This window comes from Segetibacter sp., assembly GCF_025963695.1.
In the GTDB taxonomy this organism is placed as follows: Bacteria; Bacteroidota; Bacteroidia; order Chitinophagales; family Chitinophagaceae; genus Segetibacter.
In genome coordinates this window covers 57,672-115,342 of the sequence record NZ_JAOQAH010000047.1, presented here as the reverse complement: position 1 = coordinate 115,342, position 57,671 = coordinate 57,672, and the positions used below count along the sequence as shown (strand labels likewise).

At 39.5% G+C, this 57,671-nt stretch carries 60 protein-coding genes (2 of these 60 cut by a window edge); 23 read left to right on the top strand and 37 right to left on the bottom strand.

Annotated elements, in window-relative coordinates; translation table 11 throughout:
• Together priA and JWR87_RS08375 are read left to right on the top strand one after the other, a co-directional pair.
• Nucleotides 1-335, top strand: the final stretch of a protein-coding gene (gene priA / locus JWR87_RS08380) for a primosomal protein N' (protein ID WP_297818231.1). Its footprint begins 2,164 nt before the window's first position; only the last 335 of its 2,499 coding nucleotides appear in the window; its start codon lies off the left edge, out of view; it ends in the stop codon at nt 333-335.
• 221 nt (nt 336-556) lie between these two features.
• Nucleotides 557-757 (top strand): hypothetical protein, encoded by a 201-nt coding sequence (locus tag JWR87_RS08375; RefSeq protein WP_297818228.1) that lies wholly within the window; start codon nt 557-559, stop codon nt 755-757.
• 97 nt (nt 758-854) lie between these two features.
• Here JWR87_RS08375 and JWR87_RS08370 read toward each other — a convergent pair whose 3' ends face one another.
• Nucleotides 855-3,659, bottom strand: coding sequence for a TonB-dependent receptor (locus tag JWR87_RS08370; protein ID WP_297818225.1), 2,805 nt, complete (start codon nt 3,657-3,659; stop codon nt 855-857).
• Nucleotides 3,660-3,923: 264 nt separating this feature from the next.
• Here JWR87_RS08370 and ggt point away from each other — a divergent pair, with 264 nt between their 5' ends.
• From ggt to JWR87_RS08340, 6 genes are all read left to right on the top strand, one after another.
• A complete protein-coding gene (gene ggt / locus JWR87_RS08365) occupies nt 3,924-5,657 on the top strand; it encodes a gamma-glutamyltransferase (RefSeq protein WP_297818223.1) in 1,734 nt (577 codons plus the stop codon).
• 31 nt (nt 5,658-5,688) lie between these two features.
• Nucleotides 5,689-5,931, top strand: coding sequence for a hypothetical protein (locus tag JWR87_RS08360; RefSeq protein ID WP_297818220.1), 243 nt, complete (start codon nt 5,689-5,691; stop codon nt 5,929-5,931).
• Nucleotides 5,932-6,053: 122 nt separating this feature from the next.
• On the top strand, nt 6,054-6,935 hold the full coding sequence (locus tag JWR87_RS08355; RefSeq protein ID WP_297818218.1) for an ethanolamine ammonia-lyase reactivating factor EutA: 882 nt from the start codon (nt 6,054-6,056) through the stop codon (nt 6,933-6,935).
• Nucleotides 6,936-7,116: 181 nt separating this feature from the next.
• A complete protein-coding gene (gene panB, locus JWR87_RS08350; protein WP_297818215.1) occupies nt 7,117-7,932 on the top strand; it encodes a 3-methyl-2-oxobutanoate hydroxymethyltransferase in 816 nt (271 codons plus the stop codon).
• A 372-nt stretch (nt 7,933-8,304) separates the two neighbouring features.
• The gene (locus JWR87_RS08345) at nt 8,305-9,348 is read left to right on the top strand and encodes a sensor histidine kinase (RefSeq protein WP_297818212.1); all 1,044 of its coding nucleotides are present in this window, start codon (nt 8,305-8,307) and stop codon (nt 9,346-9,348) included.
• On the top strand, nt 9,348-10,046 hold the full coding sequence (locus tag JWR87_RS08340; protein WP_297818209.1) for a LytTR family DNA-binding domain-containing protein: 699 nt from the start codon (nt 9,348-9,350) through the stop codon (nt 10,044-10,046). Before JWR87_RS08345 ends, JWR87_RS08340 begins: the two co-directional genes overlap by 1 nt.
• A gap of 230 nt (nt 10,047-10,276) precedes the next feature.
• Here JWR87_RS08340 and JWR87_RS08335 read toward each other — a convergent pair whose 3' ends face one another.
• Nucleotides 10,277-10,690: an OsmC family protein gene (locus JWR87_RS08335; protein ID WP_297818206.1), complete on the bottom strand. Its 414-nt coding sequence runs from the start codon at nt 10,688-10,690 to the stop codon at nt 10,277-10,279.
• Nucleotides 10,691-10,728: 38 nt separating this feature from the next.
• Between JWR87_RS08335 and JWR87_RS08330 the strand changes: the two genes are divergently transcribed.
• The 3 genes from JWR87_RS08330 to JWR87_RS08320 are packed head-to-tail and all read left to right on the top strand — an operon-like array spanning nt 10,729 to nt 12,640.
• On the top strand, nt 10,729-11,058 hold the full coding sequence (locus JWR87_RS08330) for a tRNA-binding protein (protein ID WP_297818203.1): 330 nt from the start codon (nt 10,729-10,731) through the stop codon (nt 11,056-11,058).
• Nucleotide 11,059: 1 nt separating this feature from the next.
• On the top strand, nt 11,060-11,554 hold the full coding sequence (locus tag JWR87_RS08325) for a methylated-DNA--[protein]-cysteine S-methyltransferase (RefSeq protein ID WP_297818200.1): 495 nt from the start codon (nt 11,060-11,062) through the stop codon (nt 11,552-11,554).
• Nucleotides 11,555-11,587: 33 nt separating this feature from the next.
• A complete protein-coding gene (locus JWR87_RS08320; RefSeq protein WP_297818196.1) occupies nt 11,588-12,640 on the top strand; it encodes an iron-sulfur cluster-binding domain-containing protein in 1,053 nt (350 codons plus the stop codon).
• A 109-nt stretch (nt 12,641-12,749) separates the two neighbouring features.
• Here the strand turns inward: JWR87_RS08320 and JWR87_RS08315 are convergent, their stop codons facing one another.
• The gene (locus tag JWR87_RS08315) at nt 12,750-13,220 is read right to left on the bottom strand and encodes a PA2169 family four-helix-bundle protein (protein ID WP_297818193.1); all 471 of its coding nucleotides are present in this window, start codon (nt 13,218-13,220) and stop codon (nt 12,750-12,752) included.
• A 160-nt stretch (nt 13,221-13,380) separates the two neighbouring features.
• Here JWR87_RS08315 and JWR87_RS08310 point away from each other — a divergent pair, with 160 nt between their 5' ends.
• Complete coding sequence (locus tag JWR87_RS08310) at nt 13,381-13,818, top strand: hypothetical protein (protein WP_297818191.1); 438 nt, start codon at nt 13,381-13,383, stop codon at nt 13,816-13,818.
• 40 nt (nt 13,819-13,858) lie between these two features.
• Here the strand turns inward: JWR87_RS08310 and JWR87_RS08305 are convergent, their stop codons facing one another.
• Nucleotides 13,859-14,353, bottom strand: coding sequence for a cytidine deaminase (locus JWR87_RS08305; RefSeq protein ID WP_297818188.1), 495 nt, complete (start codon nt 14,351-14,353; stop codon nt 13,859-13,861).
• A 64-nt stretch (nt 14,354-14,417) separates the two neighbouring features.
• Nucleotides 14,418-15,923: a signal peptidase I gene (gene lepB, locus JWR87_RS08300; RefSeq protein WP_297818185.1), complete on the bottom strand. Its 1,506-nt coding sequence runs from the start codon at nt 15,921-15,923 to the stop codon at nt 14,418-14,420.
• 152 nt (nt 15,924-16,075) lie between these two features.
• On the opposite strand from lepB, the gene JWR87_RS08295 reads away from it, so the two are divergent.
• Complete coding sequence (locus tag JWR87_RS08295; RefSeq protein ID WP_297818182.1) at nt 16,076-16,951, top strand: MerR family transcriptional regulator; 876 nt, start codon at nt 16,076-16,078, stop codon at nt 16,949-16,951.
• A gap of 132 nt (nt 16,952-17,083) precedes the next feature.
• Here JWR87_RS08295 and JWR87_RS08290 read toward each other — a convergent pair whose 3' ends face one another.
• From JWR87_RS08290 to JWR87_RS08200, 19 genes are all read right to left on the bottom strand, one after another.
• Entirely contained in the window at nt 17,084-18,241 is a 1,158-nt protein-coding gene (locus tag JWR87_RS08290; RefSeq protein WP_297818180.1) for a sigma-54 dependent transcriptional regulator, read from the bottom strand.
• Between the two features lie 210 nt (nt 18,242-18,451).
• Nucleotides 18,452-19,870 carry an MATE family efflux transporter gene (locus JWR87_RS08285; RefSeq protein ID WP_297818178.1) on the bottom strand — a complete coding sequence of 473 codons (1,419 nt, stop codon included), beginning with the start codon at nt 19,868-19,870 and terminating at the stop codon, nt 18,452-18,454.
• Nucleotides 19,871-20,098: 228 nt separating this feature from the next.
• Nucleotides 20,099-21,328: an MFS transporter gene (locus JWR87_RS08280; RefSeq protein WP_297818176.1), complete on the bottom strand. Its 1,230-nt coding sequence runs from the start codon at nt 21,326-21,328 to the stop codon at nt 20,099-20,101.
• Between the two features lie 104 nt (nt 21,329-21,432).
• Entirely contained in the window at nt 21,433-21,954 is a 522-nt protein-coding gene (locus JWR87_RS08275) for a hypothetical protein (RefSeq protein ID WP_297818174.1), read from the bottom strand.
• Nucleotides 21,955-22,032: 78 nt separating this feature from the next.
• Nucleotides 22,033-23,988: an ABC-F family ATP-binding cassette domain-containing protein gene (locus JWR87_RS08270; RefSeq protein ID WP_297818171.1), complete on the bottom strand. Its 1,956-nt coding sequence runs from the start codon at nt 23,986-23,988 to the stop codon at nt 22,033-22,035.
• Between the two features lie 265 nt (nt 23,989-24,253).
• Entirely contained in the window at nt 24,254-24,700 is a 447-nt protein-coding gene (locus JWR87_RS08265) for a hypothetical protein (protein WP_297818169.1), read from the bottom strand.
• Between the two features lie 3 nt (nt 24,701-24,703).
• Nucleotides 24,704-26,113: an NADH-quinone oxidoreductase subunit N gene (locus tag JWR87_RS08260; RefSeq protein WP_297818167.1), complete on the bottom strand. Its 1,410-nt coding sequence runs from the start codon at nt 26,111-26,113 to the stop codon at nt 24,704-24,706.
• Nucleotides 26,114-26,154: 41 nt separating this feature from the next.
• A complete protein-coding gene (locus JWR87_RS08255) occupies nt 26,155-27,633 on the bottom strand; it encodes an NADH-quinone oxidoreductase subunit M (RefSeq protein ID WP_297818164.1) in 1,479 nt (492 codons plus the stop codon).
• Between the two features lie 94 nt (nt 27,634-27,727).
• Nucleotides 27,728-28,189: an IS200/IS605 family transposase gene (gene tnpA / locus JWR87_RS08250; RefSeq protein ID WP_297818161.1), complete on the bottom strand. Its 462-nt coding sequence runs from the start codon at nt 28,187-28,189 to the stop codon at nt 27,728-27,730.
• Between the two features lie 105 nt (nt 28,190-28,294).
• Nucleotides 28,295-30,229, bottom strand: a complete 1,935-nt coding sequence (gene nuoL / locus JWR87_RS08245) for an NADH-quinone oxidoreductase subunit L (RefSeq protein WP_297818158.1) — start codon at nt 30,227-30,229, stop codon at nt 28,295-28,297.
• Nucleotides 30,230-30,278: 49 nt separating this feature from the next.
• A complete protein-coding gene (gene nuoK, locus JWR87_RS08240; RefSeq protein ID WP_297818155.1) occupies nt 30,279-30,593 on the bottom strand; it encodes an NADH-quinone oxidoreductase subunit NuoK in 315 nt (104 codons plus the stop codon).
• 1 nt (nt 30,594) lies between these two features.
• Nucleotides 30,595-31,215, bottom strand: coding sequence for an NADH-quinone oxidoreductase subunit J (locus JWR87_RS08235; protein ID WP_297818151.1), 621 nt, complete (start codon nt 31,213-31,215; stop codon nt 30,595-30,597).
• A gap of 186 nt (nt 31,216-31,401) precedes the next feature.
• Entirely contained in the window at nt 31,402-31,878 is a 477-nt protein-coding gene (locus JWR87_RS08230; RefSeq protein ID WP_297818149.1) for a 4Fe-4S binding protein, read from the bottom strand.
• A gap of 42 nt (nt 31,879-31,920) precedes the next feature.
• Entirely contained in the window at nt 31,921-32,331 is a 411-nt protein-coding gene (locus JWR87_RS08225; RefSeq protein ID WP_297818146.1) for a four helix bundle protein, read from the bottom strand.
• Between the two features lie 45 nt (nt 32,332-32,376).
• Complete coding sequence (gene nuoH / locus JWR87_RS08220; protein WP_297818143.1) at nt 32,377-33,453, bottom strand: NADH-quinone oxidoreductase subunit NuoH; 1,077 nt, start codon at nt 33,451-33,453, stop codon at nt 32,377-32,379.
• A gap of 51 nt (nt 33,454-33,504) precedes the next feature.
• A complete protein-coding gene (locus JWR87_RS08215; protein WP_297818142.1) occupies nt 33,505-34,629 on the bottom strand; it encodes an NADH-quinone oxidoreductase subunit D in 1,125 nt (374 codons plus the stop codon).
• A 66-nt stretch (nt 34,630-34,695) separates the two neighbouring features.
• On the bottom strand, nt 34,696-35,148 hold the full coding sequence (locus JWR87_RS08210; protein WP_297818140.1) for an NADH-quinone oxidoreductase subunit C: 453 nt from the start codon (nt 35,146-35,148) through the stop codon (nt 34,696-34,698).
• Nucleotides 35,145-35,696, bottom strand: coding sequence for an NADH-quinone oxidoreductase subunit NuoB (gene nuoB / locus JWR87_RS08205; protein ID WP_297818137.1), 552 nt, complete (start codon nt 35,694-35,696; stop codon nt 35,145-35,147). Before nuoB ends, JWR87_RS08210 begins: the two co-directional genes overlap by 4 nt.
• Complete coding sequence (locus tag JWR87_RS08200) at nt 35,687-36,037, bottom strand: NADH-quinone oxidoreductase subunit A (protein ID WP_297818134.1); 351 nt, start codon at nt 36,035-36,037, stop codon at nt 35,687-35,689. Before JWR87_RS08200 ends, nuoB begins: the two co-directional genes overlap by 10 nt.
• A 391-nt stretch (nt 36,038-36,428) precedes the next feature.
• On the opposite strand from JWR87_RS08200, the gene JWR87_RS08195 reads away from it, so the two are divergent.
• From JWR87_RS08195 to JWR87_RS08180, 4 genes are all read left to right on the top strand, one after another.
• Nucleotides 36,429-37,823 (top strand): tetratricopeptide repeat-containing protein, encoded by a 1,395-nt coding sequence (locus JWR87_RS08195; protein ID WP_297818131.1) that lies wholly within the window; start codon nt 36,429-36,431, stop codon nt 37,821-37,823.
• A gap of 237 nt (nt 37,824-38,060) precedes the next feature.
• The gene (locus JWR87_RS08190; RefSeq protein ID WP_297818128.1) at nt 38,061-40,154 is read left to right on the top strand and encodes a right-handed parallel beta-helix repeat-containing protein; all 2,094 of its coding nucleotides are present in this window, start codon (nt 38,061-38,063) and stop codon (nt 40,152-40,154) included.
• Nucleotides 40,155-40,243: 89 nt separating this feature from the next.
• Complete coding sequence (locus tag JWR87_RS08185) at nt 40,244-41,116, top strand: M28 family peptidase (RefSeq protein ID WP_297818125.1); 873 nt, start codon at nt 40,244-40,246, stop codon at nt 41,114-41,116.
• A gap of 85 nt (nt 41,117-41,201) precedes the next feature.
• On the top strand, nt 41,202-42,242 hold the full coding sequence (locus JWR87_RS08180; RefSeq protein WP_297818123.1) for a methyltransferase: 1,041 nt from the start codon (nt 41,202-41,204) through the stop codon (nt 42,240-42,242).
• Nucleotides 42,243-42,344: 102 nt separating this feature from the next.
• On the opposite strand, the gene JWR87_RS08175 is transcribed toward JWR87_RS08180, so the two are convergent.
• The 6 genes from JWR87_RS08175 to JWR87_RS08150 form a co-directional block, all read right to left on the bottom strand.
• The gene (locus JWR87_RS08175) at nt 42,345-42,893 is read right to left on the bottom strand and encodes a sigma-70 family RNA polymerase sigma factor (RefSeq protein ID WP_297818121.1); all 549 of its coding nucleotides are present in this window, start codon (nt 42,891-42,893) and stop codon (nt 42,345-42,347) included.
• A 524-nt stretch (nt 42,894-43,417) separates the two neighbouring features.
• Nucleotides 43,418-43,792, bottom strand: a complete 375-nt coding sequence (locus JWR87_RS08170; protein WP_297818119.1) for a hypothetical protein — start codon at nt 43,790-43,792, stop codon at nt 43,418-43,420.
• A 132-nt stretch (nt 43,793-43,924) separates the two neighbouring features.
• Entirely contained in the window at nt 43,925-44,680 is a 756-nt protein-coding gene (locus tag JWR87_RS08165; protein ID WP_297818116.1) for a DUF72 domain-containing protein, read from the bottom strand.
• A 314-nt stretch (nt 44,681-44,994) separates the two neighbouring features.
• Complete coding sequence (locus tag JWR87_RS08160) at nt 44,995-45,582, bottom strand: hypothetical protein (RefSeq protein WP_297818113.1); 588 nt, start codon at nt 45,580-45,582, stop codon at nt 44,995-44,997.
• Between the two features lie 39 nt (nt 45,583-45,621).
• On the bottom strand, nt 45,622-46,797 hold the full coding sequence (locus tag JWR87_RS08155; RefSeq protein ID WP_297818110.1) for an amine oxidase: 1,176 nt from the start codon (nt 46,795-46,797) through the stop codon (nt 45,622-45,624).
• Between the two features lie 148 nt (nt 46,798-46,945).
• The gene (locus tag JWR87_RS08150) at nt 46,946-48,373 is read right to left on the bottom strand and encodes an NAD(P)/FAD-dependent oxidoreductase (RefSeq protein WP_297818108.1); all 1,428 of its coding nucleotides are present in this window, start codon (nt 48,371-48,373) and stop codon (nt 46,946-46,948) included.
• Nucleotides 48,374-48,792: 419 nt separating this feature from the next.
• Here JWR87_RS08150 and uxuA point away from each other — a divergent pair, with 419 nt between their 5' ends.
• Complete coding sequence (gene uxuA / locus JWR87_RS08145; RefSeq protein WP_297818105.1) at nt 48,793-49,953, top strand: mannonate dehydratase; 1,161 nt, start codon at nt 48,793-48,795, stop codon at nt 49,951-49,953.
• Between the two features lie 62 nt (nt 49,954-50,015).
• Here uxuA and JWR87_RS08140 read toward each other — a convergent pair whose 3' ends face one another.
• Entirely contained in the window at nt 50,016-50,567 is a 552-nt protein-coding gene (locus JWR87_RS08140; RefSeq protein ID WP_297818102.1) for a hypothetical protein, read from the bottom strand.
• Nucleotides 50,568-50,865: 298 nt separating this feature from the next.
• Here JWR87_RS08140 and JWR87_RS08135 point away from each other — a divergent pair, with 298 nt between their 5' ends.
• Nucleotides 50,866-51,282: a response regulator gene (locus tag JWR87_RS08135; RefSeq protein ID WP_297818099.1), complete on the top strand. Its 417-nt coding sequence runs from the start codon at nt 50,866-50,868 to the stop codon at nt 51,280-51,282.
• Nucleotides 51,283-51,285: 3 nt separating this feature from the next.
• On the opposite strand, the gene JWR87_RS08130 is transcribed toward JWR87_RS08135, so the two are convergent.
• A complete protein-coding gene (locus JWR87_RS08130) occupies nt 51,286-51,858 on the bottom strand; it encodes a hypothetical protein (protein ID WP_297818097.1) in 573 nt (190 codons plus the stop codon).
• 136 nt (nt 51,859-51,994) lie between these two features.
• Nucleotides 51,995-52,240 carry a hypothetical protein gene (locus JWR87_RS08125; protein ID WP_297818095.1) on the bottom strand — a complete coding sequence of 82 codons (246 nt, stop codon included), beginning with the start codon at nt 52,238-52,240 and terminating at the stop codon, nt 51,995-51,997.
• A gap of 172 nt (nt 52,241-52,412) precedes the next feature.
• On the opposite strand from JWR87_RS08125, the gene JWR87_RS08120 reads away from it, so the two are divergent.
• The gene (locus tag JWR87_RS08120) at nt 52,413-52,679 is read left to right on the top strand and encodes a DUF2945 domain-containing protein (RefSeq protein WP_297818093.1); all 267 of its coding nucleotides are present in this window, start codon (nt 52,413-52,415) and stop codon (nt 52,677-52,679) included.
• 118 nt (nt 52,680-52,797) lie between these two features.
• Here JWR87_RS08120 and JWR87_RS08115 read toward each other — a convergent pair whose 3' ends face one another.
• Nucleotides 52,798-53,010 carry a hypothetical protein gene (locus JWR87_RS08115; protein WP_297818091.1) on the bottom strand — a complete coding sequence of 71 codons (213 nt, stop codon included), beginning with the start codon at nt 53,008-53,010 and terminating at the stop codon, nt 52,798-52,800.
• Between the two features lie 385 nt (nt 53,011-53,395).
• A complete protein-coding gene (locus tag JWR87_RS08110; protein ID WP_297818088.1) occupies nt 53,396-54,274 on the bottom strand; it encodes a hypothetical protein in 879 nt (292 codons plus the stop codon).
• A 16-nt stretch (nt 54,275-54,290) separates the two neighbouring features.
• On the opposite strand from JWR87_RS08110, the gene JWR87_RS08105 reads away from it, so the two are divergent.
• Nucleotides 54,291-54,524: a DUF2188 domain-containing protein gene (locus tag JWR87_RS08105; RefSeq protein ID WP_297818086.1), complete on the top strand. Its 234-nt coding sequence runs from the start codon at nt 54,291-54,293 to the stop codon at nt 54,522-54,524.
• 9 nt (nt 54,525-54,533) lie between these two features.
• Complete coding sequence (locus JWR87_RS08100) at nt 54,534-55,154, top strand: hypothetical protein (RefSeq protein ID WP_297818084.1); 621 nt, start codon at nt 54,534-54,536, stop codon at nt 55,152-55,154.
• Here JWR87_RS08100 and JWR87_RS08095 read toward each other — a convergent pair.
• Together JWR87_RS08095 and JWR87_RS08090 are read right to left on the bottom strand one after the other, a co-directional pair.
• Nucleotides 55,036-55,965, bottom strand: a complete 930-nt coding sequence (locus JWR87_RS08095) for a hypothetical protein (protein WP_297818083.1) — start codon at nt 55,963-55,965, stop codon at nt 55,036-55,038. The two genes, JWR87_RS08100 and JWR87_RS08095, sit on opposite strands and share 119 nt — an antisense overlap.
• Nucleotides 55,966-56,155: 190 nt before the next feature.
• On the bottom strand, nt 56,156-57,220 hold the full coding sequence (locus JWR87_RS08090) for a hypothetical protein (protein WP_297818080.1): 1,065 nt from the start codon (nt 57,218-57,220) through the stop codon (nt 56,156-56,158).
• 217 nt (nt 57,221-57,437) lie between these two features.
• Between JWR87_RS08090 and JWR87_RS08085 the strand changes: the two genes are divergently transcribed.
• Nucleotides 57,438-57,671 carry the 5' end (the start) of a M20/M25/M40 family metallo-hydrolase gene (locus JWR87_RS08085; RefSeq protein ID WP_297818078.1) on the top strand. It continues 1,050 nt past the right edge of the window, so the window shows 234 of its 1,284 coding nt (coding positions 1-234); its start codon is at nt 57,438-57,440; the stop codon falls past the right edge of the window.

Below are 57,671 nucleotides of genomic sequence, written 5' to 3'. Positions count from 1 at the left end.
TTGAAATTGAAAACAGGAAGATGTTTTTTTATCCTCCTTTTTCACGGGTTATTCAATTAATCTGTAAGCATAAGGATAAAAATATAGCCGAGGAAGCTGCGAATATTTTAGGGCAATTTCTAAACGATAAATATGCTGCCTATATAAGTGGTCCCGCAGAGCCTGCCATTAACAGGGTGAGAAATCAATACCTGTTTGAACTTTTACTAAAACTTCCGAAAGATGCCCGCTTTATGCGACAATGCAAACATGACATCTTGCAGCAGGTAAGCATTGTTCAATCGAATAAAAGGTATAGGAGTGTAACGATCATCGCAGATGTGGATGCCGTTTAAGAAAGTATTGCTGACGATATTCACGGCTTTAAAAAAAAGATGATTGCGGTTATACAAGTGCAAGCGTGTGACACAACGATGTTGAAAGATGTTGTACGGCCGGCTCAAAAAAATTTGCTGACATCTTAAAAGGGCCCCAGTTTGATGGATACCTAAAAAGGTATAATTGTTGTTGAAACGGACTGGAACAACTTCGCCTGTTGTTATTAAATCTATTATTTATGGTTTACAAATTTTCAGACTTTCTTGAATTAAACTACAGCCAGCTAGCGCAATTTATTGATGGTAATGAAGAATTGACCAAAAACGAATTGTTAGAGAAATGCGCGGGAGAGATTAGTTATGAATTATTGCAAAATCTAAAAGAACTGGTGTTCTCTAAAATTGGCAAAAATGCTGAAGGAGAATTGTATATAGCATAAAGCTTTAGGCAGAAATTTTCTTGTAAGTGGTACTTGACTAAAAAAAGTGCTACCGCTTTCAAGCGATAGCACTTTGTATAATTTTTAAGCTGATTTCTTACAACGATATTTCAAACCTTCCATACACATACCGGCCGTTAAAACCAAACTGTGTAGCTCTCCTGGAGTATATAAATTGATTTGCAGTGGTGTTACCGGGATCAGCAACCCTTTCAGGATAGATATCAAAAATATTATTAGACCCTACACTGATACGAGTTGACCTTGAGATTTTATAACCTATAGAAGCCTCAGTGATAACCTTTGGATCAAAAGTCTGTTGGTAAAGAACAGCTGTAGTGGCTTCGTCAACTGCGCCAAAATAAACGTTCCTTACAAAAAAGTTCCATTTGCTTATGCCGTAAGTAAAAGTCAGGTTCGCTTTCACCCTTGGTACCGAGCTTTCAAGATAAATACGACTTGCCTCACTGAAGTAAATACTTTCTTTAGATTTCAATAATTCAGAAGATTTTATTGGTCCTACCCTCATGGTCTTAGAAACGGTTCCGGCTAAATCAGCACGAAAATTTCCTGTACCTATTTTTGTTCCATAAGATACTACCAGGTCCACTCCTTTTGTTTCAGTGTTTATGGCGTTTGCAAAAAACTGGGCACGGTTGGCATTGTAAGACAAAAGAATATTGTATAATTCCCTATCCGTAGCTGAAGCATTGGCGGCGTTACTTCCCAGGAACAAATCTGTATAAATAACCCTGTCGTTAATTCTGGTAAGATAGCCATCCACAGTAACCTTAAATTTTCCAAAGTTTCCGGTAAAACCTAAACTGACGCTTTTCGATTTTTCAGCACGCAAATCTGGAATTCCCAATAGTTTAGCTGCACGGCTGTCGTTAGGGAAAGTAGCCACCTCGTAAGGAATACCACCTACAAACAAGGTAGATGTATTTGAGAAATATCGCTGGTGCAAAGAAGGTGCTCTAAAACCGGTACTAACCGAACCACGGATAGCGAAGCTTTCTCTTACCTTATACCTCATCGAAATTTTTCCGCTTACGTTACTACCAAAATCATTATAGTTTTCGAAACGGGCCGCACCATCTATCAAAAATGCTTTCGAAAAATTAAATTCGCCATCAGCATAAGCGGCAATAGCGCTACGTGTAGCATTTACCGCATTTTCTGGTCTAAATCCCGGAAAAGATTGCGCGCCGCCTGTTAACGCCGAACTGTCCGGTCCACCGAACCGGGTAACAACCAATCCTCTTAAATCAGGTACCAGTATTGGTCTTCCCGCTGCATCAACACCAACTTGCCTCGACCTACCATAATCGGCGTAAGATGCTTCCTCGCCTGGCACTAACTGGTATCTTTCAAAACGATGCTCTGCACCTAAGGCTATGTTTATTCCGCTTAACCCGGCAAAGCTTCTTGAAAAATCAAGGTTAGTGGTGTTTTGAGTAAAGGCGGGTCCTCCCGAATTAAAACGTGTTGGTGAAGCTATACCCATTGTTGAATTCAGGGTATTGGCTACTTTAAAAATAAACTGGTTTTGGCCGTAAGTATTGCTAAAATCAACGTTCCATTCTTTCAACTTACCCCTGATACCGAAAGACAGGTTTCTGTCGTAGATATCCGAGTGGATCTCAGGTAAAAAACCTAATGGATAAATTGCTAAAATATTGTTGGTGTTATTAGGCAAACGGAAGTTGGCAGCAGCTTGACCATTTCTATAACCTAAACCTCCAAACATGTAAAACTCGGTTCCCTGGTCATCCATGGGAATACTTGAATTAAACATAAACTGTCCGCTACGAAGCCGAGACTGACCTACTCTTTGTTTAAAGTCTTCCCGTGTCTTATTGTTTGCAGTTAAAAAAGAGTCTGTTCTATCAACTGTTTGAATAGCACCTGCTGCATTACGGCCATTGTACCTGCTAAAAATAGTTCCGGTTCTTTCTCCTGCCCTGTTGGTATAATTGCGATAATCAAATGAACCGGAGAAGTTAATGAACCCGCCCTGTTGTCCCAAGGGAATACCGAAGTTTATTGCATTCTGTACGGTTTGCCCGTCAGTGATAGACTTGCCTAAAAACCTGGTAACATTTGCGCCGGCAGTAGTAGAGAAAGTAACCCTGTTTACAGAGCTCTTTAATATAATGTTTATCACGCCTGCAATTGCATCGCTTCCATATTGTGCAGAAGCAGCATCACGAAGTATCTCTATCCGGTCTATTGCCGCAACCGGAATTGCGTTTAAATCTGTTCCAACAGAACCGCGTCCAAAAGTACCGTTGATATTTACGAGGGCGGTATTGTGCCTCCTTTTACCATTAATTAAAACCAACACCTGGTCTGGCCCCAGGCCGCGCAAAGAAGCAGGATCAATATGATCCGAACCATCTGCAACAGTCTGTGTTCCGGAATTAAACGAGGGAGCCACATAGCTCAATATCTGGTTGATATAAACCTGCGGCGCATCCTGCGCTATTTTCTTTATATCAATTACATCCACCGGCACCGGCGTTTCTAACTGTGTACGTGGCAATGCCCTTGACCCAAGAACAACCACTTCATTTGTAACGCCCGAATTATTTAGAGAAAAATCTAATGTAGCGGTAGCGCCTTCAGCAACGGTAACTCTTTTGGGGCTAGTCGAAAAGCCTACATAACTGGCACTTACCGTGTAGGTACCACCTTTTACTTTTAGCGTATACGTTCCACCGTTATCTGTAGTTGTTCCTGTGGCAGTCCCCTGCAGCGACACGGAGGCACCACTAAGCGGATTACCACTTTCATCCCTAACTGTACCGATGATTACCGACTGCGCATTTACCCCAGCTGCAAGCAGAAGGAATAATACAACTGTAGTTGTAAATCTAAAAATTGAGGAAATTTTCATCATACTTGTTTTGTTTAATAAAAAATTATCGGAATAATAGCAGGTTAGGAATTTTATGTTACCAGCTATTATGGTATGGCGGCAATTGTTGCGTCGCACTCTTGTACTTGCTAACTACATGGAGCATTCAATGTTGCAAAATGCTGCATAAGAAGAGTAATTTCCCGTTCCCCGGGGGAAAGCTGCTAAGCTAGTATCTAGGCGTTTCAGCAATCTTTATTAATAAATTTTTAATTCTCCGATGTGAAAAAGGCAGAAATTTGCTGCATGCAACTCAGACACTTTATCATTGTTTTCACTTCCCTGTTATTTTCAAATATTGTGGCAGCCCAGTCATTTGTGGGTGCCGGAAAAGCAGTTGATCCCTATCACTTTTCAAGCAATAAAACGCAAACTTTTTCGAACGGCGCGGTTGTTTGCGCTCATCCTATCGCTGCTAAAGTGGGAGCCGAAATTTTAAAACGTGGCGGAAATGCAATTGACGCCGTTATAGCAACACAGCTGGCACTTGCAGTAGTGTATCCGGGCGCTGGAAATATTGGTGGCGGCGGTTTTCTGGTGGCGAGGCTAAAAGATGGTAAGACTTTTACTTACGACTACCGCGAGACAGCGCCGGCGAAAGCGACTCGTGACATGTATTTGGATGAAAAAGGAACTGCACAAACAAATCTTTCTCAATTTGGTCATCTCGCTGCCGGCGTTCCCGGAACAGTTAGCGGCTTGTTTGCAAGTCTTAAATATTCAAAGCTTCCGTTTAAAACCCTTATACAGCCCGCCATTGACCTTGCAGAAAAAGGCTTTTCGCTAACCGAAGCCGAAGCGTCGAAATTTACGAGGGCAAGGGAATCGTTTCTAAAATATAACACAGTAACACCCGTGTTTGTAAAAGAAAGCGGATGGAAGAAAGGGGATACATTAATTCAAAAAGAACTGGCAAATACACTAAAAAGAATACGAGATAAAGGTGCAGCCGGGTTTTATGAAGGGGAAACAGCCAGATTGATCGTGGCAGAAATGCAACGAGGAAAAGGTCTTATCACTTTAAATGATTTAAAAAATTATAAGACAAAAGAGCGAAAACCATTGGCGTTTAATTATAAAGGCCATACCATAGTTAGCATGCCGCCACCCAGTAGTGGCGGAGTATTACTAATGCAGATGTTGAAGATGGTTGAGAACCGGCCATTAGCGAGTTACGGATTTGAAACGGTAAAAAGTGTGCAACTAATGACCGAAGCCGAAAGAAGAGCTTACGCAGATCGCGCAGCACATTTAGGTGATCCTGACTTTTGGAAAGTGCCCCTTGGCACAATTACAAGCAATGCTTACCTGGCTAAAAGAATGGCAGATTATGATAGCACAAAAGCAAGCAAAAGTGTTGAGATAAAAGGAGGCCCGCTATCAGAGAGTACTGAGACCACTCACATTAGCGTTGCTGATAAATGGGGCAATCTGGTGGCTGTCACTACTACACTTAACGGCAACTTTGGAAGCAAAACCGTGGTGGCCGGTGCAGGTTTTATACTAAATAATGAGATGGATGATTTTAGTATAAAACCTGGCGTACCCAATATGTACGGGGCAATAGGTGGAGAAGCAAATGCAATTGCACCAGGCAAGAGAATGCTTAGCTCGATGGCACCTACAATTGTTTTAAAAGGCAGCAAGCCTTTTATGGTTGTTGGAACGCCGGGCGGCACAACCATTCCAACATCAGTCTATCAAACCATTGTAAATGTGGTAGACTTTAATATGAATGCTGAAGAAGCCGTTAACAAACCAAAGTTCCATCACCAGTGGCTTCCGGATGAAATACAGGTAGAAGAAGGTTTTCCGAAAAATGTGATGCAAGAATTACAGGAAATGGGATATGCTGTTAAGGTATATTATGTAGCTGGATACGCAACATCAATAGGTCGTGTAGAATTGATAAAAATAAATAATGGCAAGCTTGAAGCTGCCGCTGACAAACGGGGCGATGACAGCGCAGAAGGTTATTAGAACCTGGAGTTTTTAGGATTGTATAAATTAAATGGAAATAAGTAAGAAATTTTACCGCTACTGCCAGCGTCCCCGCCAACCCGGCTTTCTTTTTAGTGCCGTTGTTGAGGTCCTCGCCAACATTCTTCCTACAAGAAGTTGTAACGGAAAGAACAAATACATATTGACTATCGATTTCTTTGAACTTCCGCTTTTAATTATTAGTTATTCTGTTTTAATAAAGGCTGAAGCTCAGGAACGAGCTGCTGAAAAAGTGATTGCGACGCAACGATGATGCTACCACAACTAATGCCGGTATCAAACACTCCTTTTGTAAACTTTCAACTGACTTCACTGGTAATATATTTGCATCGTTGAACATTCTCTAAAACTCTTTTTTATAAAAACAAATTACCAATGAGGTTAGCCGCTATAGATATAGGAAGTAACGCTGCGAGATTATTAATAACAGATGTCGTTGAAGGAATTGGCCATCCGCCGCAATTTTGTAAGCTCAACCTCATCCGGGTACCATTGCGACTTGGGTTTGACGTATTTGAAACCGGCGAAATTTCAGAACATAGAATAACGATGGTAGTGGAGGCAATGAAAGCATACAGCCACCTGCTAAAATTGTACGAAGTTGAACACCTTACAGCATGCGCTACCAGCGCAATGCGCGATGCAAAAAATGGTTCAGAAATTATTGCCAGGGTTAAGAATGAAACAGGAATAGACATTGAAATTATTAGCGGGGATCTTGAAGCTTCGATAATTTATGAGAACCATGTTGCCGAGAGTATGGACGAAAATAATAGCTATCTCTATATTGATGTAGGTGGTGGAAGTACTGAGCTTACTTTTTTTGCAGACGGAAAATTAGTATGCAAACAATCTTTTAATATCGGCACTATCCGTTTACTTAAGAACCAGGTGGAAGAAAAGATGTGGAATGAAATGAAGGAAATGATAAAAGAAAAAACGAAAGGATATAAGAAGATTGTAGCTATCGGTACCGGTGGCAACATAAACAAGATATTTTCTATTAGTAAGAAAAAAGACGGAAAGCCCCTTGAACTTAGTTTACTTAAAGACTACTATAAAGAATTTTCTGCCGTTTCCGTTAAAGACCGTATTCGACTATTTAAATTCAAAGAAGACCGGGCAGATGTGATTGTTCCGGCATTGCAAATTTTTATTAATGTAATGAGGTGGGCCGATGCAGATGAAATACTTGTACCCAAAATTGGTTTGGCAGATGGACTGATCCAGCATTTATATTCAGAGTTAAGAAAATAGAAGTAACCTTAGCCAACCCTTCGGTCTGCTTTTGCGAAATAAACAATTAACTAACTGCACTAAATAACTGTAATTTCACACGTTCCTGATGGGTTTTATCAGAGCATGTTTTATTCTAAAGCAGAGCCATACTCCTCTCCCATCTCATTTTTGAAATTATTCATCAATTTCTATTAAAGAGATGTCTGTAAATAAGCAAATTAAAAAAGTAACTACCAATACACTTCTTCGGCTGAAAGTAAACGGTGAAAAAATTTCGATGATTACCGCTTATGATTTTTCGTTTGCAAAATTATTTGATGCCGCAGGTATTGACGTTATATTGGTGGGTGACAGTGCAAGTAATGTAATGGCAGGTCATGAATCTACGTTGCCTATCACGTTAGACCAGATGATTTATCATGCTGCCTCGGTTATCCGGGGTACAGAACGTGCACTGGTAGTAGTTGATTTACCTTTTGGCTCTTACCAATCTAACAGCGAAGTAGCGCTGGCATCTGCTATCCGCATTATGAAAGAAACAGGTGCACATGCGCTAAAGCTTGAAGGTGGCGAAGAAGTGGTTGACAGTATCAAACGGATTGTAAGTGCAGGAATTCCGGTGATGGGTCACCTGGGGCTAACACCGCAATCCATACATAAATTCGGCACTTATGTGGTAAGGGCAAAAGAAGAAGCCGAAGCAAACAAACTTAGAAGCGATGCGCTCATATTACAGGAGGCCGGGTGTTTTGCAGTGGTGCTGGAAAAAATACCTGCAGCATTGGCCAAAGAAGTAACAGAAAGCCTGATTATGCCAACAATAGGCATAGGTGCAGGAATGCATTGTGGGGGACAGGTTCTCGTAATGCATGACCTTTTAGGAATAAATACAGAGTTTAGGCCGAGATTTTTAAGGACCTATTTAAATATGGCAGAGCAGGTAACAGGCGCAGTGAAGCAATACATTGCTGATGTTAAAAACAATGACTTTCCGAATGAAGGCGAGCAATATTAAAAGAGCAAGAAAGATTACACTTGCCAATAATTTTATTAAAGTTTAAAAAAATCCTCACTAAAATTTTCCTCCTTCGCAGTAAACATCCGGTTTACGCTTTACCGATTGTTCTATGCCATTAATCCAAATTCTTTTTATCCGACCCCTGGGCCTCCTACTTTTAAATTATTTATTACCCTACTACCCCGAGAGCCAGGAAAAGTAAGTTAGTGTGAGATCAACGGTATCAACATTTGGCCGACTATGAACAAGTCAAGCTGCGGGATAACAAGTAACGTGTTGATAAGTAGAATACTACTATTAGCTATTACTTGTGTAAAAAAGCAGATATTGCTATACAACTAATTATACCTTTAAAACCCTACTTCTAATTTGAACAAAAGGCTTTTAACAATAACAGTGCACGTGGCAGCCTGGGCATGTTTCTTTCTGCTTCCGATTTTATTTTCTCCCCGGCCGCGAGACGCTGACTTTCAGTTTAGTGATGCCATGATACTGCGGTTCATCTGCATAGATGCTTACCTGCTGATTTTCTATTATTCCAATACAATGGTGCTGATACCTCAGTTGCTTACGAAGAAAAAGTGGCTTTGGTACTCGCTAACTATTATCGCACTACTTATCATCTTTCTTTTTATTAACCGCCTATTAGATGATATTATACGAGCAGAAATGCCCGAAAGAATTAAGTTGAGAATGCAGCGGCGCCGTCCGTCTTATTTTTACCCTTTTACAGCTTCTACTGCGGTTTTCTTCTTAGTGTTTACCGTAAGTACATGTTCAAGAGTTATACAGGAATGGTTGGGTATTGAACGTAAAAAACAGGAAATTGAAAATGAAAAACTAGCAACGGAACTCTCGTTCCTTAAGACCCAGATTAATCCGCATTTTCTTTTCAACACGCTTAATAACATTTACTCTTTAGCGCTGGTAAAAAGCGAAGCGACAGCGGATGCAGTTTTAAAGCTATCGTCTATTATGCGTTATGTTTTAAGTGAGACAAAGCACGATAGCGTTGCGCTTGACAAAGAGATACAGTTTATACAACATTACATAGAGCTACAGAAAGTGCGGCTGACGGACAAAGTAAAAATTGAATTCGTTGTGGAAGGCCAAACTGAAGGAAAACAAATTGCACCACTAATTTTAATTCCGTTTGTGGAGAACGCTTTTAAATATGGAGTAAGTACAAAGGAAATGTCGAGATTATTATTTGAGATAAAAACCCAACCTCATAGCATTTTATTTACTTCTAAAAATGACATCATCACAAATGATAAAGGGAACGAAAATAATACAGGAATTGGCTTGAAAAATACGAAACGAAGACTTGAATTACTATATCCTGACACCCACCAACTGACCGTAAATGAAGAAAATAAACAGTTTATCGTTCACCTAATACTCCAAAAATAATGCGCTGTATAGCAATAGATGATGAGCCACTTGCACTGCAATTAATAACCGAGTATGCTTCGCGCATTCCTTTTCTATCTTTAGAAAAGACCTTTACAAATCCCGATGAAGGGAGGGAATGGTTGCAGCAACACGAAGCTGACTTGTTGTTTCTTGACATACAAATGCCCGATATAAACGGATTACAGTTTTACAAAACGCTGGTAAAAAAGCCAATGGTAGTTTTTACTACTGCCTATAGCGAGTATGCAGTCGATGGATTTAATGTAGATGCGGTAGACTATTTGTTGAAACCTTTTGAATACGATCGTTTTTTAAAAGCAGTTTTTAAAGCACGTGAATATCTGGAGTTTTTAAATAGCCAGGAGCTTCAGATGGCTTCCATATTTGTGAAGGTTGACTACCAGTTAATGAAAATCAATTTAAAGGAGATTGAATTAATTGAGGGATTGGATGACTATATCAGAATTCACTTAAAGCCGAAACCTATTCTTACTTTGATGACCTTAAAAAGCCTTCAGGAGAAATTACCAACTCCTGAATTTGTTCGTATTCACCGCTCTTATATTGTGCCTTCGAATAAAATTGAAAGTTTTGGGAAGTCGAAAGTGAAAGTTGCTGGTAAAGAGATCCCGGTGGGTAGTAGTTATAGCGAGGTATATCAGCAGCTATTGAAAAGTAAGGGATTGGAACCTTAGTCGTTTTTGACGAGACAAAAACAGAGATACTATTTACTTCTGCTTTATAGGAAAGAAGACCATTAACTCTTGCCCTGCCACGATGTTTTGCTTCTTTTTGAAAACACTTCATTAATGGCCAATAGCTATTAAAAAAAAGTCACTCACCTGGCTCATAGAAATTCTAAAAGTACAAGTGAGTGACACAACGATGTATAATGAAAGTACCATTGCTGGTCAACAAACCAGTGTTATCCAAGCTTGGCTTCCAAAGTAATATTTAAAGCGCTATAAGCTTTACTAACCGGGCAATTGTCTTTTGCATTTTGCGCGCATTTTTGAAATTCATCTTCGCTAATACCTGGTATTGTAGCGGTAACGTTTAACTCAGAAGTTGTGATAGCCCCGTTCTCTAAAGCGATCGTACATGTTGTTTCTATCTTGTCTGCGGTAAAACCTGCTTCACCTAATACAAAACTTAGCTTCATGGAGAAGCATCCTGCGTGGGCAGCGGCCATTAGTTCTTCGGGATTTGTTCCAACGCCTTCCTCAAAGCGCGATTTATAAGAATATTGGGTGCTGCTTAGAACTGTACTTTGTGTACTAACAGTTCCTTTACCTTCTTTACCGGAACCGTTCCAAACGGCGGTTGCATTTCTTTTCATACTTTTTGTTGTTTAGATTTGATTTTAAAATTGTTTCAATGATATCATGGGACGACCTGGAAAAGATAAACATTCAAACAGGAACAATTGTTGAAGTTAAGGATTTTCCAAAAGCCAGAAAGCCAGCATATCAATTGAAAATTGATTTCGGACCGACCGGAATAAAATACTCTTCTGCGCAAGTTACCAAGCATTATTCCAAAGAGCAATTGCTGGGCCAACAGGTGGTAGCTGTGATGAACTTTCCGCCAAAACAAATAGCAAATTTTTACAGTGAATGTTTAGTGCTTGGCGTATATGATGCCAACAACGATGTAATTTTATTAAAGCCGGAAAGAGCAGTTGAAAACGGACTAAAAATAGGCTAAAATGAGTGAGACCACCTTTACGTATTACAAGTCTCCGGTTGGCCTTTTAAAGGTTGGCGGAACAGCACAATACATTAACGAGATTTCGTTTATTGATGATGAAAGTAATGCTGGCAATGCCAGTACAAACAATCTTCTCTTACTAAGCTGTGTAGAGGAATTGATAGAATATTTTGGCGGCAAGCGACTTTCATTTGATATACCTGTCCGCCAGAAAGGAACTGAGTTTCAAAGCAAAGTTTGGGGTGAACTGCTGAATATAGAATACGGAAAAACTATTAGTTATATGGCGCTGGCAAAACAACTGGGCGATCCTAATTGTATTCGGGCGGCTGCTTCAAGTAATGGAAAAAACCATGTATGCATTATTGTTCCTTGCCACCGGGTTATAGGAAGCAATCAATCGCTGGTAGGATATGCCGGCGGATTGTGGAGAAAAAAATGGTTACTTGATCATGAGAATAAATTTGCAAACGGGGTACAAACTTTATTTTGATCTGTTATAACGGAAAGGAGATTAGCAAAAGAAATGGAACACCTACAATTAAGGATAACAAGCATAAGGCAGGAAACAGCAGAAAGTAAAACGTTTGTTGTAGAAGAGATAAACAAGAGAAACATAGAATATAAAGCAGGTCAGTTTGTTACCTTATTAGTAACGCTGAATAATAAAGAAATACGCCGCTCTTATTCCATTAGCTCAACACCGGGTGTTGACAATGATTTTTTCTTTACCATCAAGAGAATTGAGAATGGCGAACTAAGCCGTTTCTTGTTCGACGAATTAAAAGTTGGCGACATTATTATTAGCCTGCCGCCTAGCGGGAGATTTATTATAGAAAAACCTGAAAGCGAAGTAGCCGTTTTTATTGCAGCGGGCAGCGGAATTACGCCGGTCTTCTCTCTTATAAAGCATTTATTACACAACTTCCCGCGGACAAAAGTTTTGCTGATTAACCAAAATCACAGCGAAAAGAACAGCATTTTTAGGAATGATTTGTTTCTATTAAAAGAAAAGTTCAAATTAAATTTTTCTCTAACAGAAATCTTTAGTCAACCAGAGGATTATAAAAAGCCTTCTCAACGCCTCAATAACAATTTGCTTGAACGGATCTTGCTACAGCACATTACAAATTCATCTGTAAAATTTTATCTCTGCGGTCCAGAGTCTTTCATGAGGATGGCTCAATTTACTTTGAAGGTGATGAAATACAGCCAGGACTTTATAAGGCGGGAGAACTTTTTTGCTACGGCTCCACCTCCGCCTTTAATGACTGATAAAACCCCTCATCGTGTTACCATCTACTACCATAATAAGAAGTATAACATTGAAGTTGCTTACCCACAAAACATCCTTGAGGTTGCATTAAAACATCATATCCAACTTCCGTTCAGTTGTCGTGGCGGCAGGTGCAGTACGTGTACTGCAAGATGTACCAGCGGAAGCGTAAAGATGACGATTAACGATGTGCTTACCCCAACCGATTTACAGGAAGGATTAATACTCACCTGCGTATCTTACCCCGAAACAGACCTGGAGTTAACTTTTACTCCAGCAGGTATGGAAGAAAAAATACTTTAAGAGAAGCTTCAAAGTAAGTTGCAGGTTCGTGACATAAGGGTTAAAATAAGAAGCCAACCAATTTGATGATCTGGTGCGCTTCTTAAATACTCACCCTTAAAAACTAATTTTAAGAGCGTGCCTTTTCCTGGTCTCGCATTGCTTTGACTTCATCGTGAGATCCTTTAAGTATGTGCTTTTGTTTTGAAACCATTTCCCTTAAATACGCAGGTAAATCCTCAGATAGCAAAGCGGCGTCGTAAGCTTTTTGGGCTGCATCTTCTCCAAACTCGCAGTTGCTCAAAACAGTCTTTCTATCATGGCCACTAAATACAGCTTTTACATCCATCCAGGCTTTGTAGATCTTTCCACTGTTAGTAGTGTCTGAACCTGATTTCATTTCTCCACCTAAAGCCTGCACTTCTTTACCAAGCGCCATTCTTGCCTGGCGGCTTTCATCTATCATTGATGCAAACAGCACTTTCAGGTCGTCGTCACTATCTTTCAATTCATGAATTGCTTTTTCATATCCAATTACCCGATCATTATTAATTTGAATAAGGTCGTTTAAAATTCCAATTGTAGTCTGTGTAGGCTCCATAATATCTTTTACGAAATGCATAAAAACTTGTGCCAGAAGCTAGTTTTTGGTGAAAGGGTCTTAAGCATGTATGATGCATAACACACGAAACTCTTTCTATAATTTTCTTACTATTTATGTAATTCGTATTTAGAATGCATCATATCCCAAAAAGTAAAAGATGCCACTTACTAAAACATTGTTACTTGCTATAATACCAGTATTTATACAAACTGTAGTATATGCCAGGGATAATAAACCAGACACTGTTCAAATGATAGTAGATGAAATGGCAGTCAATGGCGTTTATGAACGATCTTATACAATTGGATATACCGGTTCCTATTGTAAGCAGTTAGAGCTCTATACTAAACTTCTATCTGTTGCTGCGGAAGACCAACTGATAGAACTGGCTAAAAACAACAAAAGTGCAGTGGTTAGATTGTATGCTTTCCAGGCATTAAAAGAGAAAAAGGCAAAAATTGCGGATAAAGTAGTTTACCAATTCGAGGAGGATAACGCACAGGTCATTACCTTGTCAGGTTGTTTTGGAGATAAAAAACAAGTGAAAAGTCTTGCTTTCAAACCTATTATCCAACCAAACGAACTGCTTCCGTAACGTAAACAACTACTAAGCCAGCGCGCATTTATATAATTTGTTACAATGGAGAACTTAAATCTTCTGCTGTAAAACTTAGCGGCAACAGCATAGCAGCCCGGTCAATAATATACACTTGCCCTTCAAGTCCACCCAAAATAACCCTGATTGGATGTTTTACCCGAGATTCGTATTCAAGCAGGCTTTGACGACACATACCGCAAGGAGAAATGGGGTGGTCGCTTTCACCATTTTCGTTGTGGTAACTAATCGCTATTGTTTCTATTGGCACTTTGGGGAATAGTGATGCAGCCGAAGCAAGAAGCACTCTTTCTGCGCACAAACCAACCGGAAAGCTTGCATTTTCCTGGTTACTTCCAGCTACAATCTGGCCATTGTCGAGGCGGGCAATGGCACCTACCTGAAAATGTGAATAGGGCGCATACGCATGTTGCGTTACTTCACGGGCTTGGTTGAGCAGCCATGCATCATGCTCATTTAACTCGTCGATAGAATCGTACACTTCAAATGAAAACGTATAATCTTCTTTCTTCATTGATAATTATTGAGACAAAAAATCCCTCCGTTGCTGGGAAGGATTTATAAAAATTAAAGATATGTTATTTGATAGTTTTAAACAAACGGTTCCAGCGGGGGCCGTTTTCCCAACTAAACCATATTAGTGAAGCTTTGCCGACGATGTTTGTTTCAGGTACAAAACCCCAGTAACGACTGTCCTGGCTGCGGTGGCGATTGTCGCCCATCATCCAGTAGTAATTAAACTTACATTTATAAGTATTTGTTTGCTGGCCATTGATAAAAAATTTGCCATCTCTCTCTTCCAGATTATTACCCTCGTAAGTAATAATTAACCTTCGATAGATATCGATATTCTCAGGAGTAATTGTAATTGTGCTTCCTTTTGCAGGAACATAAATAGGTCCAAAGTTATCAGGTGACCAAAGATTGTTTGTGCTATATGGAAAGGTTGTACCGGGATTGTTTATATACGCAAAATCAATGCTTTTGAAATTAGGTTGTTTCTTTACCAACTCTGCTTCGGAAGGTGTCATATTCAAAACATAAGAATTGGCTTTCCCCTGGTAAGCGTAAATCTGGTCTTTGGGTTCTTCCGGATTAATATGCAAAGCCGTTTGTAAAAATTCATCGTCAAATGGCTGTCCGTTCGTTTCAACAATATACTCCGTTTGTGATCCGATGGGAATAGGTGAAGGTTGTCCACTTATAATAACACGTCCGTCCCTAATTAATAGCGTATCACCACCCACAGCAATACAACGCTTAATATAGTTATCCGTTTTATCCATCGGGTGTACGTGGATTGGATACTCAGCCATCAAAGCATCTCTGTTCCCCTTAAATTGTGTTCTTAACACATCATAATATAAAACTTTCGAACCAAAATCAGGCAGGTTGATAATGGTATCTCCTGCAGGAAAATTAAACACGACGACATCATTTCTTTCAACCTCCTGAAAACCTGGCAAACGTTTGTATGGAAGCTGCACAAGAGTTGTATAAGAAGGTGTAGTGGTACTGAAAGGCATGATGTTGTGAACAAAAGGAAAAGAAACAGGCGTTTGCGGAATGCGAGGTCCGTAACTCATTTTATTTACAAACAGAAAGTCGTTTACTAAAAGCGTTTTTTCCATACTTTCTGTTGGTATGGTATAAGCTTCAAATACAAAGGTTCTAATGATGGTAGCAGCTACAACGGCGAAAACAGCGGCGTCTATCCACTCTCTTGCTGCACTTTTCTGATAACGTTTAACTACGTCATGCCCTACATATCTTTCAGTTTTTGAATAGCCTAAATAAGGGAAATAAAGAAAGGGGAAGAAAACCGTTGCTATATGATGAATTAAAGAAAATCTTCCAAAATGCATCACGAAAATAATGGTGATCCAAATAGTAATAAACTGTCCTGCTATGGGGATAAATTGAAGCCAAAACCAGACCTTACGGATATTGGTCTTATTAACGATACACCATGTGTTATAAAAAGGGATCAAAGCTTTCCACGGTTCTATGCCGGCCTTTTTAAACATACCATACATGCCTATATGCCATCCTATTATGTATATCGCAAAAATGAACCAGCCCATAAGTAGTTTTTGATGGTGGCAAATGTACCATTATAAAATTTGCTTCAAAGGGGCTTCTTCAAAAGTTTTCTTAAATAAAAACAAAAGATATAGGTGTATCTTATTGATCAGAACGCTACTACTAAAAGAGATATTTACCTTTATAAGCAGAAATGAATCAGTTTACAATAAAAGACATTGAGAACCTAAGTGGAATAAAAGCACACACGTGGCGTATTTGGGAGCAACGTTATGGAATTGCTGTACCGCAAAGAAGAGATAGCAACCATAGATTCTACGACAATGAAAATTTAAAGCACATTCTCAGGATCTCATATTTATATCACGGTGGCTTAAAGATATCTAAAATTGCTTCGTTAAACAGAGACGAAATAAGGTTAAAGGCATTGGAAGGACTGCCGCGTGAAAACGGGAATGAGTACTATATAAAAGAGTTGCTTGAAGCATCGATTGACCTGGACGAAGAAAGTTTTGAACGAACATTCCAGGAAGCGCTAAAAAGACTTGGTGTAGAAGAAACCATTCTTAAAATCATTCATGCCTTTCAGGATAAGATTGGCGTTTTGTGGCTTACCGACCATGTAATTCCGGCCCAGGAGCATTTTACAAGCAATATTATTGCCAGAAAACTTTTCGTTGCTATCGACAATCTTCAGTTGATAAAAGAAACAACTAAGAAGGATATTTTACTATTTACACCAGAAAAGGAACACCACGAATTGCCTTTGCAGTTCATCTACTATTTATTAAAGAAGAACAAAAACAAGGTAGCTTACTTTGGTAGCAATGTGTCTTTAGATAGCATCGACACTTATCGGCAAACTAAAAGTTTTAAATACATACTTTTCCATCTTGTCACAAATTTAACCAACAAACATGCACAAGATTATGTAGAGGAGATTGCCAAGCGGTTTCCAGAAAAGCAAATTGTAATGTCGGGAATCCAGGTACAGCAAATTATAAGGGTGCCGCCAAATGTTCAGCTATTGAGATCAATGGATGAAATTATTAAGTTTACGGAGGAGTGAGCACTCAGCACCCGAGATTGTATAAGGTGTAAGGTTATCCTGCGACAAACCTTACACCTTACACCTTACACCTTACACCTTACACCTTATACCTTACACCTTACGCCTTACACCTTACACTATTTCACTTGTCTATATGGTTACATAATTAGTAATATCTTCTGTAGTAATTGTTTTACCCGACAATATTACCAAGCGTTCTACCACATTTCTCAATTCACGAATGTTACCTGTCCAGTTTCTTTCTTTCAATGATTCCAAAGCTTTTGCGTCGATGTCTTTTTTTGCCTGTCCATAATCTTCGGCAATGTCTTGTAAAAATTTTGCAACCAGCAAAGGAATATCTTCCCGTCTATCATTTAATGAAGGCACATGTATTAGTATAACGCCTAACCGGTGATAAAGGTCCAGTCGAAAGTTTTTGTTCTCTACCTCTTTTAATAAATCTTTGTTGGTAGCCACAACTACCCTTACGTCAACTGCGATTTCTTTTTCACCACCCACCCGGGTTATTTTTCCTTCCTGTAGGGCCCGAAGTACTTTAGCCTGTGCACTGAGACTCATATCCCCTATTTCATCCAAAAACAAGGTACCTCCGTTCGCTTGCTCAAACTTTCCAATTCGTTGTTTGATTGCCGAAGTAAAGGAGCCTTTCTCGTGCCCAAACAATTCGCTTTCTATTAGTTCGCTTGGTATTGCAGCGCAGTTCACTTCAACCAATTGACCGTCTGCACGGCTGCTTTTTTCATGAAGCCATCTTGCCACTAATTCTTTTCCGCTTCCGTTCTCACCGGTAATCATTACCCGAGCTTCCGTTGGGGCCACCTTTTCAATAGTTTCTTTTATCTTTTTTATTGCCGCGCTTTCGCCAATCATTTCCTGCACTTTACTTACGCGCCGCTTTAAAACTTTAGCCTCTTTTACTAATTTGTTCTTATCAATTGCATTGCGAATGGTAATAAGCAACCGGTTTAGGTCAGGCGGTTTAGAGATAAAATCAAAAGCTCCTTTTTTTACCGCTTCGACCGCAGTTTCTATGGTACCGTGTCCACTAATCATTATCACAGGAACATCGGGGTTTGATGCTGTAGCCTTGCTCAAAAATTCCAGTCCATCAACTTTAGGCATTTTAATATCGCACAACACCACATCATACGTAGCTGCCTGGAATTTTTTTAAACCTTCCTCTCCGTCTGCCGCTTCTTCTATTTTATATCCTTCAAAACCCAAAATTTCTGTGAGGGTTTTGCGAATAGCTCTTTCATCATCAACTATCAGTATTGTTGCCATTTCACTATTTTAATGGCCGCTAAGATAAGGGGTTTAGATAAATCGCCTTATTAAGCTGACTGTAGCCGGGCTATATTACAATACACAATTAGAAAAGTAGAATAAAATAGAATCGTACAAGTGAGTGACACAACAATGTTTAGCAACGAGCATATGTTGGCTCCAAAAAATATAATTGGCTAAAGCAAGGAGCTGCAACACCTTGCAATATTAGATTTTTACCTTTTTCCAGGCACCTTTTCTAAAAACAAGGAAAGTTCCAATAGTGATAATTGTTTCGGCAATTAATATTGCCACGAAAACGCCAAGCGGACCAAGATGAAAAGTGATTGCCAAAGCATAAGCAAGTGGAATTTGAAGCGCCCAAAACCCGGCAAGATTTATATACGTTGGTGTGCGGCTGTCACCAGCGCCATTAAATGCGTTCATCAACACCATGCCGATACCATAAGAAATATAGCCGAGGCTAATAATACGTAGCGCTTGTGTGCCCACTGCAACCACTTGTGGATCAGTATTAACGAGCGAAACTATAGGCCCGGCAAAAAATAGAAAGAAAATGGTAACGACACCCATAAAAGCCATGTTATATTTGGCTGTGACCCATACACTTTTTTCTGCCCTTTCAGGTTCGTTTGCGCCCAAATTTTGACCGACTAACGTAGCTGCCGCATTGCTTAACCCCCACGCTGGCAATAAAAAGAACATTAGAACCCGCAGCCCTATGGTATACCCGGCGATAGCATTGCTGCCAAACCCGGCAATGATTCTGGCAAGAAAAATCCAGCTTGCAGAACCTATTAAAAATTGGAGCGTTCCAGTACTGGCCACGTTTATTAGCGATCTTAAGATGGCTTTATGGGGTAAAAGATGGCCAAGCTTAATTATTAATATTCCTTTTCCCTTTACAAGATGATATACCTGGTAACACACGCCGATGCCGCGGCCGGCAGTTGTTGCCATTGCTGCACCCACAAGGCCGAATGCAGGAACAGGCCCCAGACCAAAAATAAGAATCGGGCATAGTAAAATATTGAAGAGATTAGCGATGGTCAAGCTACGCATGGCTATGCTTGCATCTCCTGCTCCCCGAAAAATACCATTGATTAGGAATAACATGATGATAACAATGCACCCCGCGAACATTGTACGTGCATAAGGTACTCCTATGGCTAGCACCGAAGCCGGAGCACCTAATAATTCAAGAATGTCCCGGGCAAAAATAGCCCCTAAGACAGATAAGACTACCGTAAAAATAAGTGCCAGCAATATAGCCTGCATCGCAGATTTTGAGGCTTCCTCAGTATTTTTTTCACCAACCCGCCTCGCCACCATTGCTGTTGCGGCCATGCTAAGACCGATGGCGATAGAATATATAATTGTCAGAAACGACTCAGTCAAACCAACAGTTGCTGCAGCATCTTTTCCCAGTCTGCCTACAAAGAAGATGTCGACTACTGCAAACACGCTTTCCATGCACATCTCAAGAATCATAGGGATGGCTAACATAAATACGGCTCTTCGTATACTCCCCTTGGTAAAGTCTTCCTCGCCGCCTTTAATGGATTGTTTTATGAACTGGAAAAAGAAAGAAATGTTTCTTTTATTAGAAATAGTATGTGTAGACATTTGAAGTTCTGCTTAATCGTTAGTAATAATACACTTGAGACGACAGAGTCGTAAAGAATAAAAGATGGAAATACTTGTTTAATTAAACCAGGTTGGAACAGAACTTCATAATTCGTACGATTGAACGGTGTGGAGACGGAAGTAAAAGTAGATTTATTTTTTAAAAACCAGAAAGGCTTTCAAGAATTGCTTTGAGAAAATTATTTAAACGGCAAGAAATATTACGCTCTAACTTATTTCGCTATTTTTTTTTGACGGGTACAAAAGTGACGCTAATCGATGATAGCCAAATCCGGCAGCTACAGTTATTGCAAAAACTACCCACCATAAAGTATTAAAGCTATAACGGTGGGCAATGTAACCACCCAGAGAGGGTGCTGCTATTTGTGCCGTTCCCCAGGCCATTGTATAAAGCGCTGCATATTGACCACGGTTGTGGTCCTGACTTCTGCTGATCCAATAAGAGTTCATGAATGGCATGGACAGCATTTCGCCAAATGTGATAATTATCATCGAAAACAAGGCTAAAGCAAATTGTCCGCTTAATAAATTGTAGACTGCGTACGATAGACCAACCATCCAAACACCAAATTTTATAAATCTTAATGGCTGCGCCTTTGCCTCAAGTTTAAAAACCACAACCATTTCTATTCCGGCTATTATAAGACCGTTGATGGCCATTAGGGTACCTATTAGCCTTTCGTTTAATCCTAACTTTTGCTTTAAAAATACCGGTAATATCGTAAACATCTGGAAGAAGCAAAATGCAAACAAGACAGTTAAAAAGATAAAAAACAGGTACTGTTTATCTTTATAAGCCGAGCTGCCGTCAATTGCCTTTGTTCTGTTTTTAGCCAGCGTTGATTGAAGACCGGGTGGAACTGGTAGTACGATTGACAACATAATTGCTGCAGCTATATTCGTTAATCCATCAACCCAGAATAATAAATGATAGTCGTAGGAAGCAAGAAACCCACCAAGCGCACCGCCAAAAGCCCAGCCAAGATTTATTGCAAGCCTGTTAAGAGAATAAGACCTTGTTCTGTTTTCGGGTTTGCTATAATATGCGATGGCCGTTGAGTGAGCCGGGCGAAAAGATTCGTTTATAAGACTTAACACAAACGTGCCGCAGCAAAGCAAAATATAAGATTCAAGGTAGCCTAACACAATGAACATTAAGCCTCCGCCAAATAAAGCAAACAACTGAATTTTATAAAATCCAATTGCATCTGTAAGCTTGCCTCCTATAAATGCCCCTACAATAGAACCAGCACCAAACAATGCCATGATTATACCTGCGTCTACAATACTGTAATGAAGTTTTTGTGTTGCATACATTGTCATAAATGGAACAACCATAGTACCACTACGGTTGATTAATATAACAAGCGAGAGAAACCATGTTTGTCTTGAAAGACCAGAATAGGCTGCTTTGTATGAAGAAACAAGGGCCGGCATTATTTAAATGAAAGGTGACAGTTTGAAGAATAAACAAAAGTATCTAAACAAGCAGGAATAAGACCTTTACTAACAACAGTCAATTTTTATCACTTCTCACGCCTCTAGCTTTTTTGCCCCTCGAACTGATCACCCTTGTGTTTAAACAACACGTTGAATGTGGTAAGGCTACCATAAATGCGGGTAATGTATTGCTGCAAATCAACTTTTTCTTCGTTACTTAAAATTTTGTGCGCGTTTACTTTTTGCTCCATCACCCTCAACCTGTCACGAAGCATTACAATTTTGTTGAAGAAAACATCCATAGGAATTTCGTTTTCTTTTAATGATTTATCCGCCGGCCTTAATACCAGCATTCCATTTTTCCATTTGTCGCCAATTGATACAACTTCCGTTACATCACTCCACTCTCGTAATATTTTTATAAGCGCGTCTTCAGCTTCTGTAAAGCTCACACTGTATTCTGGTTCTACCCTATCCATTACCTCAACCGAAAAATCTTTAGATACCGGCTTTATTCCTCCCTCGATAAAACAAACATCATAAATTCTTTTATGAAGTCTTATAACAACACCGACACCAAAAGACGGATGATTTATTCTTGACCCTACTCCTAATAGTTCCATTGTTTTAGGTTAAAATGTTTTGGGTTTGAGTTTTGAGTTTCCTTTTCCCACAGATCCCAGGAATCCCACAATCCCGGTTCAGACAATTTCACTCAGCTCAAGCCACCGCATTTCTTTATCTGCCAGTAGCGTTCCTATTTCTCCAATCCTAACACTGGCTTTTGAAATTTCTCCAAAGGGCAAACTTCCCAGGCTGTCCTCCAGTTTCTTTTTCTCAGCTTCCAGGTCTTTCATCTCTTTTTCTAATGCCTCAAACTCCTTCTTCTCATTATAGGTCGGCTTTCGCTGGTTGCCCGCTGCCTGTTTATTGTTACCAGCAGTCGACGAATTCGGACCCGCAACCCCATTTGTACTTACCCCTTCACTTTTCATTTTTCCAAGATCACCCCACTTATCTTTTCCTTTCTTCTCGTTAGCTTTTAACCACTCACGATACAATGTATAGTTACCGGGAAAATCTCTTATTTCACCATCGCCTTCAAATACAAACAGGTGATCAACCAACCGATCCATAAAGTAACGATCGTGGCTGACTATCAACACACAGCCCTGAAATTCACTTAAAAAATTCTCCAGCACACCCAATGTCGGAAGGTCAAGGTCATTGGTCGGTTCATCCAGGATAAGAAAGTTAGGATTCATAAAAAGGATGACCAAAAGCTGCAAACGTTTCTTTTCGCCACCACTCAAGCTGCTTAGGTAGGTATATTGTTTATCTCCCGGAAACAGAAACAATTCAAGAAACTGCGATGCACTCATGCTTCCGCCTTTTGCCAGAGGAAAAGTCTCAGCAAAAGTTTTCACATATTCTATCACCCGCATATCGTCTTTAAATTCCAGCCCTTGCTGACTAAAATTTCCAAAAACAACTGTATCTCCAATATTTATCTTACCACTGTCGGGAGCCTCCAAACCTTGCAAAATGTTTAGAAATGTACTCTTGCCAACACCATTCTTACCAACAACACCTATTCGTTCGCCCCTGCTAAAAGTATATTCAAACCCCTTCATAATAACCTTGTCACCATAACTTTTATACACCTTTTTCAGTTCGGCAATCTTACCTCCAAGGCGCGTCATCTTCACCTCTAACTGAAGTTGCGCGTCTTCAATCTTTTTCTTAGCCTGCGCTTCCACCTCATAAAAATTATCCTGCCTGCTCTTACTCTTGGTAGTTCGTGCTTTAGGTTGTTTGCGCATCCACTCCAATTCTTTTCTAAAAGTATTTTTAGCTTTATCAATAGTGCTTAGCTCGCTCTCAATCCTGGCGGTCTTTTTCTCAAGGTAGTTGGCATAGTCACCTTTATAAGTATACAACTCACTGCGTTCCATCTCCCAAATCTCCTCGCTCACAGCATCTAAAAAATAACGATCGTGCGTAACGAGCAACAAGGTTACATTTTCGCCGTTGAGGTAGTGCTCCAACCACTCAATCATCTCCACATCCAGGTGGTTGGTCGGTTCATCCATAATAAGTAATGTATGTTGGTGCTCAAAGCCGAGGTCAATCAGGGTTTGAGCAAGGGCAACACGCTTTCGCTGACCACCACTTAGGCTCGCAACATTCTGTTTCAGATGATGGATGTTCAGTTTATCCATAATCTCCTTTACTTTACTTTCAAACGACCAAGCATCTAAATCATCCATTTTTGTTAGTGCGTCGCTTATAGCCTGTCCGTCATCTTCTTTGCCCGACTCTGCAGCTTCCTCGGCTGCATCCACTGCCGCTTCGTACTCTTTTATAGCTTTAATAACAGGGTTCTCTGTATGAAAAATATTCTCAAGTATTGTCTTATTCTCATCAAACTTTGGGTCCTGTTCAAACAAGGCAACAGTTACATCTTTATTAATCCAAACGGTACCGCTGTCAGGGGTTTCTTTACCTGAAAGGATACGTAAAAGCGTACTCTTACCCACACCATTGCGCGCCACCAGGGCTATTTTATCGCCTTCGTTTATGTGGAATGAAATATTATCAAAAAGAGGCACTATTCCATAGGCCTTTGTCAAATTCTCTACTGTAACGTAATGCATAATGGCCGCAAAGATAAGGGGAGCAGGTTGTGAGGGCAATTGTGAAATGTGAAAAAAGACTTGTAAAAAGGGCCTAAGCGGGTCTATTCGCCTACAATCACTGATGATTTTTTGTGTTTATATACATTCGTTCTTCGCCCGGCATTGTTGTGTCACTCACTTGTACATGTATCCCAGGTTTCGCCTGAATTCCTCCAGGCTGGCCAACTTTAATATACAGACAAGCGAAGTCCGCGAGGAAATATTTGAAGGAAGAAAATAATTACTACTTCGCCTTGTTTTCAAAATAAGGTATATCATCATGCGCCACCAATTCCTTTTGTTGCCAATAAGCTAATGTAACAACACGCCCGTCTTTTGTTTTCAATAGCCTTCCGAAAACAGCATTAATTGGGTTAAAAGTAACATCAGTCACGCCAACAGTAAAGGTTGTCGGTGGTGCCGGAGCCGGTTCACCCATGACGCTTGTCGAAGCCGCTGCGACCGGGGCAGCTTTAGGCGGAGGACTGGAAACAATTACAACAGAATATTTATTTAATTTAAGGAGATCATTTAAAAAGTCCGCTCGTTCCTGCGATGCATTCTTTTCAACAATAGCACACTTCACCCCGTTTAATTCTTCAAACTCATGATTTTTATTAATTGCCATGGGAAGGTTTAAAGTATTGAGTTTAAAGTTTTGAATTCCATTATTCACTATTTCACTATTCATTACTTACATTCCGCTACTTAAAGAATGAATATAATCATAGATATAGCTAATAAAGCCTACAGCCAAAACTCCGGCAATACACGTATACAGAGCAAGTCGCGGCATCAACGGAATTGCAATTCCTGCAATGGGCGTAGCGTTCTCATCCATAAAAATGGTTTTTACAATTCTTAAATAATAGTAGAAAGAAATGATCATGTTAAGTGCTGCAATGGTTATGAACAAATAATTGCCTTTTCCTGCACCTGCAAATAATAGAAAAAACTTGCCAAAAAATCCGGCTGTCGGCGGTACTCCAGCCAATGAAAATAACGCCAAAGTAAGTATCCAGGATAAGACAGGATTTGTTTTATAGAATGCCTTGTAGTCGCTGATGTTTTCTTTACCAGTTAGCGAACTCACTAACGAAATCACTCCAAATGCCGCCAGGTTTGAGAAGACATATATCAATACAAAATACACAACTGACGCCGATCCAAATGCTGAGCTTCCGCTTATGCCGACTAAAATAAATCCGACCTGGGCAATGGAAGAAAATGCAAGAAAACGCTTGAAATTGTCTTGCCTGATTGCAAACAGGTTACCAATGATAATGGTTAGCAATGATAAGATGAATAGCATGTTGTACCATGCCCCTGCTAACGGTTTAAAGACCGTGTACAAAACAGAAACAAACACAAATAACACTGCCCCTTTTGAAATAACAGAAAGAAATGAGGTAACAGCGACAGGAGCGCCTTCATATACATCAGCAGTCCATAAATGAAAAGGAGCAACAGATATTTTAAAGGCAAGTCCTGCAAGCAACAAAATGAAGGCAAATATTTGTAACGGATGATTATTTAGATGCAGTGGTATCTCGGAGAATACGAGTGTGCCGGTAGTACCATAGATCAAAGAAATACCAAACAACAATAAAGAAGAAGAAAACGCTGAAGAAAAAATAAGTTTCATTGCCGCTTCTGACGAGCGTCTTTTTGCTAAGTCAAAGTTGGCAGCCGCAGCTAAAGGAATAGTTGATAATTCAAGGCCGAGATAGAACATTAATAAATTGCCTGCCGATATCATAAAGAACATTCCAAGCATTGTAGATAGCAGCAATATGTAAAATTCCGGAACGTGTTTGTGGGTTTTAAGCCAAACAAAAGATTGCATCGAAATAATCAGCATTCCAACATTTAGGATGTTTTTTTCCAGAACCATTAGTTTGTTGGTCCGAAACATTTCTGCAAACAACACTCCATCCTCGTTTCCAAAAAAACCTACTGCAACGTTCACCAGCAGCAAAGCATTTACAATGTTCATATAACGCTCATTGCTCCTGTCTTTGCCAAGCTTCAAAAACATCAGGACAAAAATGATGACAATGAGCGTCATCTCGTGTTTCATCAGCAATAGGAAGTCAATCGACATAGGGAATAGGTTGTAAGTTTTAGGTTGTAAGTTCTAAGTTTTTACGGATTTACGGTACCAAGCACCTTCGTCATAATTTCATCTGTTCCTGGCCCTATTAGTTCGTTAATAAGAAAAGGTGCCATGCCAATTATTACAATCCCGGTAATTAAAATACCGGCAGCTAGTCTTTCATTCCATTGAGCATCGTTTAATGTTTCGTGGGTGCTGCGTATCGGCCCCATAATCGTTTTTCCTGTTGCGCGTAGTATGTATACTGCTGTTACCACAATGGAAGCGCAAGCAAGTATGGTAGCTAACCTGTACCACTTATCAGGGTTTTGCCACGAACCCATAAACACAGTCATTTCTGCCACAAATCCACTTAGTCCGGGCAGTCCTAACGAACATAAACCGGCAATTACAAACACGGTAGAAATAAAAGGGGTAACCTTTAACAGGCCACCTAATTGTGCAACTAACCGCGTATGTGTTCTGCTATAAATCATACCAATAGTGGCAAAGAAAAGGGCTGTCATCAACCCGTGGGAAACCATTTGAAGTACCGCGCCATTGATAGAGGTTTTTGTAAGCATGCCAATACCCAGCAAAACAAAGCCGCAATGGCTGACAGACGAATACGCGTTGATGTACTTCAGATCTGTTTGCATCATAGTAGCAAAGGCTCCATATATAATGGCAATAGTAGCCAGTAGAATAATAATCCAGGAGTAAGCATGCGCTGCATCAGGCATCAAATAAGTAGCAACACGCAGACATCCATAGCCGCCAAGTTTCATAGATATACCTGCAAGAAACATAGAAGCAGCAGTCGGTGCTGATGAGTGCCCGTCAGGAACCCAGGTATGAAACGGAAACAACGCCGTAAAAACTCCAAAGCCGATAAAAGCAAAAGGAAAAAAGATTTTTTGAATATCAATTGGAAGGGGCGTTTGCGCAATTTGCAAAATATCAAAAGTGCCGGTGTTCCAATATATGCCCGCTATTCCGACAAACACTAAAGCAGATCCGCCCATTAGCATTAAGGCAAGTTTCATGGCACTATATTCTTTCTTACCACTTCCCCAAATGCCTATCAACAGATACTTTGGTATCACAGCAACTTCCAGAAAAAAGAAAAGGGTAAATAAATCAAGCGAAATAAAAAACCCGTAAGCCCCTACGCTTAATAGCATTAATAAAAAAAAATACTCTTTGCTTAGCTTTTCCGTTGTCCATGAGACCAGCACCCCGGCTATTACAATGCAAGCAGTAAGTAAGATCATCGCAATAGAAATTCCATCTACACCAACATGATAATTAATATGGAGAGGTTTGAACCAACTATAGCTGGACTGAAACATCATGTCAGCAGAACCGATTATATGAAGTTGCGAATATTGAAATAATAAGAAAAGAGACAACACCAGTTGCACAATGGCGCCGAAGAGAGAAATGGTTTTTACCTGTTGGGATCGATTGCAAAATAGGATACCAATGGCAGTAAGTAGCGGGATAATAATCAACAACGATAAATTCATAGTGTATTCTTTTAGTGCCGGCGGCACATTATATCAGTAGCAGAAGGAATGATCATTGCACCAAACATATAGCTACTGTAGGAGCGAAATATTTCTAATCATAAAATTCTAACAAATATTTTTCGTCGTATCCTACCTTATACCTCCTCAAAAATTCAAGATATTCTTCTTCAAAACTTCTTTTTTCATGATGCATAGCCTGATTCAAAATATAGTTCACCACTTGTTTCGATTGGGACTTAGAATAACTAAAGGCACCAAAGCCTTCCTGCCAGCTAAAGACCTCATTCAAAATTTTTTTTTCTTTTATGAATGAAGTAGTGTTTGCTTTTACATCTCTTACCAGATCAGAAATGCATATGTCGGGCTTTATGCTTGCTAAAAGATGGGTATGATCAGGCATGCAATAAATAGCATACAATTTTTGTTTTTTGTTTGTAACAATTCCCGACATATATTTTTGTATTTCGTCTCTAAATGATCCTTTTATAAAGTTCTGCCTTCCTTTCACTGCAAATACTATCTGAATGTATATCTGTGAATAGGTGTTGGGCATTTATGTATTCATTTTATGTTTCGCTCCTATGGAGCTTTCTAAATTTGTTTTCTGTTTTTTTCACTACTGATATTATGCCCCTATTGGGCTTGTAGCCTTTATTTATCATTTCCACCAATAAACAAATATGATTGCTAACCCTGCAATGCCTCCAAAAAAGTATAAAGTGTAATTCTGTATCCTACCTGACTGCACAACTTTTATAGCATTAGACGTTGTTGCTGTAACATAGGCTAATCCATTAACGCATCCGTCTATAATGTTTCGATCAATCCATGCAGCAGGTCTACCCACGAAGTTGAAAATGACTTTCTTAGTCATGAACAAATAAACTTCATCTATATAAAGCTTTCTTGTTACCACCTTATAAAAACCCCCTAACGAAGTAGCAATCTTTGCAGGTCTTTCGTTCTGATTTTTATAAAGACTTGCTGCAATTAAAATGGCAAGAACAGATAAGGCAACTGGCGCAATTGAAAACAAAACGTTGAGATGCGTTTCAAGAGGAGCTCCATCTGCTGTAACAAATTTCGAGAAAGGAACAAACCCGGCAACAATGGTACACAACGATAATATTATTAAAGGCAGCTTCATTGAAATTGTTCCTTCATGATGATGTTCGACTTCAGCATCTTTCACGGTTGCCGAGGTCTTATTCCAGAAAATAGAAAAATATAACCGAAACATATAAAAGGCTGTAAGTGCTGCAGTAAACAGCGCAATGAAATAAATGATTTTATTGGTTTGAAAGGCTGCCAACAAAATTTCTTCTTTGCTAAAAAATCCTGCAAAAGGTGGAATACCCGCAATTGCCAGGCAAGCAATTAAAAACGATAAATGGGTTAAAGGCATCCTTTTTCTTAGACCACCCATATCTTTCATATCATTACTATGCACTAAATGTATAACAGCACCGGCGCAAAGAAATAATAGTGATTTAAAAAAAGCATGGGTAAACAAATGAAACATCGAAGCAGTATAACCAACACTGCTTTCTCCCTCATTTCTGGCTATCCCCAGAGCAAACATCATATAACCAATCTGTGACATGGTAGAATAAGCGAGCACCCTTTTAATATCGGTTTGAGTACAGGCGATGACCGCAGCAATCAAAGCGGAGGACGCACCTATCCAGGTTACAATATGTAGGACAGCGGCGTCCATTGAAAATATCGGGAACAACCGGGCGACTAAATATACTCCTGCGACGACCATCGTAGCTGCGTGAATTAACGCAGAGACAGGCGTTGGGCCTTCCATTGCATCTGGTAGCCATACGTGCAAAGGAAACATAGCCGACTTACCTGCGCCGCCAATAAACACCAATGTTAGTCCCCACGTAAGGGCTGATATGCCTAAAAAAGAAGCTGTTGAAATACTTATAAATTCGGTAGACTGCGTGGAAGTTAATCGTTTGATAAGAGTGGGGATATCCAGGGTGCCGCCATAAAATCCAATAATCAAAATACCTATCAGGAAACCGAAGTCAGCAAAACGTGTAACGATAAAAGCTTTTTTGGAAGCAGCTACTGCTGAAGGTTTATCATAATAAAATCCTATTAGCAGATAAGACGAAACTCCCACCAACTCCCAAAAAATATAGACCTGGAAAATATTTGAAGAAAGAACCAACCCAAGCATTGAAAAAGTAAACAATGAAAGAAAGGCATAGTATGTCGCAAACCGCGTTTCACCCCTCATATAACCCAAACTAAAAACGTGCACCATTAACGAAATGAACGTGACAATAACGACCATCATTACAGAAATAGGATCGAGAATGATACCCATATCGATAGAAAGGCCGGGTGAGAATTGAAGCCAATTATATTGAAAGGCGATAATCTTATGATAGCTCCCATTCACCTTACCGTCTAGAAAGAAATAATTATAGGCAATCACTATTGAAAGAACTGTGGAAGCAAGCAATGAGGTGGTCGCGATGATACCTGAAGATGTTTTAAAATATCTTCTTCCAAATAGCCCAAGCACAACAAAAGTTGCAAAAGGCAGTAAAGGTATAAGTATAAAATAATTCATATCAGTGGTTTTTCCAGTGCTCCCCCTTCAGGGGGAGCTAGAGGGGGGTTTAAAACTTTAGTTCCGCTGCGTCCTCTACATCAATAGATTTATGGCTTCTGTACAAGTTGATGACAATAGCAATGGCAACTGCAGCTTCCGCGGCAGCGATTGTAATAATGAAAATGGCAAAGAAGACACCGTCTAATTTATCAGGGTACAAATACTTATTAAAAGCAACAAAGTTGATGTTAACGCTGTTGAGCAATAGCTCTATTGACATTAACATGGTAATCAGATTTCTCCGGGTAAAAAGCCCATACATTCCAATGAAGAATAAAGCCGTGCTTACAAAAAGAATATGGGTTAATGGAACTTCGTTCATTTTATACCTCCGCAATTATTAATGGTTCCGGAACAGATGGAATGATTACTACTGTCGGTGCTGGTGCATCTTCGTTATTATCTAGCATAACTTCCTTTGGTTCGCCAGGTTCATGTTCGGGCGTTTTCATTGCAATTACTATACAACCAATCATAGAAGCGAGCAGCAACATACTGACTACTTCAAAGGGCAGTATATAGCCAAAATCTGTAGTGCTAAGCATTTGAGTGCCAATATCACTAACTGCCACGTTAAAGGGTTTTGCATTGCCAATAGGAAACCCATATTCATCAATGAGGTTGTAGGTAAAGGCAAACCCAAAAAGAGCCGCCAGAACAGAGAAGATGGTTTTTCTCATAGAAGGTTTAGGCATTTCTTTACCAGATTCTTGCGTAAGAAAAATAGAGAAAATGATAAGAACTACGATACCACCTACGTACACGATTATTTGTACTGCAGCAACAAATTCAACCTGCATCCAGAAATACAGGCCGGCGATACCAACTAATGAAAACAATAACCAGATAGCTGACCGAAAAATTTTTGTTGATGTTACTGACAACAATCCGCTGCCTAAAATGAAAGCTGAAATGGTGTAGAATATGATTTGTGATGCAGTCATTTATTTGGTTTAACTAAAAAAGGCAAAAACAACTCTCTGTAAAGACACCAGTATTACTTACAACTCCCTACTTATCACTTATCACTTACCACTTATCACTTATCACTTACCACTTATCACTTACCACTTATCACTTACAACTTATCACTTACCACTTACAACTTATCACTTACCACTCCCAAAAGCCTACTCAACCCCTTCCCTTATTTTAGATCCCGGCTTGTTCAACTTCTTAAGCAGCATACTTCTGTCGTATACGCTGTGCTCAAAGTTTTGGCCCATTTTTATAGCATCAGTAGGACAAGCCTCTACACACAAGTTGCACATCGTGCAGAGCTCAAGATGATAAACAAATGTGTCAAGCGCCTTTTTCTTTTTACCCTCAGGTGTTACGTCAAATTTTGTAATAATTTTTATAGTTGCGTTTGGACAGGCTAATTCACAAGCAGTGCACCCGGTGCAAGCATGTTCATTATTTGCATCATGAGGCATGATCACTTCTCCCCTGAACCGGTCAGCCATTTTTAATGTTTCCCTGTTATCAGGATATTGTTCGGTTATTATTTCTTTCGGATGAACAAAATAATAACCTGTTCTCTTCATGCCTGTAAGAAGAGACTTCGTTGCGTGATAGATGTCGGATATGTAATCTTTTAAAAACACTGCAAGTTTTGAGTTTAAGGTTTTGAGTTTAAGGTAGCCTGTTTAAGGAGTTATAGCCACTCGATTTTTAAACTTTGTTCCTTTGAGTTCAGATTGATTTAAATATTCGATCCAGCTTCCTAACATGCTTCCTATATCCTCTGCTAATTTCAATAGTTCACTAAATTTATCTGCAGTAATATATTTTCTGTCAAATACTCGGTACAATTGAGATCTTACTTCCGCACAAGAACCTTTTGCTATTGTCAAAAAATTAATAAACTCTAATCTTCCACCTCTTTGAAATCCTTCAGCTATATTATCCATTATAGAACCTCCCGCCGCATTTATTTGATATCTAAATCTGAAGTCTTTGTTTAAGGCTGTTTCGTTTGAAAATATAAATATTTCCTTTGCAAGCAATCTTGCCTTTTGCCACCCCTCTATATCTTCGAATTTCGTTATCGTAGCCATAACAATGTTTTTTTTCCGCTAAACTCAACACTTTAAACTCAAAACTCAAAAATGCCATCCCAATATTGCAATTACAGTTACGAATAACAAGTTGAATAAACTTATCGGTAACAGATATTTCCATTCCAAATTCAGCAATTGATCAATTCTTAACCGTGGAAAAGTCCATCTAAACCACATGATCAGGAAAATTAAAGCGAACGTTTTGGCAAAGAACCAGATGGAAGATGGGATGTAATCCATGAGGTGGTTGAAGCCTTGCCAGTTGCCAATGTGCAGGGGCATCCATCCACCGAGAAAAAGAGTTGCCCCAATAGCACACACAATAAATATATTGATGTATTCAGCAAGAAAAAACAGCGCGAACTTCATTCCCGAATACTCTGTGTGAAATCCTGCAGTCAGCTCCGACTCCGCTTCGGCCATATCAAATGGAGCCCTGTTTGTTTCAGCTGTTGCTGCTATAATAAAAATTACAAACGCAATAATTACCGGTATGTGTCCTTTAAACAACCACCAACCGTTTTTCTGCGCCTCAATGATATCGCCTAACTGCAGGCTGCCTGTTAATACAACAATGGTTAGAATAGACAGTCCTGCTGATAGTTCGTAACTCACTATTTGAGCACCACTTCGCATTGCACCCAACAAAGAGTATTTATTATTACTTGCCCATCCTGCCATTAAAATTCCAATGACTGACAAAGAAGATACTGCCGTCACATACAATACTCCAATATTAATATCCCAGACCTGGAAGCCCTTTGCAAAGGCAATTGGTGCAAGCAGCAACATAGCAACAATCATAACAACAAACGGTGCGAGGTTGAACAGAAACTTGTCCGCGCCATCCGGTGTTAATCCTTCTTTTAAAATCAGCTTCAGTGTATCGGCTGACGTTTGAAAAATTCCCATTGGCCCTACCCTGTTTGGACCGAGGCGAATCTGCATTTGCGCTGCTACTTTTCTCTCCATCCATACCAATACTAACCCCAGCAATGCAAACAAGGTAGTAGCCAATAGAATTACAATGAGACTTTCAATAATCAAGACGCCGGTAGCGCTAAATCTTGAATGAAGAAAGCTTTGAATTCCGTTTGTTATGCCTTGTAAGCTGAACATATTTCAAATTAAAAAGTCAAAAGTCAAAATATTCCTAATCCCTAATTTCCCTCACCTATCAATATCCGGTATTACCAAATCCAACGTGCCCATAGTTGCCATTAGGTCACCAATCTTGCTTCCCCTTACCATATGATCTAGTGCTGACAAATTTGAAAAGCCCGGTGACCTGAACTTTATGCGATAAGGTGTTGTGCCGCCTTCACTTACTATATAAACTCCCAGTTCACCCCTTGCTGTTTCTACGCGGGTATAAAATTCTCCTTTAGGCAATTTTATAACGGCTTTTGTTTTTGCCTGGTAATCCCCTTCTGGTATTTCATCAATTAATTGTTCTATGATCTTAATTGATTCTTTCATCTCCTTTATTCTAACGAGATAACGGGAAAAGGAATCTCCTGCTGTCTCTATTATTTCATCAAACTGCAACTGTTTGTAGATCTCGTACGGATATATCTTTCTGATGTCACAATTCACTCCACTACCACGTGCAACGGGACCGGTGCAACCATAAGAAATAGCATCTTCTTTTGATAAACAACCCACTCCTTTCATGCGACTTTGAAAAATGATGCTACCTGTTACCAGTTCATCATACTCGTCAATATTCGATTTAAACAGTTTGATAAAATCCTTTACTTTTTGTTGAAAGCTTGGATGGATGTCTGCCATCACCCCCCCCGGCACCATGTAATTCATAGTGAGCCTTGCGCCGCAGGTTTGCTCCATGATGTCATTAATGGTTTCTCTTTCGCGAAAAGCATAAAAGAAAGGAGTGAAAGCTCCCAGGTCCATCGCCAGCGCTCCCCACCACAGTTCATGCGAAGCAATGCGGGTAAGTTCATCCATAATCACCCGTATATATTGGGCTCTTGCCGGAACCTCTATCTGCATGGCTTTTTCAACCGTCATCGCACATGCGTGATTGTTGATGTGAGCGGAGAGATAATCCATTCGGCTTGTAACATAAATGAATTGCCGGTAGCTTAAGCTCTCACACATCTTTTCAATAGAGCGATGGATATATCCAAGATGAGGTTCAACTTTTTTAACCGTTTCTCCATTTAATGTAACAACCAGGTGCAAAACACCATGTGTGGCCGGGTGCTGAGGACCAATATTTATCACAAGCTCACCTTCGGTACTATTAGAAGAAATGACTCCAGGTTCTTTCAATATTTCAGTTTGGCTATACATGCTGATCGCTACCTCAATTTTTACTTTTAAGTTTTTACTTTCTTCCTACAACTTTATCATGTTAACCGGATCATCATAATCTTTCCTCAACGGATATCCTTCAAAGTCATCCGTTAGTATCAGTCTCCTTAAATCAGGATGATTAGTGAAGTGCACCCCAAATAAGTCATATACTTCTCTTTCATGAAATTCCGCAGTTTTCCATATATCCACTACGCTTTCTATTCTTGCATCAGCCCTGTCAACTTTCGCTTTAATTACAATTGTATGTCTGTGTATCGTCGATGATAAATGATACACCATCGTCATAAAAGTTTTCCAGTCAATGCAGGTGAGACAAAAAAGGTAATCGAAGTTGAAAGGTGCGTTACGTAACAGCTTTGCCAGTCGCTTCCATTCCAATGCATCAATTTGAATATTTAACCATTCCCCTGTTTCGTCAAAGACCGCAGATGGATGTATCCCCGATATAAACTCTTTAACTTCTTCGTTTGTCATGGCTGCAATGTTTCAGCTTTGATCTGTTCTTTTGTCAAGCCACTTTTTATTTTTTCCTGCAAAGAAATCAATGCGTGTAACAGTGCTTCGGGGCGAGGAGGGCAACCCGGTATATATACATCAACAGGAATAATGTGATCGGCGCCTTTTACCACCGAATAAGTATTGTAGAAAAAAGGACCACCGCTGATAGCACAGGCACCCATTGCGATTACATATTTCGGGTCAGCCATCTGGTCGTACAATCGTTTTAGTACGGGCGCCATTTTGTTTACAATGGTTCCGGCAATAATAATAACATCTGCTTGCCGTGGTGTGGCTCGGGCTACCTCAAAACCAAATCGCGAAAAGTCGTATTTGGCCGACGCTACACTCATCATCTCAATACCGCAACAACTGGTAGCAAAAGTGAGTGGCCATAAAGAATTAGAGCGGGCCCAGTTAATAATATCCTGGAAAGTAGATGCTATAATACCGCCACCTTGCGTTGGTATTACCTGGCCAGGAAACTCTTTGTTCGTTTCACGTATTTGTTCTCTTACATCCATTTTAAAGCTCCTTTTTTATGGGCATATAAAAAGCCCATGAATAAGATGAAAACGAAAATGAGAATTTCGAACAGCGCTGTTATACCTATCTTTTTTACAACGACTGCCCACGGATACATAAAGACAAGTTCAACATCGAAAATGAGAAACAACAGCGCGAATAGGTAATAGCCAACATTAAATTGGTTCCAGGGAGAGGTCGCTGTAGGAATGCCGCATTCGTATGCCTGCCCTTTTTGACTGTTCTTGCTTCCTTTATTGAATAGCCTGCCGATGAGAATACCTCCGGCAGAAAAGGCTAAAGCAGCAATCGTTAAAACTATCAGCGAGACGGAACCCATAGTAGACAGTTTATTTAAAGATCAGAATTAAATCGTTTTGAAATTTACGACTTAATCCTATTTCTCGTGGTAATACTTATAAAAATTCAGATTTTTTTGTAGTTCGTTGTTTTACGTGGTTTCAAGGGTTCATCCCGGCTTTTATTAATCCTATTAAACATCGTTGTGTCACTCACTTGTACTTTTTTATTTCTATTCAACCTGGCACCTGCTATATCAAATAAATTGAGGTTGCGAATAAATTAAGGCAACAATGGATGAGTATAAATAATTGCACAAGAAAAATAAGAAGCTACCATACCATAACAATAAGTTATTATGCCCACCGCACTACTTGCATTTCGCGGTTTGATGATGTAAATTTCTATTCATCATCAAACTGTTTTTTACAATGCCAGAGCAAAAAAAATGTTTCGTCGTCATGGGCTTCGGTACTAAAACAGACCTGGCCACCGGTCGTAAACTAAACCTGGACTTAACGTATCACAAGCTTATTAAACCGGTTATTGAGAGTAAAGGATTGCTCTGTGTGCGCGCCGATGAAATACGACATGCCGGCATTATTGATGTGCCCATGTACCGGCAGTTGCTTTCAGCAGATGTGGTAGTTGCTGACATCTCAACAGCTAATGCAAATGCCTTTTATGAATTGGGTGTAAGGCATGCGATGCGCCCCCGGACAACGATTGTAATTTCAGAACAACAAATGTGTTATCCTTTTGATTTAAACCATATACTTATAACTAAATACAGCCACCTCGGAGAAAACATTGATTACCCTGAAGTGCTGCGATTTCAAAAAGTATTAAGTGATACGTTGGATGCCGTTTTAAAAATAGAAGATCCCGACAGTCCTGTATATACTTTTTTAAGTGGATTAATTCCTCCAAAGCTGCAGCAGAAAGCTGAAGAAATGGCACAGCAAGTTGGCGCAGCAATAAAAAACAATGACGACGAAAACCCAAACAACAGGGTAACCCTTGCCGTTATATTGAAGGAAGCAGAAGATGCACTTAAAAGTAAAGAGTATGAAACAGCGAAAGTTTTTTTAAACAGCGCTATAAAAATCTCGAACTGCAAAACCGATCCTAAACTTATTGCTTCCAATTCATATCTTTTTCACCGTCTTGCATTGGCGACTTATAAGGCAGAAAAACCAGATAAACTTACTGCCCTCCATAATGCAATTGACATTTTAGACGACCTGGATCTTCAGCATACGAATGATGCAGAAACGGTAACGCTGGCAGCAAAAATAGAAAAGCGCCTTTTTTTTAAAGGGCAGGGTGAAGACCACCTGGCAAATGCGATTCAATATTATGAGCGGGCTTATTTTTTACTTAACAACAGGTACAACGCAATTAACCTTGCATTTCTTATCGATAACCGTGTTGATACAAATTTATATCCCACAGTGCAAGACAAGATAGCGGATATGATATTAGCAAACCGCATACGGGAAGTAACGCTAAAAATGTGTGAGCAGGACTGGAAAAAATATTCGGAAAATGCCTCGGCAGAAAAAGAAGAAGTACTGCAACAGGATAATGAGCTTGCTAAAAGCCAGCAGGCAATAGAGAATGAACAGAAATTCTGGATACTTGTCAACAGGGCCGAAGCCTATTTTGGCTTAGGAAACAAGGAAGCATATTTGGAAGCCCGCAAGCAAGCGCAGCAAATAGAGCATAAACCCTGGATGATGGAGGTATTTAATGAGCAGGTAGAAAAACTGGAAGAACTGATAAATAAATACGGCCATTTTCTTAGTGCTAAAGAAACCGTATAAATAGATCGGCTTAGCAGCTGCAGTCTGTTGCTTCAGCTAGCTATAGTACAAGGGTGTGACACAACAGTGCTTAATAGTAGCAATTCGCCCGGTACATAAAAGCACTACCTACACTACTTATAATCTGGCATATAAGTAAGAGCCCTATCAAAGCCGGAAATGTTCGATTTCATTTCGTGCACAAGTTTTATCTGCAAATGCCCAATATAATTATCTTAGCTACCCAAGAAAAACGTTATGAAGCATTTTGTACAATTAATGATTTTATTACTATTCTCCATTTTATCGGGTACGTCAAAGGGACAATCGGTAAAATATTTTGTATCAGTAAGTGGCAACGATGCTTCGTCCGGTCTGTCACCTGCCCAGGCTTTCGCTACTCTGCAAAAAGCACGGGATGTTGTTAGAGCACATAGAAAACAACGTTCACCAGACACAACATATGTATACTTGCTAAAGGGTGAACATAAAATAAAAGAGCCTCTTTTGTTAACAGCCGAAGATGGAGGAACGCAATCTGGGCCGGTCATATACAGTGCTTATAACAAAGACAGAGTTGTATTGAATGGCGGCGAAAAAATTACGGGATGGAGGAGATATAAGGATAACATTTGGGTGGCAGAACTTCCCCAGGTCAAGGCCGGCAGATGGTCGTTTATTCAATTATTTGTAAACGGAAAAGAGCGCAAAAGGGCAAGGCTTCCAAAGACGGGTTTTTACAGGGTAAAAGGTTTTCCGGATGGAGATCTAAAAGCAGGATACCAGACAAAGAGCAAACGATTTGAGTTTGCGCAAGGAGATATGAAATCAACATGGAAGAATATACAGGACATTGATGTGATTGCATATCATTTTTGGACCGATACACACCTCACGATAGAGTCTGTAAATGATAGCACTCATACCGTCAATTTTAAATATCCTTCCGGCAAAGTGTTTACCGACGACTTTAATAATGACGGTGCGAGATATGTTGTAGAAAATGTTTGGGAAGGTTTGCAGGATACGGGAGACTGGTACCTCGATAAAAAGGAGGGGAAATTATATTACATCTCTTTGCCCGGCGAGGACATGAGCAAGACAGAGGTGTGGGCACCTGTCACAAGCGGATTTATAACGCTGGCAGGAAATGCACTTGAAAAGCCGGTTACCGACATTTACTTCCGCAATATCATTTTTCAGTACGCTAATGTTCAATTACCTGCAGGAAATACAAATGATGCCCAGGGATCGTCAAGCATTGCTGCCATAATAAACTTAAAAGGAGCACAACGGTGTGTGTTCGATCGTTGTACCATAACCAATACAGGTGGCTTCGCTTTTAACCTGGCGGAGGGGTGTTCTTACAACCAGTTTACTTATAACACCATTACAAATATTGCTGCCGGAGGCTTTAAAATGAATGGCGCAAAAGCAGGTGAAACGCCCTTACTGCAAACCCACCACAACATCATAAGCGATAATGAAATCAGTAACTACGGTACCATCTTCCCGTCTGCTGTTGGTGTGCTGTTAATGCATTCGCGAAACAACGAAGTCGTTCACAATAATATTCATCATGGCTATTATACCGGTGTTTCTGTCGGTTGGGAATGGGGTTACCAAAGAAGTGTCAGCAGGGATAACGTGGTTGCATACAATTACATTCATCACATCGGGCAGGGATTATTGTCAGACATGGGAGCGGTATATACACTGGGAGTTTCGCCCGGCACTGTTGTTCGGAATAATCTTATACACGATGTAGACTCGCACAATTACGGGGGCTGGGGAATTTATAATGACGAAGGCTCCACTCATATTTTGGTGGAAAACAACATTGTTTATAACACCAAGTTCGCCGGTTACAATATTCATTACGCAAAGGAGTTGACGGTGCGTAATAACATTTTTGCTCTTGGCAGATTGCAGCAAATAAACCGAACCCGGGTAGACCCGCACGAGAGCGTGTACTTTGAAAATAACATCGTCTACTGGAAAGAAGGAAAACTGTTTGACGGAAACTGGGAAGACAAAGCCTACGATTTCTATTTTCATCCAAATGAAAAAACCGGGGTCAAAAAAGTTCAAAGTACCTTCGAAGCTGATTATAATATTTACTACAATCCAACCGTCGCCCTTGATAGCATAGTTTTCAATAAATGGAAATGGAAAGAATGGCAACAAAACGGAAAGGACACTCATTCTTCTTTTGTTAACCCTCTTTTTGTTGATGCAGCTCATTTCAACTTTAGCTTGCAGAAAAACTCGGCAGCATTTAGGATGGGATTTCAGGCCATAGACATGCAAACAGTGGGGCCAAGAAAGAAGGCAAAGAATTCACGCTATTAAGTTTAATAAAAGTACGGCCGGCACTTTCACCGTTTCAAATGAAGGTTTATTGCCAGCTTGCAAGATGGTTTTTGCTTTACTTTTACCGCATGAAATATCTGCTATTATTAATAGTCTTTCCCTTATTTTCTCATTGCCAAAAAATAGCTTCCTCTCAGTTGCTTAAGGATGTAGAATACCTTTCTTCTGACGAAATGAAAGGAAGAAAGACAGGTACACCGGAAAACAAAATTGCGGCCTCCTTTATAGCCAGCCGGTTTAAAAAGCTCGGTCTCAAATCTTATGCGTCAAACTACCTCCAACCTTTTACCTTTAAAAACAGCACTAACGGAGAAATTCAAGGGGCAAATGTTATTGGCTACATTACCGGAAAAAAGAAAGACATTCTTGTTATCTCAGCCCATTTTGACCACGTAGGAGTAATTAATGGTGAAGTGTTTAATGGAGCCGACGATAATGCTTCCGGCACTGCGGGCCTGTTGTCGCTTGCTGCTTATTTTGCTAAAAACAAACCAAACAATACCCTCATATTCGCTGCTTTTGACGCAGAAGAAGCCGAACTTCAAGGTTCAAAGGCTTTTGTTGCGAGCCCGCCCGTTGCTCTCGAAAATATCAAAGCAGATATTAACATGGACATGATTAGTCATAATGATAAAGGCGAACTGTATGTTTCAGGCACGTTTCAAACTCCCGGCTTTAAAGAATATTTGCCTACAGCCCTTGGAACTCTAAAATTAATTCCGGGGCATGATGATCCGAAATCAGGCAGTGATGATTGGACGAACCAAAGTGACCATGGATCGTTTAATAAGAAAGGAATACCCTTTCTATATTTTGGGGTAGAAGATCACAAGGATTATCATAAGGCAACAGACGAATATAAAACTATTAATAAGCCGTTCTTTATAGAAGCCGTGGAAGTGATTAAACAAGTGGTAAAAAAGATTGATGAAAAGATGTAACCACGGATCAACGATTACACATTGAACCTCCTCATTATACCGCTTTAGCTGCGGCATTGTCAAAAAGTCAAATAGTATTTCTTGCATGTTAGACCTTGCTCCAATAACCCGGCACCTCAGAGCAAAAGCCGGTTCTCACCTTTTAGTTGCCGCTATTCACCATCTAAAAGTTTTTGAAGAACTAAGTAAAGAGCCTTTATCAATTGAAGAACTGCAACAAAGACTACACTTAAAAGAACGGCCGGCAATGGTTTTATTTCCGGCTTTGTGTGCAATGAATTTGTTAGACTATGGTGCGGAAGGGAAACTTCAACTTACCGAAACGGGGAAATATCTTACGTCAGCCAGTCCCGTTAATTTGATTGGTTATGCAGGTTTGGAAAAAGAAGATACAGGTGTGATACAGATGACAGAGTGGCTACGAAATGATGGGCCGGCAGCGGGAAATAAGGGTTTGTCATATGTAAAGGATGAAGACGCTCCTTCTCCAATGGATGATCCGGATGCTGCCCGTTTTTTTACCATGGCATTAGCTGGACGAGCGAAATATTTATCTCCTGTTGTGGCGGGTAAAATATCAAAACACAAAGGCGTTTTACTAGACGTAGCAGCGGGCACGGGTTATTATAGTTACGAATGGCTTGTTGCAAACCCATCTTCACGCGCAATTGTTTTTGATCGTCCCGAAGTATTGAAAGTTGCTGCAGAGCTGTTAAACGAGTTCTGTAGCAATAAGCTTGAAGAGGGGAATTTACTAAAAGAGCGCGTTACTTTTTTACCCGGAGATATGCTACAAGATGAACTTCCTGCAGCGGACATTTTGCTTGCTGCCAGCCTTTTTCACGATTGGCCGACCGAGACATGTGAAAAACTTGCAATAAAATTTGCTCACGCTCTAAAGCCGGGCGGTGAGTTTTGGGTACACGATGCCTTTTTAAATGATCGTTTGGATGGCCCCCTTGCAATTACCGATTATTCTGCCATGCTCTTTCTCGCAACGAAGGGTCGTGCTTATAGCAGGAAAGAATACCGAAGCTGGTTTTCCCAAGCAGGCTTGATACCACAGATGGAAAACATTTCAACCTTAATGGATTACGGTTTGATCTCTGCTGTAAAACCCGGCTAGAAGGGCCGTTATTAGGAATTGTGTGGTTACTATGGCTGGCTGCAAAATCACAGGGTGCCATAGTAACCGCAACACTGTTTTCACCTGATAACGTTCTGCCGCTTACGCAGACCGCCTTTCCTGAACTACTGTTCTCAGTAGGGCTTTAGCTCTCGAAAACTGCGATTTGCTGGTGCTCTCACTAATTCCTAATCGCCGTGCTATTTGTTGATGAGAAAAACCCTGCACTGCATAAAGATCAAAAACGGTTCTGTATCCACGGCTTAAGCTCTGCGAACTTTTAATCAGGTCTTTTTTATATAAAAGATCCAGCGCGGTGGGCTCTTTGTCTAAGATGGTGTTACCAAAAGACTCCCAATCTTTAGTATCATACTTTTTCCGACGTAAATGTTCAATAGCTGTGTTTACAAAAATTCTTCTCATCCAACCCTCAAACGAGCCTTCACCTTTAAACTTGTGCAGGTTACAGAACAACTTCACAAAGCCGTCCTGCAATACGTCTTCTGCGTCCATTGAATTTTTAGTGTACTTAAAACAAATAGAATATAGTTTTGCACTATACAATTCGTACAAAGCTTTCTGACTTTTTCTTTCCCCTCTTATACAGCTTGCAATAAGTGATGCTTCAGTTTGAGTAGAATGTGTATTCATAATAGATATTGATTTACCACTATCAGTCTATGAATATGCCGTTTAGCAACAGCCTGTCTTTCAACTACATCTCAAACTGGGGAATGTAGAATTCTTCCCATTACTGGAATTAATTGCCAAATTTGAAACTCAATATCTTACAGGCATTCTCTTAAAAGAGTTGACTTAAGACCAATAGAATACAACAACCCACTCATCAAAGTTTAAAAATTACCCGTAGACAATGATTAAAAAAAACCCGGTTTCAAGTGTAGCGTCCTAGTTCATAACACTGCAACGCGCGGTAAAGAATTCACCACCAAAAAGCTGCGTTAAGCAGCCAGAAATGAAAGGGAGTTTTAGATATATAAAAGAAGCCGGCTAATCTTGCCGGCTTCTTTTATGCTTTGTGATTTTTTTTCGTGACGAGCAGTTCACCAATTCTAAACATTGTTGCGTCGCACACTTGTACAATATTTGTCTTTAATCAACTAGTCAACTCGCAGATGTATCGCAACTGGTTACAGCTATGTCAACATACTATTCTACTCCTTGTCCCTTGCCTTTTCTGCTTCTTTCACACTCTTTTTTATCGGATCAAATGTAGTGTCGTCGTCGTCATCAGTACTTACTGAGCCGCCCTTTTCTCCCGGCTTAGACAGACTACCTTTTTCCCGGTCATCTTCACTTCCACTTCCCATACCGCCTTCTGATGCGCTAGAGCCGCCTGTGTTTGTAATCACTAGCGTTCCCGCTCCGTTTATCCGGGCATAACCTGGTTGCTGGCCATTTTCTTCCCTAAACCGATCTTCTTTTTCCGGAGCTAATACAGGTAAAGTAATTCCCTCAATAGTTATCATAAAACCTCCTGCTGTTAATTTGATGATGAATGATTTTTCAACAATGGGGTAAAATATCATGCCATTTCAAGCGAAAATTTTTCCTCATGTAAGACGCATTTAGCAATGACGCTATGGTAGTGTGAATTTTTACGGAAGCTATTTCTGAAGCGGTTGTTGCTGTTGCTTAAAAGCAAACACGTGTTGTAATTGTTATTTCTCTACCATTACCTTTAAACACATAGCGTCATCATAAGCAGTGCCCATAGTATTGTTAAAATAAGCATATACATCTTTTCCCTGGTCAATACAGACCCGTATTTTCTCTGATTGTTCATGTAGAAACCCGTTACTATAACTCCCCCTATAATTACCGGTTGGTCCGTGAAACCGGAAGTAGAAAAATTTATCCCATTCCATTGGTTGTAAATTTTTCGACTTCGGCATGTCATGCAAAACCAAAGATGCATTGATGCTTTTTAGCAACTCGTAACCTTCACCTACATACCAGGTATCGCTTCTAAACTCAACTGCTTTTCTCCAAACACTATCCCTATCAACTTCATGGAGCTTTAATAAAATTTGCTCCACTTCGTTATAAAACTCCAATGTAATACTGCCGGGAAACTGGACAAGTAAGCAGCCTTTTTTATCTCCAACCCGGTCGGCTGCTTTTAAAAACAGCGGTATATTATCCAGGTCAATTTTCAGTTTTTTTATATGAGTAATTTGTTTCCACAGCTTAATGGTTAGTTGAAAGTTTTCAGAAACATCGGCACCCCACTTTTCAAAAGTAGACGTCATTGGAAGTTTATGAAAGGTGCTGTTTATCTCAAGCGTATTAAACAGTGAACTGTAGTAGTTAAGCCGGCTTTTAAGTTGAAATTCGGGAGGAAAAGATTCCTTGGTTCCGGGGACCACTATTCCGCTTGTTCCTATTCTAAAAATGCCTTTGGCTAAACTGCTCATAATATCAACATTTGCGGTAGTTATTCCTTAAATGAAGTGAGCCGAATAACCGTCTGTTTGGCTCATCCTCATGCTATTTATAGCCGAATAGAAATAATATTTGGCTCATGAAAATATATTTTTCCTTGAAATCGGGGGGCTCGAAGAGTCAGGGTGTGGGGAAGGAGTACGAATAAGGTTTTTTGCTTCCAATAAAAATAGGTGCCAGGGCAGCACCTACAGAGCCAATCGTAATACTTTTAAAAAACAAGCGCATTTGTTATGCTTTCCCAGCGGCCATACTTTGGGGAAATCCACTAATTGGTTTAATAACTTTATGGAGTGCCCTCTGTAACATTATCGTTGCTGTTGCTACCGAGGCTGTAAGTTGCATTTTCTTCATCACCTTGTCCCATAGCATCGTTATCAAGGTCTCCCTCGTTAGTAGCAGTATCTAAGTCTCCACCTCCAACGTCTGTTGCAAGACTTCCTTCATTCAATACGTCTCCCTCGTTATCGGTGTTATCTAATTCCGCCTGCCGTAGCAACGGGTCATCTTCATCTGGCATGTCTTCATCGGCCCTTTGCAACATGGTTTGTTCTGTTTCCGAAACGTCGGCTTCTGTCCCCATTACCAGGTCAGTATCTTCATCACCTTCATCATCGAAAAGACCAAGACCTTCTTCATCGTCTGATGAAATAGTGGTGTCTTGCATTTCACCAATATTTGGAACTACAATATTTTCCTGGCCAGGAATATCGCTCACATCGGGAAGATCAATAATGACTGTTTCAGATTTCATCTTTTCCTCATCCTCCGGCGAGTCATGAATATCCTCAGCCAACATACTTTTCATTGATGTATTTGCATTTCTGTTATTGGTAGCATCGCTTTGAGTGGCTTCATTGTCGTTGGTACTCATAATCTAATTTACCACAACGCGTAAAAAATTTATGCCACTCTAAGCAACCTTCACGTTGGCTTGTTCCTGTACTTCATCAATCAAGTCCTGGCATTTTAATAAAGCCTCGGCGTAGGGTTCATAAAGCACTCGGGCTGGCGGTTCATTCTCCCTCAACTCAGCATCCCAAAGACCGGCATTGTGCCAGGGGGTCAGGTGATCCCAGTCCGGTCGGTCTATAATGGGATAAAGGCAGATACCATAAAAAGGAACACCCTGCTCAATAACTGCCGCGGTTTCTTCGGCTATCATATTTATCCAGTCGGGCCTGTCTTCTTTTGGATGACTTGTTTCTGTAAGCGCTATAGGTTTCTGGTAACGCTCATAAATTTGCAGTAACAAGTTTCTCAGTGGAACAAAACGAGGGTCAGCAGGTTCGTTTTTCCACTGAAGGGGTTTCCAAATATCAATTTCCCATTGGTTTTCATAGTAATAATTCACTCCAACAATATCCACGTACTCTGGTTTCCCTCCCAACTCCGGACTAACAAAGCCGCAAAGCATATCTACTGCCTGGTATTGATAGTTGTGCCAAATGCGTGCGTCTTCTACTCTTTCTGGTCGCGCATTCAGTTCGGGAACGGCATTTATCAAAGGTTCTGTAGTCAGTATTTTTATAGAAGGATCTGCCTCTTTTAGCGCGGCTGCACCTTCTACATAAGCACGCATCAAAGCGTATTTAACCTGCCAGCCATAATTGATGCAATAAGGGGAAGTGCCGCACTTGTCCCCGCCCAGCCACGCTAGAAAGCTTACTTCATTAATAGGTGTTACGATCAGCGTACCAAAAGGATCGAAGTCACGATACATTTTTACGAAGGCACGGCAAAGAGCAGCAAAACGCCTTGCAAACATTGGATGCAGTGGCGTAAGATCATCCGGAAAACCAAAATGGCAAAGGTCCCAAACCTGCTGTATTCCATTAACTTTTCCACGTTCAAGCATAAACTTTACCGTACTCCAGTCATAGTGATACGGGCGTGTTTCTACTTTACTCCATCGAATACCTTCACGAACCGTGCGAATATTAAATTGTGCCAAAGATTGGTAGTCACTATCAATCAATTGAAGATGACCTGTTTCTTGTAAAAAGTCGACACGATTACCATACGCGTTTAATTTGTCGGTACACTCATAACCGGCCATCCAAAAAGAACTGAAAGGGTTGTTACACATACAATGATATTCGAGGCAATGGCCTTTTTATTAATGGCAAAAATAGGGGGAATGACAAATCGGGCAAAAGTAAATACTTCTAATTTAGTTCCTTAAAACTAATAAGGAGCGTCGCTTGTAAGGCAGATAACAAATTCTAAAAGGCCATCTAACCGACCTCGTTATCACGACTGCCTTTTTTTATCACGATGGTTGCTGCCACATCTCTTCCGCTTGTCAATGCAGCTTCCACGGTTCCCATTTCCGGCCCCTCATATACAGCTTCGCCCGCAAAAAAGAGAGTATCTTCAACCGGTTCCATTAACAATCTTCTTGCTGATGCAGTCTGCAACGTGGAGTAAGAGTATGAGCCTAGTGTAAAAGGGTCTGTTGTCCAGTTAAAAACCTTCCACCATTCAAGATTTTTCTTCAGTTGCCCGAGGTCGATATCAAAAATCCAACTCAAAGAATGAAGACTTTTTAACAAAACAGCTTCATCGTCTTCATTTTTTATCTCAACTGCCCCTGGACCTGACAACCAGCCTGTAAGCACGGAAGAATCATTAGGGTGCTGAGTCCACCATGTTGGAATTGGTTGGTCAGTAAGAGCCATGTGCAGTTTTGAAAAATCTGCCTCACCATGCTTTTTTAAAAACCCTTCTTTATAAAAACTTTCCTCAAACTTCAATAAAATTTTCATTGCCGATCCAAAGCCCATTTCACTTGCTGCCTGTGTTTTCAGCGTAAGGGCAGGTTTGTAAATTATGGCACCTTTTGCCTTTTCATTTGCGTTCCATACGCCTAACGGCACTGTAATAATTACTTTATCGGCCAAGTACACCTGGTTTGCCTCATCAACTACCTCGGCCTCACCTTTTCTCCACCGGATTTCTTTAACTATCGTAGAAAGTTTAAAGATTGTGCCTGCTTTTTTGCTGTAATTGGCCAGCCATTCTATCATGTTTCCATACCCATCCACGGGCCTGTATTGCTGCTCATCCTCGCTCAGTAATTCTTTTAAAAAAGATTTTGCACTGGCCCGCGAAATTTCTCCCGAATAATATCCTTCCACGTAAGAGGTAAGAGCACTTCTTATTTCCTGCTGTTGTTCCTCAGCAAAATATGTATTCAAAAATGTAGCGAGGCTGATGTCTTCTTTAATTTCCTTCAATTTTTCAATCACCGTTCCTGCATGTTGAAAAAATTCGGTTTCCCTGCTCCATTTGCCTTTTATAAATTGCTTCATTTCACCTGTGAGCTCCTGCTTTTCTATTCCTGCTTCTTTCAATAAATTCAGCGTTACTGCAAGCTTACCATGAATAAATTCTGCACCTCCTTCTGATTTCATAAAAGGGCAAATGCGGCCGCCAACACGCTCCCTGGCTTCTAAAACACAAACTTTTAAACCCGCATCCGATAGTTGTTTTGCAGCCATTAAACCTGCAGCGCCCGCTCCGATAATAATAACATCCATAAGACAATACTCTTTAAAAGAAGTGGAAAGAACAAGGAAATTTAAGGGCCCGGCAAAAAGATCTTCCATAATCTTTTGTTGCTTAGCGTACTCTACCACCAGGAATGTTTTGGTTACCGGCATTTGTTCTACGATGAAACATACTTGCGTCGCACCCTTCTACTGAAAATTCAATGCTCGTCATTTTGAGGAGGAACGACAACGAAGCAATCGGCTTTACAAATAGTAAGGCACTTATACTAAGCACTTCAGGGTGCCAGGTCGTTCCTCCTCTCAATAACGGGACTTATAAGAGTTATTAGACGCAAGACATGGGCAGGTTTAATGATGACACTCTCGTACAGCTTATTCTGTTTTCATCCTGCGTTTTTAAACTTAGAGATAATTTCAATTTTTTATCTGGTTAGTTACCCTTTATTTTTGATCATATTTGCCATCAGGAATGGTTGAATAGCGTTTTGGAAGTACAAGTGAGTGACACAACAATGTTGAATACGGGTTCGAAAAGCTAAGTACAAAATAAAAAATAACGAATTATGTTAATGGAACAAACGATGCGCTGGTATGGCCCTAACGATCCCGTGAGCTTACAGGATATCAGGCAGGCCGGATGTACGGGAGTTGTTACTGCCTTACATCACATTGCTGTTGGGGAAATTTGGTCAACAGAAGAAATAAGCAAAAGGAAAGCAGCCGTAGAGGCCGCCGGCTTAACATGGACTGTTATTGAAAGCCTTCCGGTGCATGAAGACATTAAAAAACAAATAGGTAATTACCGCCAATACATAGACAACTATAAACAGAGTTTGCGAAATGTAGCACAGTGTGGCTTAAAGGTGGTGACATATAACTTTATGCCTATACTTGACTGGATGCGTACAGATATCTCGTATACAATGAAGGATGGCAGTAAGGCTTTGTATTTTGAGAAAGCGGCTTTTGTTGCATTTGATCTTTATATTTTAAAACGGCCGGGAGCGGAAAACGATTATACTACTGAACAGATCGAAAAGGCAAAGCAACGATTTGGTTTGATGACAGACGAAGAGAAAGACGTTTTATATACAAACACCCTATTGGGCTTGCCCGGAAGCGAGGAGCGGTTTACTGAAGAGCAAATTCTGGCCGCACTAAAAACCTACGAAGGAATTGATGCACAAAAATTAAAACAACATCTTTTTTACTTCCTTCAACAAGTTGTGCCTGTTGCCGAGGAGATGGGTTTAAAGATGGCGATACATCCTGATGATCCTCCTTATCCTATTTTAAGTTTACCGAGAGTTGTAAGTACAGAACAGGATGCACAGGAATTATTAGCTGCAGCTCCCTCTCCTGCTAATGGACTTTGTTTTTGCACAGGTTCTTATGGAGTAAGGGCAGACAACGACTTGCCAGGAATGGTTAGGCGGATGGGAGAGCACATTCACTTTCTTCACCTTCGTAATACGCGTAGAGATGAAGAAGGCAATTTTTATGAAGCCGATCATTTAGATGGTGATGCAGATATGTATGAGGTAGTAAAGGAAATTGTAACCGTGATGCGAAAGAGAAATATTTCTATTCCAATGCGCCCTGATCATGGTCACCAAATGCTGGATGATTTAAGGAAAAAAACTTACCCCGGATATAGTGCTATCGGACGTTTGCGCGGACTTGCTGAACTAAGGGGATTGGAATTAGGAATTTCAAGAAGTATGCCTTAGTAATTCGTATTATAAATCGGGGGAACTATATATGCTTGCTTAAGCAGCTACATTGCAGCATTTTAAAGTTTTGTGAGCACCGAATAGTAAGCGCTGTAAATAGCTCTTAATTCATCTAAGTCAGTAATTCCCCTTTCGATAACCAGTTCCAGAAAAGTGGTCTTATCTGTACTATCAGTAGCGTTGTGTGTGGCAATGCTGAAAGTGAAATTTTCTAACTTTTGGATCACTGCACGCACTGATTCGTCGGAAAACAGTTCACTTACTTTCTGCTTGTCGTTTGTTTTTATAATTACCTTTTTATCAAAGTCGTCGTAACCAACTACAACATCCTGCATTCCAAAAAACTTTCCGATTTCATCTGTAAAATTTTCCGGGTGTATGGCGAAACGAAAGTCGGTTGCGGCATGCAAAGGAGCAGTAAACGAAGTGGCTTCGTATCCACTTTCAAATCCGCCACCAAGATCTATATCTATATTTAAAATTATCTGGTGATTGTCGTGCGCGATCACCACAGCATATTCAAGGGGATCAGGGTTTTGGATAAACTGCTGACTAACCTGTTTCCAAATTTCTTCTTCCGTGGTTCCTTTTATAAAATTGGGATTATCCATGATGTGCTTTCTTACTGATTAAAATTAATTATTGTTTTCTTATAAGAAGTTTTCATTGAGTAAAATTTTGTTCGAATCAGATTCCCCATTTTTTTCCTCGCCGAAATTTTCCTCGAAAGCAACAGGGGCAATGTCGTGATTAAATTATCTATAGAAAAAACGTGGTAACGTTTAGAAACTTGTTAATGTAATAAGATGGACATATCGAATATATTATATAGGTTTATTTATAAAACTCAAATGAAGGGTTGGAACTGTTTTTGACAAAGTTTCTGGGCTAACCCGTAATCGAAGCTTTATGTTGAACAATATTTATAGAGACACCTTTCCCGAATTGTTTGAAAAGGTGGTCTTGAATGTAGATGATAATGAAATGAATCAGCTTGTAATTTCTAAAATAATGGAAAATGCAGGAATGAAGACCATTACTGTTTTAAATGGTGCGGAAGCCATTCAAAAGTTGAATGAAGGTTTGAAGCCCGATTTCATTTTAATGGATCTTGAAATGCCAGTTATGAATGGATTACAAGCAGCGGAATGTATTAAAAGGGAGATAGATTCTCAAATACCTATAATAATTAATTCGGGGGCAGTTTCAGACGTACAGAAATGGAAACTGAAACGATTAGGGATAACCGATTTCTTAGAAAAGCCGTATAGTATGAAGGACATATTTTCTAAACTATCTAAATTTTCAGGCGTTTACCAGCCATAAAAATTAACCATTAGCATTATCATCAGGATGTTTAGTTTGCAGATTTAAATGCACCTCCCATCCGTTGTAGTTCGAGATTATTTCAATATCTGCCTGGAAATTTTTATACCTTTTATCGTCTAGCTCAAAATTGAGTGTACTCACTGTAAATTTCAGTTCTTCCGCAGGCTTTTCCATGTCTCCTTTAAAGCCAACAAAAGTTTTATCTATCCACCGCACCTGGCTTTTCTTCACTAGTCTAAAAACATTCTCATAGATTTTACAGGCTTCTTTATAGTCATCGCCTTTGTACATGGTACCTTGCCAACTGGCAGTTGTATCAGCTTTAGAGTGATATTTATAAATAACACAATCACTTGCTCCAGGCAGTTTGACAACTGATTCGTAGGTTTCGGTTTCACCTGCGTTTACAAGAGCGTTTCCTTGAATTGTTGAAAAATTTAGCCTAAAATCCAGCACTATCTTTTCAAGGGCGCTAGAAAATTCAGGAGAAGGAAGAACTGATTTATAAAATTGAGCTTTGCAAAAATTACCTGATAGTAAAATCAATAGTAAAACAAAACAAATTTTTCTCATAGCATTGGTTTTGGTCAAAACGAAATAATACAAACTGAATTGTAAATAAAATTAAAAATGGATATTAAATGGCGTTGAAAGACGCCATCTTGATAACCTCTTCTATAAGTGGCCGGCTGCCTCTAAATGTGAATAATTATTTATTAACCAGTTCCTGTAATCTTTTGCCAAGAACACTTTGTAATGCTGACAGTCTTTTATTTGAAGAATCCTCTATTGTAAAAACAACTTTGTTTCCATCCTCTACTTCATAATACAAATCCGTTGGCAGATGTGCCGCAATTTCTCTATCGTTAATATGGACAACGATGTTACCCTTATTCCTGGGCCATTCTACATCTGCTTTTCTTCTTTTATCCTCAAACTCAAAATATAACAACATAACTTTCGTGACTTTATTTAACGGTAGTAATCCTTTTGCAAAAATGCGATAATAGGGCCACTTCTATAATGAATATTATCATTTTTGTCATTTCCAATGCAGTATAAAAGCCTTTATATTCCTCTTAATAATCCGGCTACAAACTTTAGTAGATTTAAAAAAACAGCAGGAATTGGCAAAAATTTTGAACGATAGAAGTGTTAGTGATAAAAAAAAATTTATGAAAAAAGGTGATAAAGTACACTGGAATTGGGGCAAGTCTCAGGCAGAGGGGAAGATTGTAGAGAAATCTGAAAAGACTATTAAAAAGAAAATAAAGGGTACAGAAGTAACGCGCAAAGGGAGTAAGCAAGAACCTTCATATGTAATTAAGCAAGAAAATGGAAATGAAGTAATTAAATCTGAAAGCGAACTTGAGGCTGGAGGTAAAGAGGAGTAGGTTTTTTGAATAGACAGTTGCAGATTTTTAGGACCTTTTGAGTAAGCTATAATTAAATAAAAAGAGGCAGCCTTTCGTATTAGGGCAGCCTCTTTTAAAAATTTACTTGTAATAGCAACTAATAATTTTTGTAATAAGAGTATTCCTCTTTTTTATACAAAGGCTTTGATGATGGATATAATATATCTTCAGCTAGTTCATAACCTTCTTCGGCGATCTTGTCGAGCCTTTCCATTACGCGGTGTCTTTTTACCTTGCCAGCTAATAATACAACCAAGCCGATTACTGCTATCGATGTCATCCCTATTATAAGTATCTGCCTGTTTTTCATTCTTTCAGTTTGTCGTTGTGGTTATATTATCGCTAGCAAAATTAAGATTTAAAGTATTCACTGTAGCGGGCAGTTTTTGAATTTAGCAATTGTTTTTTCTAATGCATTTTAAGCAGCAGTGCAAAAAGTTCGTGCCAGAACAGCATTACACGAGGCTACGAAGTTTATAGGACTTTGTTTGTATAAGTTGTTGGCTACTTCAGGATAATTAATGTGACCTTGACGAAGATTGAAAAATGAAGAAACGTTTATAAAAAAGGAGCATGTTTGCGATCTTATAAAATCTGAAAGCTGTCGCAGACAGCTTCTCTTTTTTAAAAAGCGATTGTATGGATGACGCTTTATGAAAACTAAAAAGCCTGAACTCAATTTTATTTTTACATCCTTACTTTCGTTTATCAGGTTGCTTGTGCTTCATTTTTTTCAACCTTTCCTTATCTCCTCCAGCGCTTTTTTCTTCAATCCCTCGTTCAGGCCCGGTAAATAACTTTGATACTTCGATCACTTTGTTGCCAGGTTCTTTTTTATCCTGATCCATTCCTGACATAGCAGAACTTAGTCCATCTAACATACCGCGCCAAACGAATCCAAAGAAAGACTCCCGCTGGTCTCTTACAACATTAATCGGACCTTTTCGAAACGTTCCATTTTTTTTCGGGGTGTCATTGGGCAGCATCACGTTTGCAAAAAAGGATATCACTGACCTTTTTTTAAGTGTACCATCCTCATCTTTCTTGAGCAGCTTAACTTTCATGTCTTTGTAATAGAAGTCAATATTTCCTGTGGCGTAGTATTCATCTACTTTCATATTTGTTTTCATTTTCTCTATTTGTGCAGATTTTACCTGCATCAAGGATAATGCTTCTGATAGAGGACTAAATGCAGTTCCATCCATTGGGCCTACTGTAGATGTTATTGTAACCGGTGCATTCTTATTTACAAGATTAAATGACATTATAGCACTCATATTTCCTGCGTTCATTATGCTACATTCGGACACTACCCTGGTATATGGATTTCTTTTTTTTGCAGCTGTATTGTTTGTAATATTTGTGCTAACCGAATGAATGTTAGTCATTACAAAACGAGCTTCTTTTTGAGATTTCCTGGTCACTATTTTAAATAGAATTTCGCCATTCTTTTGCACCATTTTTCCTATGGTTACGTCAAATGCAAGCTTTTGTAACAGCTCATTCGGAAACTTATCTCTTCTATTGGGCGTTAGCGGCAATTTCTGAACGACCCTAAAATTTCTTAACTTCATAATTAAATTTCAGCAAATGGCAAAGAAATCAAACCATGTGGTTCCATCATCGTCAGGATGGGCGGTGAAAAAGTCTGGCGCCGAGAAAGCATCAAAAACTTTTGCTACAAAGGACAAGGCTGTAGTATACGGACGTGAGTTAAGTAAATCCGAAAAGACAGAGTTGTTTATTCACAAGAGCAATGGAATGATAGAAAATAGAAATTCATACGGGGACGACCCTAACCCTCCAAAAGATAAAAAACATTAATTGCGTTAAATGAATTTTGCGACCAATGTTTTTATAAACTGTCCTTTGGATGAAACATATATTAATGACTTGCTTAAACCAATGTTATATATTATCATTAAGAATGGATATAATCCTCGACTTTCTTTAGAAGTTTCAGATTCTGGCGAAGTCCGACTCAAAAAAATTACGGAAATAATTAAATCGTGTAAATCTAGTATTCATGACTTGTCACTTGTAAAGGCAAAAAAAGCTAAAGAATTTGCAAGAATGAATATGCCTTTTGAATTAGGAATAGACTATGGACTTAGAAAAAGTGGTACTAATCCTTTAAATGAGAAACAGTTTTTGATTCTGGAAGCAACGAAGTATGATTACATGAAAGCTATTTCAGATATCAATGGTTTTGACATTAAAGTGCATAGTAACAAAACTGAGAAAGTGTTTGATTGTATGTATAGTTGGTTTAGCGAGACACTTAAAATTAATAAACAAGAACCTCCACTTAAAACCTTCTATGACTTTATTGATTTCAATACAAGTTTGTTTGAAGAAAAAGTGTTAAAATTTGGTTCAGACAAAATAGCCAAAAACTATATTGAAAAAATAAGTATTCCAGAATATATCCAAGAAATAATAGAGCGAGTATAACTGCCGCTAACAGTGGTACTTTTCGCTCTGCCGAAATGATGCGCATATTATGAAAGTCGATATCGTATAGTTTATCTGTAGTAACCACTTTTTGGTGGCCAACGTTTATAACTGCAACATTTTTTTGATTGTTGGCTTTATTGGCCAAAGCTCCCGTAGAAAGATTGGTAAGTGATATATCAAGATTGCGTAGCCTGGTTGTTTTAGTTTTATTCTCATTCTTGTTTGTGTACACGAGTGTCGTGTTATTCAAAAACATGTTTTCTATTTTCATCTCAATAATGTTATCTGTGTCAACTGTTTTAAAAAGGCTTTTCATAGCAGTTGCGATGAACGACTTACTATGCGCAGTATCATTATAACTTCTCACTTTGTTAGTTATATGAACAATCAGATTTTCGATCTGCATTTTAGTAATATGCAACGTTTGCTCGCCCTCTATTTTTTTAAGGCCAAACTTGCTAATGGTTATTTTATCTGCCTTGGCGGCAATTATGTTATTTGTAACTTTTTTTTCTGCAACCAGCTTTCTATATATGCCCGTGTCTACAGACATTTTTAAATTACTTATAGAAGCGTACCCCGAATCAATATTGAAATCAAAGTTCGAAAACCCGACGTTGTAAAGACTGTCGCTTATTTCTGTTACTAGTTTCTTTATTTCTTTAGCAATTACCGGCTTAGCCTTTGAATCGCCAAATTGTATATCTTTTTTAAAAGAATACCAGGTACCAACGCCTATAAGTGCCAGAACAGCAATAATAGAAGCAGCCCATACAACCACCTTCTTCCATCTTGCCGCTGCTTTCATATTTAAATTTTATAACATGAATACATTCAATCATTATACTAAACTTTAGGCAATAGGGATGGGGAGCGATGTCAACAGAAAAACAGGATTAAAAGGTTCCGGCATTTACAAGGAAGATGAATGACAATTAAAATGACACAAAAAAGCCCGGCTTAGAACTAAGCCGGGCTTTCATTATAAGAATTTAAAATTATTGGTATTGAATATAAATAGGCTTTGGCTGAAAGCTTAATACTTCTTGTGGAGAGTATAATTGGTCAGCACCTGATCTTATATCGTTTTTATAAAAGATTTTAAAGCCTGTAAATTGTACAGGATCTCTTTTCTCGTATAGCAAGTAAGATGACTTTTTTAAAATCTTATCTCCCCATCCGTCCATGTCCATTACGATTTGTACCTGGGGCACTCTTTTAATTCGTTGATAATCTCTAACCATAGGATTCGTAAACCTGTGAATAACCAAAATCTTAGGCGGTATATTGTTCTTTTTCACGATACCGGCGAGGTAGTCAACAACATAATTTATATCGTCTGCATTATACGTACCAATTACAGATCCGGGTTTTCTGCCACCTTTACCCATCATAGCGAACTCAGGATCTATCCCTAAATGAACGTTAGGCATGCTGAGGTATTTTTCGAGCTGCGGCACTTCAGCAGGAAGTGTACTTAGGCCAACCTGGATATCGACAAAAGCGAGACCTTTAATTTCATTGGCCCAATTTATAATTGTATCAATTTGGTGGAAGGGCATTCTGGCCCTGAATTTACCATCTTTTCCCGGCGCACCTTGTGCTGTTACTGCAACATAATGTAAGGCTGGTATTACGGGTAAGCTCGGATCTGCTGCCTGCCAGTTTTTTACTTCACCTCTCAGTTTTGCAATCATTTCGTCCTTAGGATATTCTCCTAAAGCACCCATTCTCTTCGAATATAGGTTACCATAAAAAGCGACAATCCTATGGAAAGGCAAAACCGCACCAGGTGTAGGATAAGGAGCTTTTACGGGCCATTTTCCTGTTGTATCACCATTGGCAAGTTCTTTATTTATCCTATCAAAAGCTGCGGTATCAATTGGTTTCATCGAAGAAAAAGGTGTTTGCTCCGACCCTGCATTTGTAGTTGTAGCAGGCACGCCTGCAGCGCTTGCACCTGTTGAGTCTCCTTTGTTCTCGTTACCCCCCTGGCTATTGCTGCAATTAGTCATTAAGACTAACAATAAGGGAAGTAAATTTAAGTATAGTGTCTTCTTCATATGGCCCAAATATATTTAAAAATCGTTCCTCGCCTAATTAATCTGGCTAAAAACCTCGTTATTACTTATGCCGGCAAAGTTGCATTTATCCATGTTTTGCAACATCTCTTCCTATTTTTACCGGCGTAAAACAAGTATTCTGTTTGCAATGTTTCAAATACATATTATCGAAAACTTATTCTTATTTTGGCTCTAATTGTTAATTGAAGAACACATCATGAAAAATTTTTTAGTCTTATTTCTCATATTATTATCACAGGCAGCAAGCGCTCAACTAACCAAAGAAGAAAAGAAGATTATTGAAAATGTAAAAAAACAAATGCCTCAAACATTGCGGATGCTTGAGCAGTTAGTAAATGTTAATAGCGGAACGCTAAATGTGGAGGGTGTAAGGAAAACAGGAGATCTACTGCGCCGCGAATTTGATAAAATAGGATTTACTACAGAATGG

Bases quoted from the DNA above. Each gene is read 5' to 3' on its own strand.
- nuoB (WP_297818137.1), bottom strand. From the start codon at position 35,696: ATGGATGTAAGAGAACAAATACGTGAAACGAACAAAGAGTTTCCTGGC.
- JWR87_RS08170 (WP_297818119.1), bottom strand. From the start codon at position 43,792: ATGATATTTTACCCCATTGTTGAAAAATCATTCATCATCAAATTAACA.
- JWR87_RS08325 (WP_297818200.1), top strand. From the start codon at position 11,060: ATGAGTGAGACCACCTTTACGTATTACAAGTCTCCGGTTGGCCTTTTA.
- JWR87_RS08235 (WP_297818151.1), bottom strand. From the start codon at position 31,215: ATGACTGCATCACAAATCATATTCTACACCATTTCAGCTTTCATTTTA.
- JWR87_RS08210 (WP_297818140.1), bottom strand. From the start codon at position 35,148: ATGACAAACGAAGAAGTTAAAGAGTTTATATCGGGGATACATCCATCT.
- uxuA (WP_297818105.1), top strand. From the start codon at position 48,793: ATGGAACAAACGATGCGCTGGTATGGCCCTAACGATCCCGTGAGCTTA.
- JWR87_RS08265 (WP_297818169.1), bottom strand. From the start codon at position 24,700: ATGAATAGTGAAATAGTGAATAATGGAATTCAAAACTTTAAACTCAAT.
- JWR87_RS08260 (WP_297818167.1), bottom strand. From the start codon at position 26,113: ATGTCGATTGACTTCCTATTGCTGATGAAACACGAGATGACGCTCATT.
- JWR87_RS08180 (WP_297818123.1), top strand. From the start codon at position 41,202: ATGTTAGACCTTGCTCCAATAACCCGGCACCTCAGAGCAAAAGCCGGT.
- JWR87_RS08165 (WP_297818116.1), bottom strand. From the start codon at position 44,680: ATGAGCAGTTTAGCCAAAGGCATTTTTAGAATAGGAACAAGCGGAATA.
- JWR87_RS08295 (WP_297818182.1), top strand. From the start codon at position 16,076: ATGAATCAGTTTACAATAAAAGACATTGAGAACCTAAGTGGAATAAAA.
- JWR87_RS08175 (WP_297818121.1), bottom strand. From the start codon at position 42,893: ATGAATACACATTCTACTCAAACTGAAGCATCACTTATTGCAAGCTGT.
- JWR87_RS08355 (WP_297818218.1), top strand. From the start codon at position 6,054: ATGAGGTTAGCCGCTATAGATATAGGAAGTAACGCTGCGAGATTATTA.
- JWR87_RS08335 (WP_297818206.1), bottom strand. From the start codon at position 10,690: ATGAAAAGAAATGCAACCGCCGTTTGGAACGGTTCCGGTAAAGAAGGT.
- JWR87_RS08155 (WP_297818110.1), bottom strand. From the start codon at position 46,797: ATGTGTAACAACCCTTTCAGTTCTTTTTGGATGGCCGGTTATGAGTGT.
- JWR87_RS08125 (WP_297818095.1), bottom strand. From the start codon at position 52,240: ATGTTGTTATATTTTGAGTTTGAGGATAAAAGAAGAAAAGCAGATGTA.
- JWR87_RS08225 (WP_297818146.1), bottom strand. From the start codon at position 32,331: ATGGCTACGATAACGAAATTCGAAGATATAGAGGGGTGGCAAAAGGCA.
- lepB (WP_297818185.1), bottom strand. From the start codon at position 15,923: ATGGGCTGGTTCATTTTTGCGATATACATAATAGGATGGCATATAGGC.
- JWR87_RS08095 (WP_297818083.1), bottom strand. From the start codon at position 55,965: ATGAAAGCAGCGGCAAGATGGAAGAAGGTGGTTGTATGGGCTGCTTCT.
- JWR87_RS08140 (WP_297818102.1), bottom strand. From the start codon at position 50,567: ATGGATAATCCCAATTTTATAAAAGGAACCACGGAAGAAGAAATTTGG.
- JWR87_RS08340 (WP_297818209.1), top strand. From the start codon at position 9,348: ATGCGCTGTATAGCAATAGATGATGAGCCACTTGCACTGCAATTAATA.
- JWR87_RS08255 (WP_297818164.1), bottom strand. From the start codon at position 27,633: ATGAATTTATCGTTGTTGATTATTATCCCGCTACTTACTGCCATTGGT.
- JWR87_RS08200 (WP_297818134.1), bottom strand. From the start codon at position 36,037: ATGGGTTCCGTCTCGCTGATAGTTTTAACGATTGCTGCTTTAGCCTTT.
- JWR87_RS08100 (WP_297818084.1), top strand. From the start codon at position 54,534: ATGAATTTTGCGACCAATGTTTTTATAAACTGTCCTTTGGATGAAACA.
- JWR87_RS08270 (WP_297818171.1), bottom strand. From the start codon at position 23,988: ATGCATTACGTTACAGTAGAGAATTTGACAAAGGCCTATGGAATAGTG.
- JWR87_RS08305 (WP_297818188.1), bottom strand. From the start codon at position 14,353: ATGAAGAAAGAAGATTATACGTTTTCATTTGAAGTGTACGATTCTATC.
- ggt (WP_297818223.1), top strand. From the start codon at position 3,924: ATGCAACTCAGACACTTTATCATTGTTTTCACTTCCCTGTTATTTTCA.
- JWR87_RS08370 (WP_297818225.1), bottom strand. From the start codon at position 3,659: ATGATGAAAATTTCCTCAATTTTTAGATTTACAACTACAGTTGTATTA.
- JWR87_RS08315 (WP_297818193.1), bottom strand. From the start codon at position 13,220: ATGGAGCCTACACAGACTACAATTGGAATTTTAAACGACCTTATTCAA.
- JWR87_RS08360 (WP_297818220.1), top strand. From the start codon at position 5,689: ATGGAAATAAGTAAGAAATTTTACCGCTACTGCCAGCGTCCCCGCCAA.
- JWR87_RS08320 (WP_297818196.1), top strand. From the start codon at position 11,588: ATGGAACACCTACAATTAAGGATAACAAGCATAAGGCAGGAAACAGCA.
- JWR87_RS08285 (WP_297818178.1), bottom strand. From the start codon at position 19,870: ATGTCTACACATACTATTTCTAATAAAAGAAACATTTCTTTCTTTTTC.
- JWR87_RS08150 (WP_297818108.1), bottom strand. From the start codon at position 48,373: ATGCCGGTAACCAAAACATTCCTGGTGGTAGAGTACGCTAAGCAACAA.
- nuoH (WP_297818143.1), bottom strand. From the start codon at position 33,453: ATGTTCAGCTTACAAGGCATAACAAACGGAATTCAAAGCTTTCTTCAT.
- nuoK (WP_297818155.1), bottom strand. From the start codon at position 30,593: ATGAACGAAGTTCCATTAACCCATATTCTTTTTGTAAGCACGGCTTTA.
- JWR87_RS08185 (WP_297818125.1), top strand. From the start codon at position 40,244: ATGAAATATCTGCTATTATTAATAGTCTTTCCCTTATTTTCTCATTGC.
- nuoL (WP_297818158.1), bottom strand. From the start codon at position 30,229: ATGAATTATTTTATACTTATACCTTTACTGCCTTTTGCAACTTTTGTT.
- JWR87_RS08190 (WP_297818128.1), top strand. From the start codon at position 38,061: ATGAAGCATTTTGTACAATTAATGATTTTATTACTATTCTCCATTTTA.
- JWR87_RS08110 (WP_297818088.1), bottom strand. From the start codon at position 54,274: ATGAAGTTAAGAAATTTTAGGGTCGTTCAGAAATTGCCGCTAACGCCC.
- JWR87_RS08115 (WP_297818091.1), bottom strand. From the start codon at position 53,010: ATGAAAAACAGGCAGATACTTATAATAGGGATGACATCGATAGCAGTA.
- panB (WP_297818215.1), top strand. From the start codon at position 7,117: ATGTCTGTAAATAAGCAAATTAAAAAAGTAACTACCAATACACTTCTT.
- JWR87_RS08195 (WP_297818131.1), top strand. From the start codon at position 36,429: ATGCCAGAGCAAAAAAAATGTTTCGTCGTCATGGGCTTCGGTACTAAA.
- JWR87_RS08130 (WP_297818097.1), bottom strand. From the start codon at position 51,858: ATGAGAAAAATTTGTTTTGTTTTACTATTGATTTTACTATCAGGTAAT.
- JWR87_RS08290 (WP_297818180.1), bottom strand. From the start codon at position 18,241: ATGGCAACAATACTGATAGTTGATGATGAAAGAGCTATTCGCAAAACC.
- JWR87_RS08375 (WP_297818228.1), top strand. From the start codon at position 557: ATGGTTTACAAATTTTCAGACTTTCTTGAATTAAACTACAGCCAGCTA.
- JWR87_RS08280 (WP_297818176.1), bottom strand. From the start codon at position 21,328: ATGCCGGCCCTTGTTTCTTCATACAAAGCAGCCTATTCTGGTCTTTCA.
- JWR87_RS08090 (WP_297818080.1), bottom strand. From the start codon at position 57,220: ATGAAGAAGACACTATACTTAAATTTACTTCCCTTATTGTTAGTCTTA.
- JWR87_RS08105 (WP_297818086.1), top strand. From the start codon at position 54,291: ATGGCAAAGAAATCAAACCATGTGGTTCCATCATCGTCAGGATGGGCG.
- JWR87_RS08135 (WP_297818099.1), top strand. From the start codon at position 50,866: ATGTTGAACAATATTTATAGAGACACCTTTCCCGAATTGTTTGAAAAG.
- JWR87_RS08330 (WP_297818203.1), top strand. From the start codon at position 10,729: ATGATATCATGGGACGACCTGGAAAAGATAAACATTCAAACAGGAACA.
- JWR87_RS08275 (WP_297818174.1), bottom strand. From the start codon at position 21,954: ATGGAACTATTAGGAGTAGGGTCAAGAATAAATCATCCGTCTTTTGGT.
- tnpA (WP_297818161.1), bottom strand. From the start codon at position 28,189: ATGCCCAACACCTATTCACAGATATACATTCAGATAGTATTTGCAGTG.
- JWR87_RS08160 (WP_297818113.1), bottom strand. From the start codon at position 45,582: ATGAGTACCAACGACAATGAAGCCACTCAAAGCGATGCTACCAATAAC.
- JWR87_RS08310 (WP_297818191.1), top strand. From the start codon at position 13,381: ATGCCACTTACTAAAACATTGTTACTTGCTATAATACCAGTATTTATA.